Here is a 46,475-nt window from a genome sequence, read left to right as displayed (position 1 = left end):
GGCGCGGCGGCCACCTGGGCCGGCTGGGTGGCGCGCAGTTCGGCCGGGTCCAGCAGGAAGGTGTATTCGCGTACCAGGCGGCCGTTATTCCAGGACAGCTCGAGCAGCATGTCGACGAAGGGCTCGTTCAGCGGCTGGGTCGAGGTGACGCGGATGACCGGACGGCCGCCGCGCTGCTCCACATTGAAGCGCAGCGACAGCAGGGCCGGATTGAATTCGATGTTCGCGGCGCGGAAGGCGTCCGGCGAAGCCAGCTTGACTGCCATGCTGGCCGGGTCTTCGCCCGCGCTGGTCGTCAGTTCGATCTCGGCGCGCAGCGGCTGGCCGAGCGCCGACAGCACCGTCAGTTTTCCTAGCCCGGCCGCGGTGGCGGCGGAAGACAGGAACACTGCACTGGCCACGGCTGCGGTGAGCGATTTCAGCGCAAACGCCATGAGCGGAGGACGGTGGGTAGATTGCATAGTAGGCGACGAAAGAAAGTTGACCAGGGGAAAGGCGGTTTCCCGGGAGTCTCAACATAACATCATGCCCTGGAGCATGCAAGCATCCCGCGCACATCGATGACGCAGTGATAAAGGATGTGTGGCCAGAATGACCGATGCGAGGCGGGTTCGATAGCGTTTGATTACGGACGCTTGTCAATATTGCAGGGGGTGTGGCAAGGCCGGCAACGGAAGCCGCCGGTGCCGGTATTGTAGGGTCGGCGGGTCCTCCCGCCGACGCGTTCAACCAGCGTTTGCCGGTCGAACGGCATGCGTCCGCGAACGCGTCGGCGGCAGAGCCGCCAACCCTACGATCAGCGATCGAGAACGATACGCAGCATGCGGCGCAGCGGCTCCGCGGCGCCCCACAGCAGCTGGTCGCCGACGGTGAAAGCCGACAGGTAGTCGCCGCCCATCGACATCTTGCGCAGGCGGCCCACCGGGATGGTCAGGCTGCCGGTCACCGCGGCAGGCGACAGGTCGCGCACCGAGGCTTCGCGGGTGTTCGGCACCACCTTCACCCACTGGTTGTGCGAGGCGATGATGTCGTTGATCTCGTCCAGGGGCACGTCCTTGGTCAGCTTGATGGTCAGCGCCTGCGAGTGGCAGCGCATCGCGCCGATGCGCACGCACAGGCCGTCCACCGGGATCGACTTCGAACCGAAGGACTCGCCCAGGCCCAGGATCTTGTTGGTCTCGGCGCCGGCCTTCCACTCTTCCTTCGACTGGCCGTTGCCCAGGTCCTTGTCGATCCAGGGGATCAGGTTGCCGGCCAGCGGCACGCCGAACTGCCTGGTTTCTTCCGCGGAGAGACCATGCTGGGTCGCCAGCACGCCGCGGTCGATCTCGAGGATGGCCGAGGCCGGGTTGTCCAGCAGCGGCTTGACGGCCGCGTTGATGGTGCCGAACTGGGTCAGCAGCTCGCGCATGTGCTGGGCGCCGCCGCCCGATGCCGCCTGGTAGGTCATGGAGCTCATCCACTCGACCAGGCCCTTCTCGAACAGGCCACCCAGGCCCATCAGCATGCAGGACACGGTGCAGTTACCGCCGATGAAGTTCTTCACGCCGCGGGTGAGCGCGTTCTTGATGACGTCCTTGTTGACCGGGTCCAGCACGATGACCGCGTCGTCGTTCATGCGCAGCGTGGAGGCCGCGTCGATCCAGTAGCCGTTCCAGCCGCTGGCGCGCAGCTTCGGGAAGACTTCCGTGGTGTAGTCGCCGCCCTGGCAGGAGATGATGATCTCGCACTTCGCCAGTTCGGTGATATCGGTTGCGCTCTTGAGCGTGGTTTCGTTTTTCGCCATCGACGGCGCGGCGCCGCCCGGGTTCGACGTGGTGAAGAACACCGGCTCGATGTGGTCGAAATCGCCCTCTTCCTGCATGCGCTGCATGAGGACCGAGCCGACCATGCCGCGCCAACCTACCAGACCTACGAGTTTCATCATTTTCCCTTGGTTGAATAAATCTTTTATATCGTTAAGCGAGGGCCGCGACGACCGCGTTGCCCATCTCTTCGGTGCCCACCTTGGTGGACCCTGCTTCGTAAATATCCGGCGTGCGCAGGCCCTGGGCCAGCACGCGCTTGACCGCGTCCTCGATGCGCTCGGCCTGGTCCAGGCGGCCCAGCGAGTAGCGCAGCATCATCGCGGCGGACAGGATGGTCGCCAGCGGATTGGCCACGCCCTTGCCCGCGATGTCGGGCGCCGACCCGTGCGAGGGCTCGTACAGGCCCTTGTTGTCGGCGTCCAGCGAGGCCGAAGGCAGCATGCCGATCGAGCCGGTCAGCATGGCGGCGGCGTCGGACAGGATGTCGCCGAACATGTTGCCGGTGACGATGACGTCGAACTTCTTCGGCGCGCGCACCAGCTGCATCGCGGCGTTGTCGACATACATGTGTTCGAGCTCGACATCCTGGTAGTCCTTGTGCACCTCGGTGACCACGTCGCGCCAGAACTGGAAGGTTTCCAGCACGTTGGCCTTGTCGACGCTGGTCACGCGGCTGCCGCGCTTGCGGGCGGCCTGGAAGGCCACGTGGGCGATGCGGCGGATCTCGCCTTCGGCGTAGCGCATGGTGTCGAAGCCCTCGCGCTGGCCTTTGAAAGGACCGTCCGGGCATTCGCGCACGCCGCGCGGCTTGCCGAAGTAGATGTCGCCGGTAAGTTCGCGGATGATCAGGATGTCCAGGCCGGAGACCACCTCGGGCTTGAGCGTCGAGGCGCCCGCCAGTTCCGGATACAGGATCGCGGGACGCAGGTTGGCGAACAGGCCCAGTTCCTTGCGCAGGCCCAGGATCGCCTGCTCGGGGCGCAGCGCGCGTTCCAGCTTGTCGTACTGGTAGTCGCCAACGGCGCCGAACAGCACCGCGTCGGCTTCCTTGGCCAGCTTGAGGGTCGCTTCCGGCAGCGGGTGGCCGTGCGCGGCATAGCCCGCGCCGCCGACCGCCGCGGTTTCCATCTCGAAGGATTCGCCGAGCGCGTTCAGGACCTTGACCGCCTGCGCGGTGATCTCGGGGCCGATGCCGTCGCCCGGCAGGATCGCAATCTTCATCCGCTTTCTTTCTTCTTTTGTTATTAAATGGTGTTGGCCAGCCAGGGCTGGGCCGCCAGGTGGCGCTGCTCGAAGGCGCGGATCTCGTCCGCGTGGCGCAGGGTCAGGCCGATGTCGTCCAGGCCGTTGAGCAGGCAGTACTTGCGGAACTCGTCGATGGCGAAGCCGTACGACAGGCTGCCGTCGGCCGAATCGATGCGCTGGTTTTCCAGGTCCACGACCAGCTTGAAGCCTTCCTGGCTTTCCACGGCCTTGAACAGGGTGTCGACGTCCTCTTCGCCCAGCACCACCGGCAGCAGGCCGCTCTTGTAGCAGTTGTTGAAGAAGATGTCGGCGAAGCTGGGGGCGACGATGGCGCGGAAACCATACTGCTGCAGGGCCCAGGGCGCGTGCTCGCGCGAGGAGCCGCAGCCGAAATTCTTGCGGGCCAGGAGGATGGACGCGCCCTGGTAGCGCGGCTGGTTCAGCACGAACTCGGGGTTCACCGGACGGGTGCTGCAGTCCTGGCCCGGCTCGCCGTGGTCCAGGTAGCGCCACTCGTCGAACAGATTGGGACCGAAGCCGGTGCGCCGGATCGATTTCAGGAACTGCTTCGGAATGATCGCGTCGGTGTCGACGTTGGCGCGGTCGAGCGGCGCCACCAGTCCTTCGTGTACGGTGAATTTGTCCATCTTCCTGCCTTGTTGGTGTTTACTTGCCGCCGGCGCCGGTCACGATCTGGCCGGCGCGCTGCACGTCGCGGCCGATGCCGGAAATGGTGTTGCAGCCAGCCAGCAGGACGGCGATGAGGGAGAGTGCGAATACTTTTTTCATGTTTCAGTGATCAATTACAGAGTTAAAGACCATATAACGCATCAGAGGGCGCGCGCGTCGACAAAGTGGCCCGCGATTCCCGCCGCCGCGGCCATGGCCGGCGACACCAGGTGGGTGCGGCCGCCCTGCCCCTGGCGGCCCTCGAAGTTGCGGTTCGAGGTCGAGGCGCAGCGCTCGCCCGGTTCCAGGCGGTCGGCGTTCATCGCCAGGCACATCGAGCAGCCCGGCTCGCGCCACTCGAAGCCGGCGTCCTTGAAGACCCGGTCCAGGCCTTCGCGTTCGGCCTGTTCCTTGACCAGGCCCGAACCCGGCACCACCATCGCCAGCTTGACGTTGGGGGCGCGGCGGCGGCCCTTGACCACCTCGGCGGCGGCGCGCAGGTCCTCGATGCGCGAATTGGTGCAGGAGCCGATGAAGACCTTGTCGATGGCGATCTCGCCGATCGGGGTGTTGGGCTGCAGGTCCATGTAGGCCAGGGCCTTCTCGATGGCGCCGCGGCGCACCGGGTCGGCTTCCTCGCGCGGGTCCGGCACGCGGCCGTCGATCGAGGTGACCATCTCGGGCGAGGTGCCCCAGGTGACCTGCGGGCGCACGTCCGCCGCGTCGAGGGTGACCACGGTGTCGAACTGCGCGCCCTCGTCGGAATGCAGGGTGCGCCAGTAGGCCACGGCCTGCTCCCACTGCTCGCCCTTGGGCGAGAACGGGCGGCCTTTCACGTACTCGATGGTGGTGTCGTCGACGGCGATCATGCCGGCGCGGGCGCCCGCTTCGATCGCCATGTTACAGACGGTCATGCGGCCTTCCATCGACAGCGAGCGGATGGTCGAGCCGGCGAACTCGATGGCGTAGCCGGTGCCGCCCGCGGTGCCGATCTTGCCGATGATGGCCAGCACGATGTCCTTGGCGGTCACGCCGGGCGGCAGTTCGCCGTCGACCTGGACCAGCATGGACCTGGATTTCTTGGCCAGCAGGGTCTGGGTCGCCATCACGTGTTCGACTTCCGAGGTGCCGATGCCGTGCGCCAGGCAGCCGAAGGCGCCGTGGGTGGAGGTATGCGAGTCGCCGCACACGACCGTCATGCCGGGCAGGGTCGCGCCCTGCTCCGGCCCGATCACGTGCACGATGCCCTGGCGCTTGTCGCGCATGTCGAAATAGGTCAGGCCGAAGCTCTTCGCATTGGCGTCGAGGGTCTCGACCTGCAGGCGCGAGGTCGGATCTAGAATGCCCTGGGCGCGGTCGGTGGTCGGCACGTTGTGGTCGGCCACGGCCAGGTTGCTCGAGGTGCGCCATAGCCCGCGCCCGGCCTCGCGCAGGCCTTCGAAGGCTTGCGGGCTGGTGACTTCGTGCACCAGGTGGCGGTCGATGTAGAGGACGGTGGTGCCATCGGCGTCGGCACGCACGACATGGGAATCCCAGAGTTTGTCGTAGAGCGTTTTTTGCATGGTCGATCTTGAAGGTCGGCGGGCGCTTATCGGGAAACCTTATGCGAACCCGGTTTTTGATTATGCCATATTTGTGCACTGCCGCACCAAGAGGGGGCGTTGCACGATTATGCCAAAGACCTTACCTTCAAGAAAATAATATTTGCAACAATTTTGTAATATGCAAATAAAAAAAGCCTGCATGGAATATGCAGGCTTTTTGTGTGCGCTTTTTGCGTCGAAGCGAACGATCTGTTCGTTTTGCGCCGCACGATGACGTCAAGTTGGCGGCGAAGCCGCCAACTTGACGATTTATGCTGCCAGGCGCACGCTGCTGCGGCAGCCGTCCATCAGGAACGACAGGCCGACCACCAGCACCAGCTCGCCCTCGGCCGAACGCGCCGTGCCGGTGATGCCTTCGACGCTCAGCGCGGTCATCGGCTTGATCACCAGGTCGGCCGTGCCGTCGACGGCTTCCACCGCCAGGATATACGGCTGCGGCGCGTTGATGACGATGCCGACGCGCTCGGGCGCGGCTTCGTAGCCGAGCGACAGCGCCAGCGAGCGCACCGGCAGCGGACGGCCCTGGTCCTTCAGCACCGGGGCGCCGCCCACGCACATGAAGTCTTCCGGCAGCTCCACCACGCGCTCGACGACGGCCATCGGCAGCGCCAGCGAGGCGCTCGAGGTCGACACCAGCATGGTCGGCACGATCGACAGTTCGATCGGCAGGCGGATCGCGAAGCGCGTGCCCTTGCCCAGCTGGGACTCGATGCGGATCGCGCCGCGGTTCTTCTCGACGGCGGTCTTGACCACGTCCATGCCCACGCCGCGGCCCGAGACCGACGACGCCACTTCCTTGGTCGAGAAGCCCGGCAGGAAGACCAGCTGGTAGGCTTCGTCGTCGCTCTGCGCGCTGTGCTCGCCGATCAGGCCCTTGTCGATCGCCTTCTTGCGCAGCTTGGCCGGGTCCATGCCCTTGCCGTCGTCCTGCAGCACGATCATGACGCTGTTCGCTTCCTGCCAGGCTTTCAGCAGGATGAAGGCCTTGGCCGGCTTGCCGTTGGCGACACGCTCTTCCGGTCCTTCGACACCATGGTCGAGCGCGTTGCGCAGCATGTGCACCAGCGGGTCGTACAGGCTGTCCACGACGACGCGGTCGACTTCGGTCTCGGCGCCTTCGATGGTCAGCTCGACGTCCTTGCCGAGGTCCTTGGCCAGCTCGCGCACCAGGCGCGGGAACTTCTGGAACAGGCGGCCCACCGGCTGCATGCGGGTCGCCAGGGTGGCGCGCTGCAGTTCGGCGGAATAGCGCGAGGCGCGTTCCAGGGTCTCGGTGAGGGTCGCGATCAGCGAGGCGGCCTGGCCTTCGAACTTGAACTGCTGCAGGCGTTCCAGCAGTACGGCGGCCTGGTTGGCGGCCTGCACCGATTCGCCCGCCACTTCGAGCAGCGCGTCCAGCTTGACCGCGTCGATACGGATGCTTTCGTCCTTGGCCGGCGCGCTGGCGGCGGCCTTGTTCTCGTTGCCGCGGCGTTCGACGCCGTCCCAGCCGTTCTTGGCCGGCGCTGCAGCAGCAGGGGCTGCGGCAGCAGCGCTAGCCTCGGCCGGCGCGGCGACAGACGCGACAGACGCGGCAGGCGCAGGAGCGGCGGCGGCCGGCGCGGCGGCCACGGCGATGGCCTTGTCGGCCGGCACCACGGCGTTGTACATGGCGGTCCAGTCCAGGCCATCCTCGCCCACCGCGGGAGCGGCAGGAGCGGCGGCGGGAGCGGCTGCCACGACCGGCGCGGCAACCGGCGCGGCCGGCGCGGTGGCGGGCGCCGGGGCGCTCGCGCCCTTGCCCTCGATCGCATCGGTCAGGATGCGTTCCAGGTCGGCCGGCATCTGCGCCAGGCCTTCCGGCGGCGTACCGTTGTTCAGGTCGTTCAGCTGGTCGGCCACGAAGCCCGAAGCCTGCAGCGCCGCTTCGATTGCGAGCGGGGTCACCGGCGCTTCGCCGGTGCGCAGCGCGTCGAACAGGTTCTCGGTCAGGTGGCAGGCCGCGACCAGTGCGGGCAGGCCCATGAAGCCGGCGCCGCCCTTGATGGTGTGGAAGGACCGGAACACCGCATTCAGCGTTTCCTTGTTGTCCGGATCGCGTTCGAGGCGCAGCAAATGTTCTTCAACATTGACTGCCAGGTCCATCGCCTCGACGACGAAGTCCTTGAGCATATCGTCCATTAGAATCCCAGATCGGCGAGAAGATCGTCAACGTTGTCCTGGTCCAGGGCCGCTTCCGGCACCGACGGGCCCTGCATCAGCGCGGCGGGTGCGGCGGCTTCCTGTTCCTTCTTGGCCAGCTTTTCCTTGATGTCGGCCGGCGCGTTGTCGCGCAGCAGCTGGGCCAGTTCCGACTCGACCGTCTGGGTGATCTTGACCACCTTCTTGATCAGCTGGCCGGTGATGTCCTGGAAGTCCTGGGCCATCATGATTTCGAGCAGGCGCGCCTTTTCGGCTTCGGTCGCTTCGTTCACGCTGGCCGCGAACTGGCGCGAATCGCCGGCCAGGGCCTTGAACTCGTCCAGGCTCAGCTTGCCGGAGAACAGATCGGCCCAGCGGGTTTCCATGTCCTTGGCCTGCTTCGACAGCAGGTCCTGGGCCGGCATGCCCTCGTCCAGGGTGTTCAGCACCTTGTTGGCGGCCTGCTCGGTCAGGCTGGCGACGTACTCCAGGCGGTCCTGGGCGTCCACGATCTGGGACGAGGCTTCGGTCAGCGCCTTGTCGTAACCCAGCTCGCGCAGCGAGTCGTGCAGCAGGCGGACGATGCCGCCCAGGCGTTCGAACATCCCGTGCTCGGCGGCGTGCGACTCGGCCAAAGCGGCGGCCGGTGCGGCTGCCGGCGCGGCCACGGCCACGGCCGGTGCGCTGGTCGCGGACACCTGGTCGAACAGCGACTCCAGGTCCTCGTCGTCGCCTGCAGCAGCAGCGGCTGCGGCGGGCGCAGGCGCCGGCTCCGCGGCGGGCGCGGGTGCGCTGGCGCGCTGCGCCGCCACTTCCTCGAATAGTGCGTCGAAATCGTCAGCGGCGTCGGTCATAATCCCTGCTTCTCCATAATGTATAAGTGCGCAATGAGCTTTGCAATTCGGGTTACTGCGTCCATCCGGGCCATTCCTGAGGCCGCATTAACAGATGGTATTGAGTCTGCATGCGAGTGTAGCAGCGTGGTTGCCGTAGGTAAATCTCGGAAACTGGCACGCAACAAAATGGACAGGTAAACTTAATACTGCGACAATCAAATCGCGTGGTTCCTGAATGTTTACACAAGGACGGTGTTGTATTTTGTAATCGCAGGCCCTGCGCAGCACCCATGCCGCCCTTTTTGTTTTGCGCCGGAACAACGGCCGGGATGTTTGATCCAACTCAACAGTTTGCGTTAAAGCAATCGCCGCCACGCCATTGAACCTCCAGAATGGCCTGGCCTTTGGGAGGAGTCATCATGTACCGCAAAATCCTGATCACCACCGACGGCTCGGCCGTGTCGCAGCACACCGCCTGCGCCGGCGTCAAATTCGCGGCGCAGATGGGGGCCGAGGTGCTGGCCCTGTTCGTCGCTCCCGAGTACCAGTATCCAGTGTACGTGGAAATCATCCCGCCTTCCTACCCCAGCGAGGAGGATTACCTGGCCCAGATGCGGCGCATGGGAGAGGAATACATGGGCAAGATCATGCGCTCCTGCGCCGGCGCCAATCTGCAGCATAGCTGCATGACGGCGTTTTCCGACACCGCGGCGCTCAAGATCGTCGACGTGGCGGAGCAGGAAGGCTGCGACCTGATCTTCATGGGTTCGCACGGCCGCAGCGGCTGGGGCCAGCTGCTGCTGGGCAGCGTGACCAACAAGGTGCTGTCGCACACCACGAAACCGGTGCTGGTGCACCGCCTGATCAAGGAGCCGGGCACCTGACCAACCTGCTCCGCATAGTTTGAACACCGAGCATTTTTTGGCAGGACCGGTGTGCTAACCTGAAGCAGTTTGGGCCGCCCGCGGCCGGAAGGATGGATATGGTAAGAATCGTCATTGCCGATGACCACACGATCATGCGCGAGGGCCTCAAGCGCATTCTCGACGGCGCCGCCGACATCGAGATCGTCGGCGAGGCGACCAACGGCTTCGAGGTGCTGGCCCAGGTGCGCCAGGGCGGATTCGACCTGCTGCTGCTCGACCTGTCGATGCCGGGCCGCAGCGGCGTCGACCTGATCCGCCAGGTGCGCAGCGAGGCGCCCAAGCTGGCCATCCTGATTCTCACCATGCACGAGGAAGAGCAGTACGCGGTGCGCGCCATCCGCGCCGGCGCCCAGGGCTACCTGACCAAGGAAAGCGCGGGCACCCAGCTGGTGGGCGCGATCCGCAAGGTCGCGTCCGGCCGCCCCTACATCAGTACCGAAGTGGCCGAGCAGCTGGCCCTGAACATCATGGCGCCCAGCGAACAGCTGCTGCACAAGCAGCTCTCGGACCGCGAGTTCGAGGTGTTTTCCCTGCTGGTAGGCGGCAAGTCGATCACCGAGATCGCCAACGGCCTGCACCTGTCGGTCAAGACCGTCAGCACCCACAAGACCCGCATCATGCAAAAGATGGGCATGAACTCGCTGTCCGAAATGGTCCAGTACGCCGTCGCCCACCGGCTGCTGGCGCCGATGAAAGCGTAGCCGAACTTCTTTTGACCAGTTCCTGAGGTTTTCGTGCCACGCCGGCCCCTGCCGGACGCCCTTCCCGCTGCGCCGAATTTGCACGGCTGTGCTGCGATTTCTTCCCGGTTTCCCTCTGGCGCACGGTGCTGTCAGTCAGAAAATTCCTACACTGACGCCATCTCTCCTACCTACATATTCAGGCATCGCTGATATTCGTGCCGGACTCGTGTTGGCATACTGAATTCAGCGTTTCGACTTGCTTGCGATCCAAGTCACGGCATCAGCCTGGTGGGATCGCTGCCTGAAACCTTAGTCTTTCACCTGGAGAAGAGCATGCAGTCCCAGCCAATGTCAGAACAACGCAATGCCACCCAGCCGACCCTGCATTCGCCGATGGAAGCGGGCCGCCAGCGCCAGGGACGTCTCTGGTCCAACCTGAAAGAAGTCTGCGACCTGCTCCGCATTCCGGCCAGCGTGTCGGTCACGTCCGAAGAATTGCTGTTCCAGCACGTCCAGTTCAAGACCGGCCAGCGCGTGCACACCATCGGCCAGGCCTTCGACACCTTGTACATCGTGAATTCCGGTTTCCTCAAGACGGTGCTGATCGACGAGTTCGGCAACGAGCAGGTGCTGAGCTTCCCCATGAAAGGCGACATGCTGGGGGTCGACGGCATCCACACCCGCCACTACGCCTCCGAGGCGGTGGCTCTGTCCGACTGCGACCTGATCCTGCTGCCCTTCAAGAAGCTGACCGCCCTGGGCCGCGTGCACAACGAGCTCGAGAACATGATGTACGGCGTGATGAGCCGCGAGCTGGTGCGCGAGCAGACCATGATCGGCATGCTGGGCGCCCTCTCCGCCGAAGCCCGTGTGGCGCGCTTCCTGGTGTCCCTGGCCGACCGCTTCGCCGCCATGGGCTATTCGAGCAAGCTGTTCAACCTGCGCATGACCCGCCACGAGATCGGCAGCTACCTGGGGCTGACCCTGGAAACGGTGAGCCGCACCCTGTCGGCCTTCAACGAGATCGGCCTGATCACCGTAGACCAGCGCACGATCGGCATCAAGGATGCGGACGCACTCAAGACCCTGCGCCGCTTGCCGCCGTCGAGGTCACGGACCAAGGGCGCGGCGAAGCAGAAGGCGGAGCTGGAGCAGCCGGGGGATGATCAGGTGTTGGCGACGGTGTAGAGGCCAATAAGAGCGCATACAAAAGAAGAGCAGCGAAGTAAAAGCCGCAAAGCCGATTTCGTTGCCGAAGCCGCCGCCACCGCTCAATCCACCACCATACAACAACGTCATCCCGGCGAAGGCCGGGATGACGGTTTTGCGGCTAGGTGTTTAAAGCAAGTTTGCCTAAGTGCGCACGATTATTGATCCCGCGCCAACACCCCGCCATTCACTCTGACCCTATCCCCCACCCTGAACCCGGGATCATTCTCATACTGGATCGCCTGCGTCGCCCCGCTATTCGCATACCGCACCACCACCTCATAGCGCTGGCTCTTGCGCATGTTCCGCTCCAGCTGGCGCCCTGCCACCGCGCCGCCCACGGCGCCGGCCACCGAGGCCGCCTTGCGGCCGCTGCCGCTGCCCACCTGGTTGCCCAGCAGCCCGCCGACCACGGCCCCGCCGATGGTGCCCAGGTAGCTGCCGTCGCCGCTGACCTCGATCACGTTCACCGCCTCCACGGTCGCGCAGCTGGTGCAGTAGCGGGTTTCCTGCGGCGCGGCCGTGCGCCCGCCGGCCGCCAGCAGCGGCTGGCCCAGCACCGTGGTCGAGTAGCGGCCGTCGGCGCGGATGGTCGCGGTGACCCGGCTGTTGGTCAGGATGCGGTCGGTATTGCGCACCACGTACACGGCGCTGTACTCGCCCTGCTTCACCTCGGGCAGGAAGAACACGCCGCGCGCGCCGTCGATCGCCACTTCCACCCGCGCGCCCGGGGTGCCGAACACGGTGAAGCGCAGCTCGTTGCCGGCGCCCAGGTCGGGACTGCCCTGCACCTCGAAGCGGTCGATGCGGGGCAGGTTGGCCAGCTCGCCGCGGCGGTTCTCGCGGCGCGGCGCGTTGCTGCGCAGGAGCGACTCGGCCAGCACATTGGTCGCCACCTGGTTGCCCAGGCGCAGGTTGGCGGTGACGCCGCTCTCCGGCCGGATGCGGTCGTGGGTGCCGATGGTGTAGGTGCCGCTGTACTGGCCCGGCTCGACCTCGGTCATGTGCACGTTGCGGGTGGCGCCGTCGATGCGCAGGGTGGCGGTGCCGCCGGGGCTGCCATACAGGTCGAAATGCAGCTCCACACCCGGCGCCAGGCGCCCCACTTCCTCGACATTGAAGCCGTTGATCACCGGGCCATAGCTGCGGTTTTGCTCATACTGCTGGGCATGCGCGGGTGCGCTCGCCACCGTCATGAACGGCAGCAGCGCGGCCGCCAGGGTACAGAACAGGGTGCGGAATCGCATGGTTCACCTCCAGGATGGCTATGCCTGGAGACCTTACGCCCGAGCATGAAAGGGGTCGGTACGCTATCGAACGCTGTGGACGGCCTCGCCGGAAGTGACGTAGATGCTGTCGCCCGCCTCCGGCCGGATCGCATGCCCGCCGGTAAAGGAACCGAAGGACGGCAGGATCATCCGCTCGCGTCCGACCACGAAGCAAGGCAGGCGCAGCGCGTCGGAGCGGGTGGCCAGCACATAGACGGGGTGGATGTGCCCCGCCAAGGCGTAGCCCGGCACATCCATGTCCGGGTGATGGCAGAACGCAAACGGCCCGATGGTATACGGCTCGTCGACCAGCGCGATGTCGAGCGCCGCCGCCGGGTCGCCCGCGTGCAGGTCGTGGTTGCCGCGCACCAGGGTCAGGTCCAGGTGAGACTGGCGGTGGCGCCAGGCCAGCATCGCCTGCTGGGTGGAGCTGGCGTGGGAGGCGCGCGCGTGCAGGAAGTCGCCCAGGAACATGATGTGGCGGGTGCCATGGGCGGCGACCAGGAAGTCCAGCCCGGCCAGGTTTTCCGAAGTGGTCCCGCGCGGCACCGGCACCCCCTGGGCGCGGAAGGCGGCCGCCTTGCCGAAGTGGATGTCGGCGATGATCAGCATGCGCTCGGCCGGCCAGAACACCGCCTTCTCCGGCAATAGCAGCAGCTGTTCGCCCCCGACTTTCACCATCGCACCGCTCATGCCGCCGCCGCCTTCTCCAGTTCGCGCACCATGCGCGCCACCCGGTCGGACAGCTTCTCGCTGCTGACCTTCTCGCGGTAGCGCTCCACCATCAGGGTAAACCCGAACGGCGTGGCGCGCTTCACGCCGCACAGCACGATGCGGCGCGCGTGCAGGCCGTTGAGGGTGTCGCGCAGGCGGGTCAGCTCCAGTTCCTGCTCCATCACCTCGCGCTGGGCCTGGGTGAGCAGCAGGTTGCCGGCGTCGTGCTTGCGGAACACCTCGAAGAACAGCGAACTCGATGCCTGCAGCTGGCGCGCCGACTTCGGCTGGCCCGGATAGCCCGAGAACACCAGGCCCGCGATGCGCGCCACCTCGCGGAAGCGCTGCTGGCTCAGCTGGGTCGCGTTCAGGCTTTCCAGCACGTCCTCCAGCAGGGTCGCCGTGTCGAACAGGGCGACCTCGGCCCCGGTCTCGCCCGCGAACACCGCGTCCCAGTCCACGGGTTCGGGCGCCAGCAGCTCGAAGCCGTAGTCGTTGACGGCGATCGAGAAGGTGATCGGCCGCGTGCGCGCGATGCGCCAGGCGAACAGCGAGGCCAGGCCCATGTGCACGGCGCGCCCGCCGAAGGGATAGACGAACACGTGCCAGCCTTCGCGGCTCTTCATGTGTTCGATGACCAGGACTTCGGGCGTGGGTAGCGCCGACCAGCGCTCCTGGATTTCGATCAGCGGGCGCAGCGCCTTCATCTCCGGTCCCTCGTAGACGCCTTGCGAGGCCAGGCGCAGCTCGGCCAGCGCGGCGTTCGCCAGTTCGGCCGACATCGGCAGCTTGACGCCCTGCCAGCGCGTGATGGCCCCGCGCTTGCCGGTGGCGCGCTTCACGAAGGCCGTCATCTCGTGCACCCGCACGAATTCCAGGATGCGCCCGCCGAACAGGAAGTGGTCGCCCGGTTTCAGCCGGGCGGCGAAGGATTCCTCGACGCTGCCGATCCGCCCGCCGCTCATGTACTTCACCTGGATGCTGGAGTCGGACACGATGGTGCCGATCCCCATCCGGTGGCGCCGTCCGATCGTGGCGTCCGGCACGCGGTACACGCCCTCCTCGTCCGGCAGCACGCGCCGGTATTCCGGGTACACGGTCAGGCTCTGGCCGCCGCGCGCGACGAAGTCCAGCGCCCACTGCCATTCCTCTTCGGTCAGGTTGCGGTAGGACCAGGCCTGCTTCACCTCCTCGTGCAGCGCGCGCGACTCGAAGCCGCCGCCCAGCGCCACCGTCACCAGGTGCTGCACCAGCACGTCGAAAGGCTTGTTCGGCACGTAGCGGCCTTCGATACGGCGCGCCGCCACCGCCTTCTTGGCGCCGGCCGCTTCCAGCAGCTCGAGGCTGTTGGTCGGCACCAGGGTCACGCGCGAAACCCGTCCCGGCGCGTGGCCGCTGCGTCCCGCGCGCTGCAGCAGGCGCGCGATGCCCTTGGCGCTGCCCACCTGCAGCACGCGCTCGACCGGTAAAAAGTCCACGCCAAGATCCAGGCTGGCGGTGCAGATCACGGCCTTGAGCACGCCGTTCTTCAGGCCCAGCTCCACCCACTCGCGCACCTCGCGGTCGAGCGAGCCGTGGTGCAGCGCGATCACGCCGGCCCAGTCGGGACGCGCCTCCAGGATGTTCTGGTACCAGATCTCGGACTGGGCGCGGGTATTCGTGAACACCAGGGTCGCCTCGTGCCCCTCGATCTCCTTGATGACGGGCCCCAGCATCTGCATGCCCAGGTGGCCGCCCCAGGGAAAGCGCGACACCGGGTCGGGGATCAGGCAGTCGACCACGATCTTCTTGCGCTGGTCGCCCTCGACCAGCACGCCGTCGTCACCGCCCAGCAGCACCTGGCGCGCCAGGTCGAGGTCGCCCATGGTGGCGGACACGCCCCAGACCAGCAGCTGCGGGCGCCAGCGGCGCAGCCGGGCCAGGGCCAGCTGCACCTGCACGCCGCGCTTGCTACCCATCAGTTCGTGCCACTCGTCGATGATGATCATGTCGAGGTGGCGAAACTGCTCCTGGGCCGCCGCGTGGCTCAGCATCAGCGACAGGCTCTCGGGCGTGGTCACCAGCGCCGCCGGCATGCTGCGCGTCTGGCGCGCCCGCTCGGCGGAACCGGTGTCGCCGGTGCGCGCGCCGACCCGCCATTCGGGCAGCAGCACGGCGGTGGAATCCTCGAGTGCGCGCTGGGTGTCGGCGGCCAGCGCGCGCATCGGCGTGATCCACAGCACCCGCAGGCCGGCCGTGCGCTTGCCGGTCTCCAGCCCCGCGCGCTGCAGGGCCGCGAACCAGACCGCGAAGGTCTTGCCGGCGCCCGTGTTCGCGTGCAGCAGGCCGGAGTGGCCGGCCAGGGCCGCGTCCCAGACGGCGCGCTGGAAGGGAAAGGCCTTCCAGCCCTTCTCCGCGAACCACGCCTTCATGCGCTTGGTCACCTCGTTGGCGCTCATGGCCGGTTCATCCGCCAGCCGCGGCCAGCAGGCCTTTCAGGATGTCGAGGGTGTCGGCTTCCTCCACCGGCTTGTCCTCGCGCCGGCGCAGGATGCGCGGGAAGCGCACCGCGATGCCCGCCTTGTGCCGCGGTGACAGGGCGATGCCCTCGAAGCCGATCTCGAACACCATGGTCGGCTTGACCGAGCGCACCGGGCCGAACTTTTCAATGGTCGTACGCCGGATCACGTTGTCGACCTGGGCGATCTCGGCGTCCGTCAAGCCGGAATAGGCTTTCGCGAAAGGCACCAGGCGGCGCTCCTCGCCCTCCCCGTCCCACACGGCGAACGTGTAGTCGGTGTAGAGCGACGCGCGCCGGCCGCTGCCCGGCTGGGCATACAGCAGCACCGCGTCCACCGTATAGGGATCGATCTTCCACTTCCACCAGGTGCCCACGTCCTTGGTGCGGCCCACGCCGTAGCGCGCCCCGCGCGCCTTGAGCATCATGCCTTCCACGCAGCGCTCGCGCGAGGCAGAGCGCAGCGCCGCCAGCTGCTCCCAGCTGGCGGCGTGGACCAGCGGCGACAGACGCAGCTGCGGCTGCTCCGCCTTTGCCACCTCGGTCTCGAGCAGCGCGCGGCGTTCATGCTGCGGCAGGCCGCGCAGGTCGACGCCGTCCAGCTCGAGCAAGTCGTAGCAGCACAGCACCGCAGGCAGTTCGGCCAGCAGCTTGGCGGACAAGGTCTTGCGGCCGATGCGTTTCTGCAGGTCGGCGAAGGGCGCGGGCGCGTCGGAACCCGGCTGCCAGATCAGCACTTCGCCGTCCAGCACCGTCCCTTCCGGCAGGCGCACCGCCGCCAGCTCCGGAAAGCGTTCGGTGATCAGGTCCTCGCCGCGCGACCACAGGTAGCTCTGGCCGCCGCGCCGCACCAGCTGGGCGCGGATGCCGTCGTACTTCCACTCCACCAGCCAGTCGTCGACTTCGCCCAGCGTCGCGGGCTCGCCCTGCAACTGGTGGGCCAGGAAGAAGGGATAGGGCTGGCCGCCGCGCAGCTGGTGTTCGGCGTCGGTCTGTTCCGCGATCAGGCTGAGGAAGCCGGCGGCGGTAGGCTGCACGCGGCCGTCGGTCCAGCCCATCAGGCGCTGGGCGATCAGCTTGCTGTCCACCGCCGCGATGGCGGCCAGGGCGCGCGTCACCAGGAGGCGCGACACGCCCACGCGGAAGCCTCCGCCGATCAGCTTGATCAGCAGGAAGCGCTCGCGCCAGTCCAGTTCATCCCAGTAGCTGAACAGGGCTTCGCGGATGCGGCTGGGGTCGGCGCCGCGCAGGGGCGCGATGCGCTGCTCCATCCATTCGGCCAGGCCGATGTCGGACTGCCTGGTCGGCGCCGGCAAGATGTGGGCGATGGTTTCGGCGAAGTCGCCCACCGCGTGGTACGACTCGTCGAACAGCCAGTCGTCGAGCGCCGCGTACTCGATGGCGAACTGGCGCAGCAGCTTGGTCGGCACGGCCTGGCGCGGCTTGCCGCCGGCCAGGAAGTACACCGCCCAGGCGGCGTTTTCCGGCGTGGCGCGCGAAAAATACTGCTGCAGGGCGTCCAGCTTGCGGGTGGTGGAGGTGGTCTCGTCGAGGTCGGCGTACAGGCGGGCGAATTCACGCATCGGCTTCGCCTCCCCCGTCCTCCTTCGCTTCCTTCGCAGTTTCCTTATGGGCCGCCGCGCCGGGAGGCGGCGTCGCTTCGTCCTCTTCCTCGTCGCCGTACTCGGTATTAAAGCCCTTGGCGTCCAGCCCGTTCTGGCACAGCCAGCGCACCATGGTCGGAATCGAACCGTGGGTGACGATCACCTGCTCCGCCTCGGTCGCCTTGATGGCGCTCATCAGGCCGGGCCAGTCGGCATGGTCGGACAGCACGAAGCCGCGGTCCACGCCGCGCCGCCGGCGAGCGCCGCGCAGCAGCATCCAGCCGCTGGCGAAGGCATCGCTGTAGTCGCCGAAGCGCTTCATCCAGGGCGAGCCGCTGGCGGATGGCGGTGCCACCACCAGCGCGCGCCGCAGCGCGGCCTTGTCCACTTCGCTGACCATGAGCGTCGGCGGCAGGTCGACGCCTTCCGCGCGGTAGACCTTGTTGAGCGGTTCGACCGCGCCGTGGCAGACGATCGGACCGATCGACGGGTCGAGCCCGGCCAGGATGCGCTGGGCCTTGCCGAAGGCGTAGGCGAAGACCACGCTGCAGCGGCCTTCGTCGGCGTTCTTGCGCCACCAGCGGTTGATCTCGTCCATGATGGTTTCTTCGGTTTCCCAGCGGTAGATCGGCAGGCCGAAGGTCGATTCGGTGATGAAGGTGTCGCAGCGCACCGGCTCGAAGGGCGCGCAGGTCGGGTCCGGCCCCACCTTGTAGTCGCCCGAGGCGACCCAGACTTCGCCGCCGCATTCCATGCGCACCTGGGCCGAGCCCAGCACGTGGCCGGCGGGGTGCAGGGAGATGGTGACGCCGTTATGGGTGATGCGCTCGCCGTATTCCAGCCCGTCGACCGTGATGTCGCCCAGGCGCGACCTGAGCACGCCCACGCCGGAGGCCGCCGCCAGGTAGTGGCCGTGCCCATAGCGCGCATGGTCGCCGTGGGCGTGGGTGATCACGGCGCGGTCGACCGGCCGCCATGGGTCGATGTAGAACTGGCCCGGAACGCAATACAGTCCTTCCCTGCGAACGACGACCATGTCTCCCATGCGTTCCTTTCTCGGTCAGGCCGGTTCCAGAAAATCAGCCAGGAAGGTACGGCTTTCCTGGTCCGGGAATGCCAATGTCACCTGGTCGCCGGCCACGGCGACCACCACGCCTTCGCCATACTTCGGCGCTTTCGCGCGCCCGCCCACGTCGAACTGCGGCCCGCTGGGTTCCGGCTCGGGCTCGCGGTCGAACTCGTCGTCGCGGATGACGATGTCTTCCGTGAGCGCGAGCGCCGGCGGATTCAGGCAGTTGTCGCAGCGGCAGCACTGCTCGAAACCTTCGACTTCATCGCCGAAATAGTCGAGAAGCAACTTCCAGCGGCAAAAACCGCTTACCGCATAGCCTACCATCTGGTCGAGCGCTTCGCGATCGCGTTCCTGCTTCTGGACATAGACCTGGGCCAGGCCGTCGAAGCTGCCGCTGCGCGGCTCGGTCGCGGTGAGGGCGTACTCCAGCTTGCGGTTCTGGCGCAGCAGCTTGCCGTCCTTGAGCAGCTTGAGGCAGACCTTGATGTTCGCCTCGCTGATCTCGTCCAGCTGGGCCTCGATGCGGTCGGCCGTCACCGGCCCGTCCTCGGCCAGCATACGCACCGCTTCGTAGATCGCGCGCAGTTCCTCGGCGCTCGGATAATGCTTCACCAGGAAGAACTGCTGGATGCGCTTGTCGTCCTGCAGGAACAGCAGGGTGCATTCGGCATCCCGCCCGTCGCGCCCGGCGCGGCCCGACTCCTGGTAATAGGATTCGAGGTTGGCCGGGATCTGCAGGTGGATCACGAAGCGGGTGTCGCTCTTGTCGATCCCCATGCCGAAGGCATTGGTGGCGACCATCACGCGCCGCCCGCCGTTCATGAACAGGTCCTGGTTCAGCTTGCGCTCGGCGCTCGGCAGCTTGCCGTGGTAGATGGTGACCGATTCGCCCGCCTGTTCCAGCACCTCGAGCATCTCTTCGGCCGCCTTGACGGTGGCGGCGTAGACGATGCCCACGCCCGCCGTCTCGCGCACCAGCCGCAGGGCTTCCGAATATTTCTCCTGAGCATTCGTCACCTGGACCACGCGGTAGTGCAGGTTCGGGCGGTAGATGCCGGTGTTGATGACATTGATCCTGGGCCGGTTCAGCTGCTTGCCGATGTCCTCGATCACCTCGTCGGTGGCGGTGGCGGTCAGCGCCAGCACCGGCGGCCGGCCCAGCGCCTCGATGGCGGCCCCGAGGCCGATGTAGGCGGGGCGGAAGTCGTGCCCCCACTGCGAGATGCAATGGGCCTCGTCGATGACGACGATGTCGAGCGTGACCTTGCGCAGCACCGCGATGAACTCGGGCGAGACCAGGCGCTCGGGGGTGCAGAACACGATCTCGCAGGCTTCGGTGGCGATGGCTTCGATGGCGCCCTCCTCTTCCGCGGCGCTCAGGCTGCTGTTGACCTGGACCGAGCGAATGCCCAGCTCTTCCAGCTTCTCCAGCTGGTCCTTCATGAGCGAGATCAAGGGGGAGACGACAATCGTGATCCCCTTGAGCATCTTGGCCGGGATCTGGTAGCACAGCGACTTGCCGCCGCCGGTGGGCATGATGGCCAGGGTGTCCTTGCCGTCGAGGACGCTGTCGATGACGCGCTGCTGTCCCTCGCGCAGGTGTTCGATCCCGAACACGGAGCTCAACAGGCGGCGGATGGTATTGCGGCGCACGGCGAGCAGGCCGCGGTGCAGGAGTGTGGGGTCGTGTCGGGTCATGATGGGAGCGATTCTGGCCCTGGCTCCGCGACTCGACTATAGGACACGACCTACCGCAAACGTAGGAAGCCTACTTTTGGCGGTCCCGGCTTAGCACAAGGTGTATTCCTACAATATGACGGAGAATCCGCCGATGCCTGCTGTCGGGTCGGATCGATAGCATGGAACCATCATCCACAGCAAAACCGTACCCGGGAGAACATCATGGCGCGCCATCATCCAATTACGTGGACCGCAGTCCACCTGGCGCTGGCTACCGCAGCCACCTGGCTGCTGCTGGAAACCGAGGCCCTTCCGGGGGCCTTGCTGGTGTTCTTCCACTAACGAGGTATTGTAGCGTCGGGTGACAATGGGTGGTGTCACCCGTGGTCAATCGTGCGCGGGGTGGTTTTCACAAGCCGGCCAGCCTCCTGCCTTTGAATCTACCGTTAGCCTTAAAACCGTCATTCCCGCGAAGGCGGGAACCCAATTCCCATGCGCAGCGACTACGTAGAATCGTAGTGGTAGAGCACGCAAACTTGGGTTACCGCCTTCGCGGGAATGACGGTCTTGGGGTTGGAGGTCCAAACGAAAGCCGGCGCGGCGCAAACAAAAACGCCATCTCCAATGAGATGGCGTTTTTCAGTTCAACAGCCTTTTAACTTACGCAGCCTCGACCGCCACCGGCTTGCGAATGATGTAATCAAACGCCGACAACGCGCACTTCGCTCCATCCCCCGCCGCGATCACGATCTGCTTGTACGGCGTGGTGGTCGCATCGCCCCCCGCGAACACGCCAGGGATACTGGTCGCACCATGGTCATCCACCACGATCTCGCCGAAGCGCGACAGTTCCAAGGTGCCCTTCAGCCACTCGGTGTTCGGCACCAGGCCGATCTGCACGAACACGCCCTCCAGCGGCACCAGGTGTTCTTCGCCGCTGATACGGTCCTTGAAGCGGATGCCGTTGACCTTCTTGCCGTCGCCGACGATCTCGGTGGTCTGGGCATTGGTGTGGATCGTCACGTTCTTCAGGCTTTCCAGCTTGTTGACCAGCACCGCGTCCGCCTTCAGCTGGTGCGCGAACTCCAGCAGGGTCACGTGTTCCACCAGGCCGGCCAGGTCGATCGCCGCCTCGACGCCCGAGTTGCCGCCGCCGATCACCGCCACCCGCTTGCCCTTGTACAGCGGGCCGTCGCAGTGCGGACAGTAGTTGACGCCGGCGTTCTTGTATTCCTGCTCGCCCGGCACGTTCACATTGCGCCAGCGCGCGCCGGTCGACAGGATCACGGTGCTCGACTTCAGGCTGCCGCCGTTGGCGAAGCGCACCTCGACCAGGCCGTCCGGGGTCGCCGGCGGGACCAGCTGGGCCGCTTCCTGCTGCTGCATCACTTCCACGCCGTAGTGGCGCACCTGGGCTTCGAGCGCGGCCGCGAACTTCGGACCGTCGGTTTCCAGCACCGAGATATAGTTCTCGATCGACATGGTGTCGTTCACCTGGCCTCCCATGCGGCCGGTGGCGATGCCGGTGCGGATGCCCTTGCGGGCCGCATACACGGCCGCCGCCGCGCCGGCAGGGCCGCCGCCGATGATCAGCACGTCGTACGGATCCTTGGCGTCGAGCTTGGCGGCCTCGCGGGCGCCGGCGCCGGTGTCGAGCTTGGCGACGATTTCTTCCACGGTGGTGCGGCCGGAGTTGAACAACTCGCCGTTCAGGAACAGGGCCGGCACCGCCATCACCTGGCGCGCCTCGACTTCCTGCTTGAAGGCGCCGCCTTCGATCACGGTGGTCTTGACGCGCGGGTTCAGGATCGCCATCAGGCTTACCGCCTGCACCACGTCCGGGCAGCTATGGCAACTCAGCGACATGTAGACTTCGAAGTTATACTCGCCGTCCAGCGCCTTGATGGTGTCGATGACGTCCTGCTCGACCTTCGGCGGATGGCCGCCGGTCCACAGCAGGGCCAGCACCAGCGAGGTGAACTCATGGCCCAGCGGCAGGCCGGCGAAGCGCAGCTTGGTATCGCTGCCGGCACGCGCCAGCGAGAAGGACGGCTTGCGCGCGTCGTTGCCGTCGTAGCGCACGCTGATCTTGTCGCTGCGCAGGCTTTGGATGGTGTCCAGCAGGTCGCGCATCTGCTTCGACGTTTCGCTGTCGTCCAGGGAAGCGACCATCTCGAAAGGCTGCTGCACGCGCTGGAGGTAGGCGCCAAGCTGGGTTTTCAGTTCAGGTGTGAGCATCGTATTCTTCCTTCTTTGTCGTTCAGCGTTTGATTAAGCAAAGTAGTGAATCTGCCGGTGAGATCGACTAATTTGATTGCCTGGCCTTTCCAGGCGTAAAAAGCTGCGCCAGAAATGAACCGGGCCGCCGCGGCGGCCCGGACAAACTACGGGATGACGCGATTAGATCTTGCCGACCAGGTCCAGCGACGGGGTCAGGGTTTCGGCGCCTTCGGTCCACTTGGCCGGGCACACTTCACCCGGGTGCGATGCGACGTACTGGGCAGCCTTGACCTTGCGCATCAGTTCCGATGCGTCGCGGCCGATGCCGTTGTCGTGCACTTCCATGACCTTGATCTGGCCTTCCGGATTGATCACGAAGGTGCCGCGCAGGGCCATGCCTTCTTCTTCGATCATGACTTCGAAGTTACGCGACAGGACGCCGGTCGGGTCGCCGATCAGCGGGTAGTTCACTTTCTTGATGGCGTCCGAGGTGTCGGCCCATGCCTTGTGCGCGAAGTGGCTGTCGGTCGACACGCCGTACACTTTCACGCCCATTTTTTCGAATTCAGGCTGGAACGCCGCCAGATCTTCCAGTTCGGTCGGGCAGACGAAGGTGAAGTCAGCCGGATAGAACATCACGACCGACCAGGTGCCCTTGAAGTTTTCTTCGGTCAGGTCGATGAATTTGCCGGCGTGGTAAGCGGTTGCCTTGAACGGTTTGATCTGGGTGTTGATGAGGGACATGTAATCTCCTGTTTTGCGGTTGGTGAGTCAATGAAGAGCAGTGTACCGGGCTGCTCATCGTTTGTGAAATTGATTGAAACGATATTCTTGATTGATTTTACCTATCAGTCAAGTATTCCTCCGCCCGTCGATGAAAACGTCATGGGGGAAAGTGAGCCCGGACAGTGTGGACCAAATGCCAGGCGGGCGCAACCGCGGGCCCGATTGACGCCGTGCGGGGCCGGCAGCGTGGCCGCCGTCCCCGGGGAATCACACGCCGCTGGCGGCTTCGGCGAAGGCTTCCTGTTCGGTGCAGGGGAGGTGCAGGCTGAAGGTCGAGCCCTCGCCCGGCTTGCTGGCCACGCGCAGCTCGCCGCCGTGCGACACCGCCAGCTGGCGCGAGATGTACAGTCCCAGTCCCAGGCCCTTCGGCTCGCCGTTGCGCGCGCCGCGCTCGTAGGGTTCGAAGATGCGCTCGATGTCGGTCGCGGCGATGCCCTTGCCCTGGTCGCGCACGTCGACCTGGACCCGGTCGCCGTCCAGCTGCACGCTCACCTCGACCGGCTGGCCGCCGCCGTAGCGCAGCGCATTGGTCAGCAGGTTGACCACCACCTGCTCGATGCGGAATTCGTCCCAGCACCCTACCACCGGATCGTGCGGCACCAGGGTCAGGGTGGTGCCGGTGGACGCCGCCTGCAGGGCCATGTCGCTGACCACCCGCTCCAGCAGGCTGACCAGTTCGACATTGCAGGGACGAATCGACAACTTCCCGCTGCGCATGCGCGAGACGTCGAGCATGTCGTCGATCAGGCGGATCATGGCCTTGATCTGGCGCTCGTCGCGCCGCACCATCGCTTCCATCTGGTCCGGGCTGAAGGCGGCCGCGTTGCCGCGCCGGATCTGCAGGCTGCGCATCTGGGTTTCCAGGAACAGGGTGTTGAGCGGCGTACGCAGCTCGTGCGCCACCAGCGACATGAATTCGTCGCGCATGCGCAGCGAGCGCTGCAGCTCTTCCTGGGTGGCGTTCAGCTCGCGCAGCAGGGTTTCCTGCTCCTGGCGGCTGCGCTCCAGCGCCGCCATCTGGCGCCGCGTCTCGCGCCGCTGCTGGTCGAGCGCGACGAAGACCTTGACCTTGCCGCGCACCGCGTCCGGGTCGAGCGGCTTGTAGAGGAAGTCGACCGCCCCGCTCTCGTAGCCCTTGAAGGCGTAGTTCAGCTCGCGCCCGGCGGCGGACACGAACATGATCGGAATGTGGCGGGTGCGCTCGGTGCCCCGCATCAGGGTCGCCAGCTCGAAGCCGTCCATGCCGGGCATCTGGACGTCGAGGATGGCCAGCGCGAACTCGTGCTCCAGCAGCAGGGCCAGGGCCTGGTCGCCCGAGGCGGCCTGGTAGACTTCGCAGGGCTCGGTGCGCAGCAGCGCTTCCAGGGCCTGCAGGTTTTCCGGCAGGTCGTCGACGATGAGGATCTTGCTAGGGTCTTGGACGCTCATGGTTTCTCCAACAAGGACAGCAGCGTGCGGATGCCGCTGAGTGGCAGCACCAGGTCCGGGGTGCTGCGCCGGATCGCCTCTTCGGGCATGGTGCTGGCCTGGGCTTCGTTCGGTTCCTGCACGACGGTCAAGCCGCCGCAGGCCTTGATGCGGGCCATGCCGTCGGCGCCGTCGTGGTTGGCGCCGCTCAAGAGGATGCCGGCCATGGCCGGGCCGTAGGCGTCGGCGGCGGATTCCATCAACACGTCGATCGCCGGCCGCGCGAAGTGCACGGGCGGCTCGCAGCTGAGCGAGAAACTGCGGTCGGCTTCGATCGACAGATGATAGCCCGGTCCGGCGAAATACACCGTGCCCCCTTCGAGCGGCTCCTTGTCGCGCGCCTCGCGTACCGGCAGCGCCACGCGCGCGGCGAACAGCTCGGCCAGGCGGCTGTCGCGGTCGGCCGGGATGTGCAGGATGCACACCACGCCGGGGCCGAAGGTCTCGGGCAGCGCCGGCAGCAGGCCGATCAGGGCGTCGACGCCGCCGGCCGAGCCGCCGATGATCACCAATTCGAAGCGGCGCCCCTCCAGCACCCGGGCCATATGCGGATCGGCGCTCATGCCGCCACCTTGCGGAACAGGCGCTCGCGCTTGGCGAGCGGCTCGAAGCGTCCGGCGTAGCTGGAAAAGTCGATCGACTCCTTGCTGCCCAGTCCCATGAAGCCGCGGTGGCACAGCGACTCGTGGAACAGGCCCAGCACGCGGTCCTGGAGCTGGCGGTTAAAGTAGATCAGCACATTGCGGCAGCTGACGAAATGGGTCTCGGAGAACACGCTGTCGGTGGCCAGGCTGTGGTCGGCGAAGGTCACGTTCTCCACCAGCGAGCGGTCGAACTTGGCGCCGTCGTAGGCGGCGATATAGTAGTCCGAGAAGGCCTTCCGGCCGCCGGCCTTCTGGTAGTTCTCGGTATACAGGCGCATGCGCTCGAGCGGGAACACGCCGCGCCGCGCCGCTTCCAGCGACTGCGGATTGATGTCGGTGGCGTAGATGATGCTGCGTTCCAGCAGCCCCTCTTCCTTGAGCAGGATGGCGAGCGAATACACTTCTTCGCCGGTGCTGCAGCCGGCCACCCAGATCTTCAGCGAGGGGTAGGTGCTCAGGAAAGGCGCCACCTGCTCGCGCACCGCCAGGAAGTATTCCGGGTCGCGGAACATCTCGGTGACGGGGATGGTCAGGTATTGCAGCAGCTGGGCGAAGCCGTTCGGCGCGTGCAGGACCTTGGCCTGCAGCGCCGACACGGTGTCGCAGCCCATCTCGCGCATCGCCACCAGGACGCGCCGCTTCTGCGAGGCGCCGGTGTAGTCGCGGAAGTCGTAGTTGTACTTCAGGTAGACCGCCTCGACCAGCATGCGCAGTTCGATGTCGAAATCGCTCGGTGGCTTCGTCATGGCTTCGTCATCGCTTGTCAAATCCGCTCCAGGGCCGGCATCCACACGCGCAGCAGCGAGTACAGCCTGGTCAGGTCGATCGGCTTGGCCAGGTAGTCGTTGGCGCCGGCCGCGAGGCACTGCTCCTGGTCGTCCTTCATGGCCTTGGCCGTGATGGCGATGATCGGCAGGCGCTCGAAGCGCTCATCCTGGCGGATGCGGCGGGTTGCCTCCAGTCCGTCCATGCCCGGCATCATGACGTCCATCAACACCAGGTCGATGCCCGGCACCGCGTCGAGTTTCTCGAGCGCCTCGTAGCCGTTCCGGCCCACCTCGACCCTGGCGCCGCGCTGCTCCAATGCACTGGTCAGGGCGAACACATTGCGCACGTCGTCGTCCACCAGCAGGATGGTACGCCCTTCGAACACGCGGTCGCGTCCGCGCACGGCCTTGAGCATGGTCTGGCGCTCGGACGAGAGCTCGGACTCGACCTTGTGCAGGAACAGGGTCACCTCGTCCAGCAGGCGCTCGGGCGAACGCGCGCCCTTGATGATGATCGAGCGCGAGTAGCGCAGCAGTTCGGCTTCCTCGTCGCGCGTCAGGTTGCGGCCGGTGTATACGATCACCGGCGGGAAGGAGCACAGCTCCTCGCCCGACATCCGCTCCAGCAGTTCCCTGCCCTGCATGTCGGGCAGCTTGAGGTCGATGATCATGCAGTCGAAGATCTCCCTGCGCAGCAGGTCCAGGGCCTCGCCGGCGGTGCCCACCGGGGCGATCTCGACGTCGTCGTCGGCGATCAGCTGCACCACGCTCTCGCGCTGGCGCTCGTCATCCTCGACCAGCAGCACGCGCTTGATCTTCTGGCTCGATTTTTCCTGCAGCTTGCGGAACACCTCTTCCAGCTGCTCGCGCGAGGTGGGCTTCAGGGCGTAGCCGATGGCGCCCAGGTGCAGGGCCTCGCCGCCGTTCTCCATGCTCGACACCACGTGCACCGGGATGTGGCGGGTGGACGGGTTGTCCTTCAGTTGCTGCAGCACCGTCAGGCCGGAGCGGTCAGGCAGGCGGACGTCGAGCAGCACCGCATCGGGCTTCTGGCTGGCGGCCAGGGCCAGGCCCTCGTCGGCCGACTGCGCCACCAGGCAGCGGTATTCCATCTCGTGCGCCAGGTCGTAGAGAATGCGCGCGAACTCCGGCTCGTCCTCGACCACCAGCACGGTGCGGCGCCCGTCCGCCTGTTCGTCGCGGTCGTCCGGGAAGGATTCGGCCGGTTCGAACTGCTGGGCCGGCGCGGCCGCCGGCACAGGCATCGCCGCCACCGGCGCAGGCTGAGGGGCCGGCTCGAAGGCGGAGGCCGGGGCCGGGCTGGCCAGCGCCGGCACGCCGCCGCGCGGCAGCTCCAGGGTGAACACGCTGCCCTCGCCCGGGGTGCTGGACACGCTCACGGTGCCGCCCAGCAGACGGGTGAGGTCGCGCGAGATCGACAGGCCCAGGCCGGTGCCGCCGAAGCGGCGGCTGGTGGTGCCGTCGGCCTGGTGGAAGGCGTCGAAGATCTTTTCCTGCTGGTCCTGGGCGATGCCGATGCCGCTGTCCTGCACGCGGAAGGCCAGCATGCCTTCGCTGCCGAGGGCCACCGACAGGCTGACCGCGCCCTTGTCGGTGAACTTGACCGCGTTCGACAGCAGGTTCTTGAGGATCTGTTCGATGCGCTGGCGGTCGGTGTGCAGGGTGGCCGGCACGTCCGGCGCAATATTGACCTTGAAGTCGAGGTGCTTGTGGCGGGCCAGCGGCTCGAAGGTGCGCGCCAGGCCCTCGACCACGCGCCGCACCGGCACGTCTTCCGGCACCAGGTCGAGCTTGCCCGCTTCGACCTTGGAAATGTCCAGGATGTCGTTAATCAGCTGGAGCAGGTCGTTGCCGGCCGAGTAGATCGTGTGGGCGAAGCGCACCTGCTCGTCGGTGAGGTTGCCGCCGGCGTTATCGGCCAGCAGCTTGGCCAGGATCAGCGAGCTGTTGAGCGGCGTGCGCAGCTCGTGCGACATATTGGCCAGGAATTCCGACTTGTAGCGGCTGGCGCGTTCCAGCTCAAGGGCGCGCTGCTGCAGCTGCTCCTGGGCGCCGGTGAGCGCCGCGTTCTTCATGTCCAGCGCCAGGGCCTGCTCGGCCAGCTGGTCGTTGGTGGTGCGCAGCTCGGCCTGCTGGTTTTCCAGCGCGGTCTGCGATTCTTCCAGGGCGCGCGACTGCTCTTCCAGCTCCTCGTTGGCGGTGCGCAGTTCTTCCTGCTGCACCTGCAGTTCCTCGTTCAGGGTCTGGGCCTCTTCGAGCGCGTGCTGCAGGCGCTGGCGGTAGACCACCGCCGCGATCGAGGATCCGACCGCAGCCGCGATCTGCTCCATGAATTCGCGGTCGCGCTCCGTCACCTCGCGCAGGAAGCCGATTTCGATCACGCCCTTGACCTTGCCGTGGTTGTGCACCGGGGCGATGATCAGGGCGCGCGGCGGGGTATCGCCCAGGCTTGAGGCGACCTTGATATAGCCTTCCGGCAGGTCGCGCAGGACCATCAGGCGGTTGTCTGCGGCCGCCTTGCTGGCCAGCGATTCGGACGGCTGGATCACCTTGGCATGGTCGTTGCCGTCGTAGGCGAAGCCGAAGGCGCCGATGCGGCGCAGCACGCCCTCGTCGTTGCGCACATACATGGAGGCCACCGCGCCGTCGAGGTAGCGGGTGACATAGCCCAGCACCGCCTCGGCCAGCGGTTCGAGGTTGTGGATGCCGGCGCTCTGGGTGGCCAGCTCGGTCTGGCCGGTGCGCAGCCAGGTCTGGTGGCGCAGCTCGGCGTTGTGCTCGGCCTCGTGCTCGAGCACCTCGCGGTAGCTGGTCGACAGGCTCACCAGCTGGCGGCGTCCGAACAGGGCCAGGCCGATGCCGACCGCCACGCTGAACACCAGGAAGGTCGCCACCGACCAGAACACGACACGGCGCGCATTCGCATTGCGCTCCTGGAGCAGGCGCGATTCGACCGTGACGAATTCGCTGTAATTACTGCGCACCTCGTCGGTCAGGACCTTGCCGCGGCCGCTGCGCACCGACTCGAGCACGTCCGCGCCGACACGGCGGCGCGCGATCATTTCGGTGGCGTACTGGTTCCACTGCTTCTGGGCGGCCTGGATCCTGCGCAGGCGCTCGGACTGCAGAGGACTGTCCTTGACCAGCTCCGCCAGCGAGCTCAGGCCGTCCTCGACCCGCTGCGATGCCAGCAGGTAGGGCGACAGGAAGGCTTCGTCGCCGGACAGCAGGTAACCGCGCATGCCCGCCTCCATGTCGGAGGACAGCTTGCTGACTTCGTGGGCGTTGCCGATTACCCGTTCCGAGTGTTCGACCCAGTTGAGGACGTTGATCAGGTAGGCGATCAGGGCGACGAACACGACGGCGCTCAGGACGCTCATTCCCAGCGGCAAAGCTACGTTACGGGTGAGAATGCGGCGAAACTCGTTGTTATCGATGGAGGAGCCGGTCATGCGTTTGAGTGTTTGTTAGGAAAAAAATATCCAAAGTGTAACTCAAACAAGATTTTTGGCGCACACTGGAGAGAGGGGTTAGCACGAGCGTGCTGCTCAGCTGTTTGAAGGGGCGGAAATCTGAATTTTTTTAGTAAATACAAAGAACTACGATCCGTGACCGTAGGGTGGACGGGTCCCCCGTCCACGCGTTCAACCTCCGTATGCCGGCACCGACGCGATAACGAAGCCGATACCTGTCACCGCGTGGACGGCAGAGCCGTCCACCCTACGGGATATGCTTGCGCAGGTAGGGCGCCGTCCGGCTCGTCTTGTTCCTGGCCACCTCCCCCGGCGGACCGCAGGCCACCAGCTTGCCGCCGGCGTCGCCCGCCCCCGGCCCGATGTCGATCACCCAGTCGCTGCCCGCCACCACGCGCATGGTGTGCTCGACCACGATCACGGTATTGCCCGCATCGACCAGCCGGTTGAGCTGCACCATCAGCCGGTCGGCATCGAGCGGATGCAGGCCGGTGGTCGGCTCGTCCAGCACGTACAGGGCGTTGCCGCGCGTGGCGCGCTGCAGCTCGGCCGCCAGCTTGATGCGCTGGGCTTCGCCCCCGGACAGCTCGGTGGCCGGCTGGCCCAGGCGCAGGTAGTCCAGGCCCACCTCGGCCAGCACCTCGAGCGAGCGTTCGACCAGGGGCTCGTCCTTGAAGAAGGCGATCGCCTCCCCCACCGTCATGCCGAGCACCTCGGCGATGTTGCGGCCGCGGTAGGTCACTTCCAGGGTCTTGGCGTTGTAGCGCGCGCCTTCGCAGGTGGGGCAAGGGGCGTACACGCTGGGCAGGAACAGCAGCTCGACCATCACGAAACCTTCACCCGCGCAGTGCTCGCAGCGGCCCTTGGCGACGTTGAAGGAAAAGCGGCCGGCGTCGTAGCGGCGCTTGCGCGCGTCCGGCGTGGCGGCGAACAGCTTGCGCACCTGGTCGAACAGGCCGGTGTAAGTGGCCAGGTTGGAACGCGGAGTGCGGCCGATCGGCTTCTGGTCCACCCGCACCAGGCGCCGCACGCCCTCCATGCCGCTGGCGATGCGGCCTTCCAGCGGCAATTCCTCCTCCTGCTCCAGGCTCGGCTCGCCCGGCGTCTCCTCTTCTTCCACGGGCGCGTGGCCGAGCGCCGCGCTCACCAGTTCCACCAGCACCTGGCTGACCAGGCTGGATTTCCCCGAACCGGACACGCCGGTGACGCTGGTGAGCACGCCCAGCGGGAAGGCAACGTCGATGCCGTGCAGGTTGTTCCGGCGCACGCCTTCGAGCTTGAGCCAGCCGGTGGGCGTGCGCGGCGCGCGTTGGGGCAGCGGCGCCTCGTCGAACAGGTAGCGCCGGGTCTGCGACTTGTCGACCTTGCGCAGGCCGCCAGGCTCGCCGCTGTACAGGATCTGGCCGCCGCGCTCGCCCGCCATGGGGCCGACGTCGACCAGCCAGTCGGCCTGGCGGATCACGTCCAGCGCGTGCTCGACCACGAACAGCGAATTGCCGGCCGCCTTGAGCTGGGCCAGGGCGTCGAGCAGGGCCTCGGTGTCGGCCGGGTGCAGGCCGGCCGAGGGCTCGTCCAGCACGTAGACCACGCCGAACAGGCTGGAACGCACCTGGGTGGCCAGGCGCAGGCGCTGCAGCTCGCCCGGCGACAGGGTCGGCGTGCTGCGTTCCAGCGCCAGGTAGCCCAGGCCCAGGGCCAGCAGCACTTCCAGGCGCGCATACAGGTCGGCCGCGATGCGGCGCCGCACCACCACCTGCTCGGCGTACAGCCCGCCGGTGTCCTTGTCCTTGCCTTCCGCATAGGGACGCAGCAGCGCGGCCAGGCGTTCGAGCGGCATGCGCGAGATCTCGGCGATGTCGGCGCCGGCGAAGGTGACCGACAGCGATTCCTTGCGCAGGCGCTTGCCCTCGCACTCCGGGCAGGCGGTGCTGACCATGTAGCGGGCCACGCGCTTCTTCATCGACGCGCTCTCGGTATTGGCGAAGGTCTGCAGCACGTAGCGGCGCACGCCGGTGAAGGTGCCCTGGTAGCTGGGCGTCTCCTTGCGCCGCAGGGCGGCGCGCGTCTCCTTCGGCGTGAGGCCGGCGTACACCGGCACGGTCGGGCTCTCCTCGGTGTACAGGATCCAGTCGCGGTCCTTGCGCGGCAGGTCGCGCCAGGGCGTGTCGACGTCGTAGCCCAGGGTCACCAGGATGTCGCGCAGGTTCTGGCCGTGCCAGGCCGGCGGCCAGGCGGCGATGGCGCGCTCGCGGATGGTGAGGCTGTCGTCAGGCACCATCGACTGCTCGGTGACGTCGTAGATGCGGCCCAGGCCCGAGCAGCGCGGACAGGCGCCCTGCGCGGTGTTGGGCGAGAAGGATTCCGCGTACAGCAGCTCCTGCCCCGGGGGATAGTCGCCGGCGCGCGAGTACAGCATGCGCAGGGAATTCGACAGGGTGCTGACGCTGCCCACCGAGGAACGGGCGGTCGGCGTGCCGCGCTGCTGCTGCAGGGCGACGGCGGGTGGCAGGCCTTCGATCTCGTCCACTTCCGGCACCGGCATCTGGTGGAACAGGCGGCGCGCATAGGGCGAGACCGATTCCAGGTAGCGCCGCTGGGCTTCCGCGTACAGGGTGCCGAAGGCCAGCGAGGACTTGCCGGAACCGGACACGCCGGTGAACACCACCAGCGCGCCGCGCGGGATGTCGAGGCTGACGTTCTTCAGGTTGTGCTCGCGCGCGCCGCGCACGCGCACATAGCCCTCGGGGGTGGGGTCCTGTCCGGCCTGGTTGTGTTTCTTGTTGGGCATGTGCCCTCCAGCATCATCGACGATGTGGCATTAGAGCGCAGCCAGGTCCCGGCGTCGGTGCGATTCCCAACAGTGGCCCTAGGCCGCGGCCAGGGCTTCCAGGCGGGCGCACAGCGCGTCGATGCCGGTGGGCGCATTGAAGCGCATGCTGGCCTCGCGGCAACCCCGCGTCATCTCTTCCTTCCCGACGACCTGCCCTAAGGCCTGCGCCATGCGCGCAGGCGTCACACGCGCCGCATGCAGGCTGGCCCCGGCGCCGAGGGCCACCACCCGCGCTGCGTTGTCGAACTGATCGTGGGCCAGCGGCACGACCAGCTGGGGCGTGCCGGCGCGCAAGGCCTCGGCCGTGGTGCCGATGCCGCCATGGTGGGTCAGCGCGGCTACGTGGGGCAGCAGGGCCTTGAGCGGCACGTAGTCCTGCCACAGGATGTCGTCCGGTAAGGACGCGGGAAGCTGGTCGCGTTGCGGGGTCAGGAACAGGCCGCGCAGTCCGAGTGTGCGCAGCGCCTGCGCTGCGGCGGCGAAGTAGCGGCCGGCCTGGCGGTTGCCGGTGCCGGGCGTGAAGGCCACGGGCGGCGGCCCGGCTGCCAGGAAGGCTTGCAGCTCGGGGCGCAAGCCGGCATCCGGCGCCGGATCGTAGAGCGGGAAGCCGGTGCGGAACAGGGGCTTCGGCCAGTCCGGCTGGGTCGGCGCGAACCATTCCGGAAACAGGGTGATGGACAGGTCGGGGATGCCGGAGATGTACTCGATGAGCCCGTCCACGGGCGGCAAGCCGCGCTTGGTACGGGCCGCGTTCACGTCCGGCAGTGCGACCGGGTCGATCAGCCGTGCGCCCAGGCTGCGCCAGAGCCAGCGGCGGACGCCATGCGGCACCCAGCGCGGCACGCGCCAGGGGCCGAGCATCAGCGGATCGTGCACGGTGGGCAGGTTCGAAGGCGCCAGGTAGGCGGCCGCGATCTTCAGGCCGGGGTGGGTGGCGCGGCACAGGTCGGCCTCGGGCAAGGCCAGCGGGTGGGCCAGCAGCAGGCGCGCCTCGCCCGGCGGCAGCGCATCCATGAAGGCGGGCAGCTCGGCCATGGCGGGGCGTGTCGCGCGCCAGACGACGGCCAGGCCGCGGGTCGGGTGCCACAGGTCGGGGTGGTCGAGCACCGCCGGGTCGGCGGGCAGGCCGTGGAAAGGCAGGCCGGCCTGGCTGACGTAGGGTGCGTGCTGGGTGGGCCCCAGGAAATCGACGCGGTGGCCGCTCGCGTGCAGGGCTGTGCCTATCCAGAGGAAGGGGAAAAGGTCGCCGGCTGAGCCGATGGTGACGATGATTGCGTGCATGGGCGGCTAGAAGCTCACTGCGGTATTCGCAGCCACCAGCCATAAGACCGTCACCCCGGCGAAGGCCGGGGTCCAAGTTCGTTGCGCGCTGGTGAGCGTGCAAACTTGGGTTCCGGCCTGCGCCGGAACGACGTTCTAATGTCGCGGGACTGGCGTACGGATTTATCCACCTCTTCCGAATCTAGCTGAAGGTCAGCCGCCCCTCGATCGAATCGTCGAGCGTCTTGCCCACCACGGCCCCAACGGCCACCTTGGCCCCGGCCACCGCATCGCCGTGCTTGTTATCCCAGTAGTAGCCGCTGCGCGGCGTCACCTTGATGACCGTGATGCGCGGATCGTCCTCGCCCTCGGTGAACCAGGTGCGTAGCATGAAGTTCCACAGGCGCTTGATCTGGGCCTTGTCCTGCGAGATCTCGGCCTTGCCGTCGAGTTCGAGGAAGCCGGAATGCTTGCTGACCTGGAAGTAGAGCTTCACGTTCGGATCGATCACCAGTTCCTGGTTCTTGTGGCTGTCGATGCTGCTGAGGAACCACAGGGCGCCGTTGTCGTCCGCCTCGCGCACGCTCATCGGGCGCACGCCGCGGCTCGGTCCCAGGCTGGCATTGGTCGAGAAAAAGCAGGTGTCGGCGTCCTTGGTCATGTTCTTGACGCGTTCGATCGCCTCGACGCCGCTCAGGTCACGGCGGTTCTGCTCGGGCTGTTGTTGGTTGATGGAATCCATGAGTCCTCCGATGGCCTACGGCCGATGGGAAGACTCTACGCGGGATCGGTGGCGAGGTATGTGGGAGCACGTACAGACCGGCGCAACGCGCCCGTCAAAGACGGGTCGCCTGGTCGAGCCAGCGGGCCACGACGCTGAGCTCCTGCGGGGTGAAGCCGGCGCTGAGCTTGGCGTTCAGTTCCGCCAGCGCGCCGGTCGCCAGGCGGCTCGCTTCCCTGCCCTGTTCGCTCAGGCGCAGGCGCGTCAGGCGGGCGTCATGGGCGTCGCCCACACGCTCGACCATGCCGGCCGCCTGCATGCGCTTGGACAAATTGGTCACGGCGGCCGGCGCCACGTCGAGCGCCTGCGCGATCTCGCCGATCGCGGCGTCCTCGCGCGAGGCCAGCAGGAACAGCAGCCCGGCCTGTGCCGCGCTGGCGCCTTCCCAGGCTTCGGGACGGCCTTCGATCCAGCGCTGCATGGCGCGCTGGGCGCGGTTGACCAGGGCGACGAAACGCGGTTTCTGCTCAGGCATGCGCCCTCTCTTCCTGGCTGCAGTGCGCCAGCAGCCAGTCGGCGGCCTCCGCCCACAGGCCGGCCTCGCAGCGGCGGCGGAAGAAGCCCATGTGGCCGATGCCCGGCACGCCCGCCTCGCGCGGAGCGACCTCGCGCCGCTGGAGGCGGGCCTGCGGCAACGGCGAGACCAGCATGTCGACCGCCGCCGGGTTGGCCCAGGGGTCATCCGTAAAGCTCAGCACCTGGAGCGGGACGCGCACCTGCGCCATGCGGCGCGCGGCGTCGACCTTGGGGTCGTCGAAGAAATAGCGCCGGCTGGCGCACCAGCCCGACCACTGCAGCATCACGCCGCGCGGCAGGTCCTCGCCCAGGCCGATGCGCTTGCCCGGCATATAGCCCAGCACCCGGCACAGCACCGGCGCCAGCACGCTGAGCACGAAGCGCACCCGCTGGCGCTCGAACCAGCCGCGCACGGTATGGGTGGCGCCGGCATGGGCCGCGACCAGCATGGCGGCGCGCAGCCCGTTGGTGGAGGGCGACAGCGCCAGCGCGTGGCCGCCGACGCTGTGGCCGACGGCGACCAGCGGCAGCTCCGGGAACTGCGACTTCGCCCAGGCGGTAACGGCGGGAACGTCTTCGTCGATCCAGTCGGCCATGGTGACCTCCACGCCGCGCAGGCTGGCCGGGCGCGAGCGGCCGGTGCCGCGGTAGTCGTAGGTGATCACGTTCAGGCCGCGGCCGGCCAGGTAGTCGGCGAAGGCGGCGTAGAAGCCCTGGGTGACGGCGGTGGCGGGGTGGATCAGGACCACGCCTGCGGCGTTGGGCACGGTGCGGCAGGTGGCGGCCAGGGTGGTGCGGGCGACGGGGATGGCGGGTTCGGTGAGCTGCATGGGGCGCTCCGGGATCGTTAACGTGTTAACTAAGTTAGCACGCTGGTTCGTGGCGGGGCAAGGGAGGGATTAGAGGGAGTTGTCGAACGTGGGAGGTGTGCTGCAAACTTGGGTCCCCGCCTTCGCGGGGACCCAAGTTTGCCGGAACAGCCGATAGCGCTACCGATCAGAGAAACCGATCCAGAATCTTCCTGCTGTGCTTATCAATCTTGTACATATCCCGCACCAGGAAGTTGATCCCATGGCTATCCGCCACCAGCAGCGAGGCATCGCCCACCCGCCGGATATCCTCATCCACCTTGAGCACGAACTCGGTCTCCCCGCGGTCGGTCTTCACATACCAGGTGCAGGGCGTCGCGAAGCTCGACACTTCCCTGATGTGCAGGATCTCGGGAATGAATTCGCGTCCCTCGATCTCTTCCTGCACCAGGGTGCGGATCTGCTCCGGCACCTCCGCCAGGTCGTCGATCCAGGCCACTTCCTTGCCCCCGTCGCGCACCAGCGAGATACCCCTGGTCGGCGCCTGGATGGGGAAGGCGCGCACGGGGATCACGCCGACGTGTTCCTCGCCGCCGTCAAGGGTGATCACCAGCTTGCCGAAGGCGTCGCGCCGCAGTTGGAAATTGCTCATCAGTCGTCCTTGTCGTCCATGTCCTGGTCCACGTTGCGCGCCTGCGCTTCGTAGAGGCGGTGGTAGGCGCCTTCGCGCGCCATCAGCTCGTCGTGGTTGCCCTCTTCCACCACCACGCCGCGGTCGAGCACGACCAGGCGGTCGGCGCGATGCAGGGTCGACAGGCGGTGCGCGATGGCGATGGTGGTGCGGCCTTGCACCAGGTTGTCGAGCGCCTTCTGGATTTCCTTCTCGGTTTCCGAGTCCACCGACGAAGTCGCCTCGTCCAGGATCAGGATCGGCGGGTCGATCAGCAGCGCACGCGCGATCGAGATGCGCTGGCGTTCGCCGCCCGACAGGCCCTGGCCGCGCTCGCCCACCATCGAGTCGTAGCCTTGCGGCAGGCGCAGGATGAACTCATGGGCGTGGGCCGCGCGCGCCGCGGCGATGATCTCCTCGCGGCTGGCGCCCGGTTTGCCGTAGGCGATGTTCTCGGCAATCGTGCCGAAGAACAGGAAAGGCTCCTGCAGCACCAGGCCGATGTTGCGGCGGTAGTCGGCCACGGCGAAGGAGCGGATGTCCTTGCCGTCGAGCAGGATCGCGCCTTCGGCCACGTCGTAGAAGCGGCAGATCAGGTTGACCAGGGTCGATTTGCCCGAACCGCTGTGGCCGACCAGCCCGACCATCTCGCCGGCCTTGATCTTGAGCGAGATGCCGCGGTTGACGGCGCGGTTGCCGTAGCGGAAGCCGACTTCGCGCAGCTCGATCTCGCCGCGGACCTTGTCCACCTTGATCGGGTTGGCCGGGTCCGGCACGCTCGACACATGGTCGAGGATGTCGAAGATGCGCTTGGCGGCCGAGGCCGACTTCTGCGTCACCGAGACGATGCGGCTCATGGAATCGAGCTTCACGTAGAAGCGGCCGCTGTAGGCGATGAAGGCGGTCAGGGTGCCCACCGTGATGTCGCCGCGCGAGACCTGCCAGATGCCGAAGCACCAGATCACCAGCAGGCCGATCTCGGTCAGCAGCGAGACGGTCGGCGAGAACAGCGACCAGACCTTGTTCAGCTTGTCGTTGACGGCCAGGTTGTGCTTGTTGGCTTCGCGGAAGCGGGCGGCTTCGCGCTTTTCCTGGGCGAAGGCCTTGACCACCCGGATGCCGGGAATGGTATCGGCCAGCACGTTGGTGACCTCGCCCCAGACCCGGTCGATCTTCTCGAAACCGGTGCGCAGCTTGTCGCGCACCACATGAATCATCCAGGCGATGAAGGGCAGCGGAACCAGGGTGACCAGCGCCAGCCAGGGATTCATGCTGAACAGGATCACGCCCGTCATGATGATCAGGAGGACGTCCGACAGGAAGTCGAGCAGGTGCAGCGACAGGAAGACACTGATCCGGTCCGAGCCGCTGCCGATGCGCGACATCAGGTCGCCGGTGCGCTTGCCGCCGAAGTACTCGAGCGACAGACGCAGCAGGTGTTCGTAGGTGGTCGAGCGCAGGTCGGCGCTGATGCGCTCCGACGCCAGCGCCAGTACATAGGTCTTGCCCCAGCCAAGGGCCCAGGCCAGCATGGCGGCGCCGAACAGGCCGCCCATATATAGATAGACAAGCGAGGTGTCGATGGTCTGGCCGTTCTGGTACGGAATCAGGACGTTGTCCATCAGCGGCTTGGTCAGGTAGGGCGGGATCATGTGCGCCCCGGTGGAACCGAGCATCAGCAGGAAGCCAGCAAGCAGCTGGCCTTTGTACGGCCTGGCGAAACGCCACAGGCGGAACAGGGTCCAGGTCGACGGCGGGGTGTGCAGGACTTTTTCGCAGATCGGGCAGTCTTCCTGGTTCGGCTCCAGCGGCGCCTTGCAACTTGGACAAGTATGCTGCTCGGGCGGCTGCACCGGCACCCCGGTGGCCACGCTCTCGACCTGGTCGGTGAACTGGTCGACCACGCGGATCGCCTGCAGGTTCTGACCCAGGGTAAACCGCCAGGACGCCAGCAGGCTGTGTTCATCCACCAGGTCCAGGTGGCCGACGCCGGCGTGGTCGTGGTGGCGCAGCACCAGGCCGGCGCGCAGCGGCCAGTCGCGCCAGGCGCTCTCGCCCGGGGCGTGGGCCAGCAGGCGGCGGTTGGTCACCACCACCAGGCCCTTCACGAAACGTAATTTCGCGTCGAGGTCAACCTCCACGCTGCTTAAAACGTTTTCCCCTGGTGCAAGCTGTTTCGCGACGTCACTTTGCCAACGTTCAGGCAAAAAACTGGCGGCTACCGCCAGGGACGACGGACGAACAAGTTGTTGAGTTGTCATGTATTGCGCCCGGTAACAGGCAAAAGTTCTGGAGGGATGAGCAAGGCAGACGGCTCGGCAAGCACAAAAGGACTGTCAATGCGCCGCTGCGTGAAACGCTCCACAGAGCGGGTTAACGTTCTCGGCTAACCTTTGGATGACATAGGGCGATACTGGCAGAAAATGTTGCGGCACGGTAAGCTCCGGGCCGGCAAGTATACAGGATGAACGCCGCACAACGGATTTTGGCGGCGGGCATCGCGGATAAGGTAATCGTCCAGGTGAGCAAACGGACACGTGGACATAGATATTGTTAAATGAACAAGAAGAACGACATCAAGTTTCTCCGCGTTAGCTATCTTCGCGGTCCGAACATCTGGACGTATCGCCCGGTGCTCGAGGCCTGGCTCGACATCGGCGAGCTCGAAGAATGCCCCTCGAACACCCTGCCCGGCTTCACCGAACGCCTGACCGCCTGGCTGCCGGGCCTGGTCGAGCACCGCTGCGGCGTCGGCACGCACGGCGGTTTCATCGAGCGCCTGGTGGACGGCACCTGGGCCGGCCACATCCTCGAGCACATCGTGCTGGAGCTGCAAAACCTGGCCGGCATGAAGACCGGCTTCGGCAAGACCCGCTCCACCGGCGACCACGGCATCTACAAGATGGCCTTCCGCACCCGCGACGAAACGGTCGGCCGCGCCGCCCTCGACGCCGGCCACGCGCTGATCATGGCCGCGATCAACGACACGCCCTTCGACCTGCCCGCCACTGTGGCGCGCCTGACCGAGCTGGTCGACCGCTACTGCCTGGGCCCGTCGACCGCGCACATCGTCGACGCCGCCACCGACCGCAAGATCCCGTCGATCCGCCTGACCGAGGGCAACCTGGTGCAGCTGGGCCACGGCGCCGCCCAGCGCCGCATCTGGACCGCCGAGACCGACCGCACCAGCGCCATCGGCGAAGGCATCGCCAGCGACAAGGACCTGACCAAGACCCTGCTGGCCTCCTGCGGCGTGCCGGTGCCGGAAGGCTCGATCGCGCGCAGCCCCGAGGACGCCTGGGACGAAGCCCAGGACATCGGCCTGCCGGTGGCGGTGAAGCCGATCGACGGCAATCACGGCCGCGGCGTGTCGCTCAACCTGATGACCGAGGCGGACGTGAAGGCCGCCTACGAGATCGCCGCCATCGAAGGCGACAGCAAGTCGGTGCTGGTCGAACGCTTCATCCCGGGTAACGAGCACCGCCTGCTGGTGGTCGGCCGCAAGGTGGTCGCCGCCGCCAAAGGAGAGTCGCTGTGGGTCACGGGCGACGGCAAGCTGAACGTCACCGAACTGTGCAACACCCAGATCAACACCGACCCGCGCCGCGGCGAGAGCGAGGAACATCCGCTGGGCCGGGTCAATCCGGCCGACAGCGAAATCCTGCTCGAACTGAAGCGCCAGGGCTTCGTTCCCGACTCGGTGCCCCAGGCCGGCCAGAAAGTGCTGATCCAGCTGAACGGCAACGTCGCCGACGACGTCACCGACCTGGTCCACCCTGAAGTGGCGCATGCCGCCGCGCTGGCCGCGCGCATCGTGGGCCTGGACATCGCCGGCATCGACCTGGTCTGCGAAGACATCTCGCGTCCGCTCGGCGAGCAGCGCGGCGCCATCATCGAAGTCAATTCCAGCCCGGGCCTGCTGGCCCACATCAAGCCCGCCAGCGGCGAGCCGCGCAACGTGGGCGCGGCCATCGTCGACCACCTGTTCGGCCCGAACGAGAACGGCCGCATCCCGGTCGTGGGCGTGACCGGCACCCTGGGCACCAGCCTGATCGCGCGCCTGGTCGGCTGCCTGGTCCACATCACCGGCAAGCACGTGGGCGTGGCCAACGGCGAAGGCCTGTACCTGGATGCGCGCGAAGTCTCGAATCGCGATTCCACCGGTTTCGACGCCGGCCAGCGCCTGCTGATCAATCGCACCGTGCAGACCGCCGTGTTCGAATCGAACGCGCGCTCGATCCTGGCCGAGGGCCTGCCCTACGACCGCTGCACCGTGGGCGTGGTGACCGACATGGAAGGCCTGGCCGACGTGGCCGAGTTCCACATCCGCGACGACGAAGCCTTCCGCAACGTGATCCGCAGCCAGGTCGACGTGATCCTGCCAGAAGGCGCGGCCGTGCTGAACGCCGCCAACGAGGCGGTGGCGGCCCTGGCCGAACTGAGCGACGGCCGCGTGATCTTCTACGCGCTCGACGAGCACAACACGGTCATGGCCGAGCACCGCGCCAAGGGTGAACGCGTGGTGTTCGCGCGCGACGGCCGCATCGTGCTGGCCGACGGCGCGCAGGAAACGCCGCTGCTGGAACTGGCGAAGATGAAGCCGTCGACCGTCAAGCACCCGGAAAGCGTGCTGGCGGCGGTGGCTGCCGCCTGGGCCCTGGGCGTGCCCTCGGACCTGATCTGCGGCGGCCTGCGCGCCTTCGACGCGACCCCGAAGAAAGCAAACAACTAATCTATGCAAACGGCCCGGCAGGCGCCGGGCCCTGGTGTCCGCCTTGGCCCCGGCCGGGGCGGCCCGCGAAAGGACTGACGGTTTATGGAAGTATCACGCGTACGGGCCCTGCGTGGCCCCAATCTCTGGAGCCACCACACTTCGGTCGAGGCGATCGTCTCGTGCACCCCTAGTGAGGAATCGATCGGCGCCCTGTCCGGCTTCGAACAGCGCCTGCGCGCGCGCTTCCCCCGCATCGGCCAGCTGCAGCCGATGGGCCACGACGACACCGTCCCCATGGCGCAGGTGCTCGAACACGCGGCCCTGGCCCTGCAGGCCGAAGCCGGCTGCCCGGTGACCTTCAGCCGCACCACCGCCACCCTGGAACGCGGCATCTACCAGGTGGTGGTCGAGTACAGCGAGGAAGAGGTCGGCCGCCTGGCGCTGGAGCTGGCCCAGGAACTGATCAAGGCCACCGCCGCCGACCAGCCCTTCGACCTGGCCGGCGCCCTGGCGCGCCTGCGCGAACTGGACGAGGACGTGCGCCTTGGCCCGTCGACCGGCGCCATCGTGCAGGCCGCGGTCGCCCGCAACATCCCCTTCCGCCGCCTGACCGAAGGCAGCCTGGTCATGTTCGGCTGGGGCAGCCGCCAGCGCCGCATCCAGGCCGCCGAGATCGATGCCACCGGCGCCATCGCCGAATCGATCGCGCAGGACAAGGAACTGAGCAAGAAGCTGCTGGACGCCGCCGGCGTGCCGGTGCCGCACGGCCGCACCGTGCTCGATCCCGAAGACGCCTGGGCCGCCGCACAGGAAATCGGCCTGCCGGTCGTGATCAAGCCGAAGGACGGCAACCAGGGCAAGGGCGTGACCGTCAACGTCACCACCAAGGAACAGCTGACGGCCGGCTTCCACGCGGCTTCCGAATTCCGCGATGACATCATGGTCGAACGCTACCTGCCGGGCCACGACTACCGCCTGCTCGTCATCGGCGACAAGCTGGTGGCCGCCGCCCGCCGCGACCCGCCGCAGGTGGTGGGCGACGGCAAGCAGACCGTGCGCCAGCTGGTGGAGCAGGTCAACCGCGACCCGCGCCGCGGCGACGGCCATGCCACCTCGCTGACCAAGATCCGCTTCGACGACATCGCCCTGGCCACCCTGAGCAAACAGGGCCTGGACGCCGACTCGGTGCCGGCCGAAGGACAGCGCGTGGTCCTGCGCAACAACGCCAACCTGTCGACCGGCGGCTCGGCCACCGACGTCACCGACGACGTGCATCCGGAAGTCGCGGCGCGCGCCATCGCCGCCGCCCACATGGTGGGCCTGGACATCTGCGGCGTCGACCTGGTGTGCGACAGCGTGCTCAAACCCATCGAGGAACTGCACGGCGGCATCGTCGAAGTCAACGCCGCCCCCGGCCTGCGCATGCACTTGTCGCCTTCGTTCGGCAAGAGCCGCCCGATCGGCGAAGCCATCATGGACACCCTGTACGCCCCTGGCGACGACGGCCGCATCCCGGTAGTGGCCGTGACCGGCACCAACGGCAAGACCACCACCGTGCGCCTGATCGCCCACTTGCTGACCGCATCGGGCCTGCGCACTGGCATGACCAACACCGACGGCGTCTACATCGAAGGCCGCCGCATCGACAGCGGCGACTGCAGCGGCCCGCGCAGCGCGCGCAACGTGCTGCTGCACCCGGACGTGGACGCGGCCGTGTTCGAGACCGCGCGCGGCGGCCTGCTGCGCGAAGGCCTGGCTTTCGACCGCTGCCAGGTGGCGGTGGTGACCAACATCGGCGCAGGCGACCACCTGGGCCTGAACTACATCACCACGCTCGAGGACCTGGCGGTCCTCAAGCGCGTGATCGTGCAGAACGTGGCCGACAAGGGCATGGCGGTGCTGAACGCCGCCGACCCGGTGGTGGCGGCGATGGCCGAAGTCACCCGCGGCGACATCACCTTCTTCGCCCAGGACATCGGCAACCCGATCATGTCGATGCACCGCGCCCAGGGCCGCCGCGTCGTCTTCGTCGAGGACGGCCACCTGGTCTGCGCCCAGGGCAAGCAGCAGGAACGCATCGCGCTGAGCGAGGTGCCGATCACCCGCAACGGCGCGGTCGGCTTCCAGGTCGAGAACGTGATGGCCTCGGTGGCCGCCGCCTGGGCGGTGGGCACCTCGTGGGAATCGATCCGCGGCGGCCTCAAGACCTTCGTGGGCGAGAGCGACAACGCGCCCGGCCGCTTCAACGTGTTCGAGTACAAGGGCGCGACCGTGATCGCCGACTACGGCCACAACCCGGATGCGATCGCCGCGCTGAGCACCGCCGTGCAAGGCATGCCGGCCAAGCGCCGCTCGGTGGTGATCAGCGGCGCCGGCGACCGCCGCGACCAGGACATCTCGCAGCAGACCGAGATCCTGGGCAAGGTGTTCGACGACGTGCTGCTCTACCAGGACCAGTGCCAGCGCGGCCGCGCCGATGGCGAAGTGCTCGCGCTGCTGCGCAAGGGCCTGGATGGCGCCACCCGCACCACCCACGTCGAGGAAATCAACGGCGAGTTCGTCGCCATCGACCGCGCGCTGTCGCGCCTGGAGGCGGGCGATTTGTGCCTGATCCTGATCGACCAGGTTGACGAAGCCCTGGCCCACATCGCCAAGCGCATCGGCGAGGCCAAGCAGGCGGCGTGAATAGCCTGACGGGAGCGGGTCGGGTATCCTGGCCGGATGACTCATCCGCTCCTTCCTCCCTTTGGCCCGCGCATGCTCTTGCGCGCGCTGTTCAAGCGTCCCTCTCGCCACGCCGGCGCTGACATCGGCGCCATCTACATCCTTCCCCATATCGACCAGGCCCATGTGCGGCGCTACAACGCGGCCTTCGGGTTCGCGGGCGACGCCGTGCCCCTGCCCTTCCTCTACCTGCTGGCGCAGCGCGCCCAGCTGGCCACGATGCTGGACCGTCCGACGCTATTCAAGATTCCGGGGCTGATCCACGTCGAGAATACGCTTTCCATGCACGGACCCATCGATCCGGCGCGGCCGCTGGCGATCAGCACGGAGGTGCGCATGCAGCCGCCCGCGGCCAATGGCGCGATTCACTGCCTGCTCGAGACGCGCGCCTTCGATGGCGAACGGCTCGCGTTCGCGTGCAGCAGCAATTACCTGGTCAAGCGGGGCAGGAAAACCGAAGGCAAGTCACCGGCGGGCGAGGCACCGTCCGGGCAGCCCCTGGGCCGCTGGACGCTTGCCATGGACGCGGGCCGGCGCTATGCGGCGCTGTCGGGCGACTGGAATCCGATCCATTTGTGGCCGTGGTCGGCGCGCCTGATGGGCATGCGCGCGCCCATCATCCACGGCGCGCACAGCATGGCGAAAGCCTGCGCCTTGCTGCAGCAGGCATCGGGGCGGACCGTGGAAACGGTCTGGTGCCGCTTCCGCACCCCCGTAGCGCTTGGGGAAGAGCTGGTGCTGATTGCGGGTAGCGCCGAAGGAGAATTCGCGGCCCTGTGCAAGGACCACGTAGCGATGGAAGGCCGCGCCGGTTTCGCTTAAGGACGGCGGCGGCGCGCCGCGGCGAGTCCCGCCAGGCCAAGGGCCAGCAGGCCCAGCGAAGCCGGCTCAGGCACCGGGACCGGATCGTCCGCGCCATTGGTGGTGACGATCAGCTGCGAGGAATAGTATTCCAATGGATCCTGGCGGTTGGTGTCGCCGATGTACAGCGTCCACAGGCCGAACATGTCCAGGCCGTCGAAGTCGCTCAGCATGCCGACCGGACGGAAGCTGCCCGCCTGCACCTGCGCGCCGCGCGCCGCGCCTTCGTCGTCGAAGGTGACCGATACCTGTCCGGCGCCGACGCTGCCCTGGGTATAGGTGCCCTGCGATACCAGGTCGACCGTCACGCCGCCCGGGCTGGTCAGGCGCAGGACGATCTCGTTTTCGTAGGGGGTGCCGGTGCCGACGCAAGCGCCGCCCGCCGCGCCCAGCACCGGGTTGTCGCACTTGGCGAAGGACACTAGGATGTTCAGGTCGGCGATGCTGCCATGGCTGGTCACGTCCAGCGTCCGCAGGCCGTTGGTATTGTCGAACAGCCCATAGGTGTTGTCGGCCGCGACGACGCCGGCATGGGCGTTCACCAAGCAAGAGCTCAATGTGAGCCAGCCGAGCATTTTGATTACATGACGTTTCATTTGGTCCCCCGTTCGATCGTAACTTAAAGCAACAATCACGCCAAGCAACAAAAAGTACATGAAATCAATAACCTAGGTCAACACCCGTTCACCAATAGCAACTTTATGTAAAAAATTCCGACATTCATGCCTCAGGCACCTGGAGTGAACTCCATCATCGCAAAGTGTCGGCCGAGAGGCGTGCTAGGGCCGTATCGACAACCGGTCGACCACTTCCGACATTCCAAGGCGCGCCACGCCGACGCGGGGGTTCATCATCGGCCCGCTTGAGTACAGCACTGTGAGAAAGCATGTACTCGGGAAGCACTGATTTATTCATGGCGGCGGCCTCGGCCACGAGAAAATGCGCCCAGCGGCGTTGCAAATCCTCGCGATACCACCTGGTATCGCTCCGGTTTGTGCCCTGCCGGGCGCCTTTTTCGTGACCGATTCCTACGCGCCAGATAAATCAGTGCTTCCCTGGCGCGATGAGACAACATGTATAAAAAAGAAAGATTGACAGAAGAGCATAATAATATTCGGCATAAGTAATTTTCCAATAACTCTACACAAGCTTCCCGATGCGAACTATTATTCTCCTGCAGCAACCACTTATAACCTCTTATTGGAGACAGCATCGTGCAAGAACTGAACACTAACGAAATTGAAATGGCAAGCGGTGGTAAACTCAGCTGGGACGAGGGCGCAACCCTGATTCTGGCACTCGGAGCAATGGGTGGCCCCGCCACTTTCGCATTCGGCTTCCCGATCGCAGCCGCAATGTTTTACCTGAGCTAATAAGTCTCATACCGGCCTGACACTTGCTCAGGCCGAGTATTGCAACCACAAGTCTGACCTATGGATCGAATCAATCTTGAAGCATCGATGGAAGAAGACAGGCGGTGGTCTTATGTTCGCCCGCCTTCGAATAAAGTAAAATTCGGCGAGCGAGGACTTGCAAAGGAGTTGAGACACTGGCATTGCTTTGATCCGATTCTCGTTTCCGCCCCCGACGCTTCTGGATTTGTTCCGGCAATTTGCCTGCCTGAGTTGTCGCGAAAGCTACACCGCGGCATGCTTCTCCAGCATAAAGCCATTATGCTGATTCTAGCGGTCTCAATCGCATTCATCGGCATGCTGCTGCTGTTCGGCGCGGGCAATGTCGTGAAATTGCGGCAGTTATTGCTTGCTAGCGCTGTATGTTTCGCGTTTTTCTCTTCGGACTACTTCCTGACACTTCGCTCCTTGAAATCGACCCAAGAGCGGTCGATGTTCGTGACTTACATCTATCACCGTCCGAAGCACGTACTTTTTCCATTGATAGCGCTTATGCTGGCTTGCGGCGGCATCCAGATATTCTTGCAAGCAGACGCCAGCGGACT

At 66.4% G+C, this 46,475-nt stretch carries 36 protein-coding genes (1 of these 36 cut by a window edge); 8 read left to right on the top strand and 28 right to left on the bottom strand.

Annotated elements, in window-relative coordinates; all coding sequences use genetic code 11:
- The 8 genes from KBW98_RS04160 to KBW98_RS04125 all read right to left on the bottom strand — a co-directional run.
- On the bottom strand, positions 1-389 hold a 389-nt coding region (locus KBW98_RS04160; protein WP_373888899.1), incomplete at its 3' end, for a FimV family protein.
- Positions 390-796: 407 nt separating this feature from the next.
- On the bottom strand, positions 797-1,924 hold the full coding sequence (gene asd / locus KBW98_RS04155) for an aspartate-semialdehyde dehydrogenase (protein ID WP_211518872.1): 1,128 nt from the start codon (positions 1,922-1,924) through the stop codon (positions 797-799).
- 34 nt (positions 1,925-1,958) lie between these two features.
- The gene (gene leuB, locus KBW98_RS04150; RefSeq protein WP_211518869.1) at positions 1,959-3,029 is read right to left on the bottom strand and encodes a 3-isopropylmalate dehydrogenase; all 1,071 of its coding nucleotides are present in this window, start codon (positions 3,027-3,029) and stop codon (positions 1,959-1,961) included.
- Positions 3,030-3,052: 23 nt separating this feature from the next.
- The gene (leuD, locus tag KBW98_RS04145) at positions 3,053-3,700 is read right to left on the bottom strand and encodes a 3-isopropylmalate dehydratase small subunit (protein ID WP_211518868.1); all 648 of its coding nucleotides are present in this window, start codon (positions 3,698-3,700) and stop codon (positions 3,053-3,055) included.
- A 19-nt stretch (positions 3,701-3,719) separates the two neighbouring features.
- Positions 3,720-3,842, bottom strand: a complete 123-nt coding sequence (locus tag KBW98_RS04140; RefSeq protein WP_211518867.1) for an entericidin A/B family lipoprotein — start codon at positions 3,840-3,842, stop codon at positions 3,720-3,722.
- Positions 3,843-3,883: 41 nt separating this feature from the next.
- Entirely contained in the window at positions 3,884-5,284 is a 1,401-nt protein-coding gene (gene leuC / locus KBW98_RS04135; RefSeq protein WP_211518866.1) for a 3-isopropylmalate dehydratase large subunit, read from the bottom strand.
- A 291-nt stretch (positions 5,285-5,575) separates the two neighbouring features.
- Positions 5,576-7,486: a chemotaxis protein CheA gene (locus tag KBW98_RS04130; RefSeq protein WP_211518865.1), complete on the bottom strand. Its 1,911-nt coding sequence runs from the start codon at positions 7,484-7,486 to the stop codon at positions 5,576-5,578.
- Positions 7,486-8,340: a protein phosphatase CheZ gene (locus tag KBW98_RS04125; protein ID WP_211518864.1), complete on the bottom strand. Its 855-nt coding sequence runs from the start codon at positions 8,338-8,340 to the stop codon at positions 7,486-7,488. Before KBW98_RS04125 ends, KBW98_RS04130 begins: the two co-directional genes overlap by 1 nt.
- Before the next feature lie 401 nt (positions 8,341-8,741).
- Between KBW98_RS04125 and KBW98_RS04120 the strand changes: the two genes are divergently transcribed.
- From KBW98_RS04120 to KBW98_RS04110, 3 genes are all read left to right on the top strand, one after another.
- A complete protein-coding gene (locus KBW98_RS04120) occupies positions 8,742-9,206 on the top strand; it encodes a universal stress protein (RefSeq protein WP_211518863.1) in 465 nt (154 codons plus the stop codon).
- Positions 9,207-9,304: 98 nt separating this feature from the next.
- Entirely contained in the window at positions 9,305-9,949 is a 645-nt protein-coding gene (locus KBW98_RS04115; RefSeq protein WP_211518862.1) for a response regulator transcription factor, read from the top strand.
- A 375-nt stretch (positions 9,950-10,324) separates the two neighbouring features.
- Positions 10,325-11,119: a Crp/Fnr family transcriptional regulator gene (locus tag KBW98_RS04110; protein ID WP_211518871.1), complete on the top strand. Its 795-nt coding sequence runs from the start codon at positions 10,325-10,327 to the stop codon at positions 11,117-11,119.
- 179 nt (positions 11,120-11,298) lie between these two features.
- On the opposite strand, the gene KBW98_RS04105 is transcribed toward KBW98_RS04110, so the two are convergent.
- The 19 genes from KBW98_RS04105 to KBW98_RS04015 all read right to left on the bottom strand — a co-directional run bounded on the left by KBW98_RS04105 (position 11,299) and on the right by KBW98_RS04015 (position 38,480).
- On the bottom strand, positions 11,299-12,387 hold the full coding sequence (locus tag KBW98_RS04105) for a glycine zipper 2TM domain-containing protein (protein WP_211518861.1): 1,089 nt from the start codon (positions 12,385-12,387) through the stop codon (positions 11,299-11,301).
- Positions 12,388-12,450: 63 nt separating this feature from the next.
- Complete coding sequence (gene pdeM, locus KBW98_RS04100) at positions 12,451-13,101, bottom strand: ligase-associated DNA damage response endonuclease PdeM (protein WP_211518860.1); 651 nt, start codon at positions 13,099-13,101, stop codon at positions 12,451-12,453.
- Positions 13,098-15,560, bottom strand: coding sequence for a ligase-associated DNA damage response DEXH box helicase (locus KBW98_RS04095; RefSeq protein WP_211518859.1), 2,463 nt, complete (start codon positions 15,558-15,560; stop codon positions 13,098-13,100). Before KBW98_RS04095 ends, pdeM begins: the two co-directional genes overlap by 4 nt.
- A 7-nt stretch (positions 15,561-15,567) precedes the next feature.
- Positions 15,568-17,202: an ATP-dependent DNA ligase gene (locus KBW98_RS04090; protein WP_211518858.1), complete on the bottom strand. Its 1,635-nt coding sequence runs from the start codon at positions 17,200-17,202 to the stop codon at positions 15,568-15,570.
- Positions 17,195-18,268, bottom strand: coding sequence for a ligase-associated DNA damage response exonuclease (locus tag KBW98_RS04085; RefSeq protein WP_211518857.1), 1,074 nt, complete (start codon positions 18,266-18,268; stop codon positions 17,195-17,197). Before KBW98_RS04085 ends, KBW98_RS04090 begins: the two co-directional genes overlap by 8 nt.
- A gap of 15 nt (positions 18,269-18,283) precedes the next feature.
- Positions 18,284-19,993, bottom strand: a complete 1,710-nt coding sequence (locus tag KBW98_RS04080; protein ID WP_211518856.1) for an ATP-dependent DNA helicase RecQ — start codon at positions 19,991-19,993, stop codon at positions 18,284-18,286.
- Between the two features lie 642 nt (positions 19,994-20,635).
- Positions 20,636-22,213: an alkyl hydroperoxide reductase subunit F gene (gene ahpF, locus KBW98_RS04075; protein ID WP_211518855.1), complete on the bottom strand. Its 1,578-nt coding sequence runs from the start codon at positions 22,211-22,213 to the stop codon at positions 20,636-20,638.
- A gap of 162 nt (positions 22,214-22,375) precedes the next feature.
- Positions 22,376-22,939, bottom strand: coding sequence for an alkyl hydroperoxide reductase subunit C (gene ahpC, locus KBW98_RS04070; RefSeq protein ID WP_211518854.1), 564 nt, complete (start codon positions 22,937-22,939; stop codon positions 22,376-22,378).
- A gap of 249 nt (positions 22,940-23,188) precedes the next feature.
- Positions 23,189-24,409, bottom strand: coding sequence for a hybrid sensor histidine kinase/response regulator (locus KBW98_RS04065; protein ID WP_211518853.1), 1,221 nt, complete (start codon positions 24,407-24,409; stop codon positions 23,189-23,191).
- Positions 24,406-25,011, bottom strand: coding sequence for a chemotaxis protein CheB (locus KBW98_RS04060; protein ID WP_211518852.1), 606 nt, complete (start codon positions 25,009-25,011; stop codon positions 24,406-24,408). The genes KBW98_RS04065 and KBW98_RS04060 overlap by 4 nt, the downstream gene beginning before the upstream one ends.
- Complete coding sequence (locus KBW98_RS04055; RefSeq protein WP_211518851.1) at positions 25,008-25,838, bottom strand: protein-glutamate O-methyltransferase CheR; 831 nt, start codon at positions 25,836-25,838, stop codon at positions 25,008-25,010. Before KBW98_RS04055 ends, KBW98_RS04060 begins: the two co-directional genes overlap by 4 nt.
- A gap of 17 nt (positions 25,839-25,855) precedes the next feature.
- Positions 25,856-29,332 carry a response regulator gene (locus KBW98_RS04050; protein WP_211518850.1) on the bottom strand — a complete coding sequence of 1,159 codons (3,477 nt, stop codon included), beginning with the start codon at positions 29,330-29,332 and terminating at the stop codon, positions 25,856-25,858.
- Between the two features lie 268 nt (positions 29,333-29,600).
- Positions 29,601-32,141: an excinuclease ABC subunit UvrA gene (locus tag KBW98_RS04045; RefSeq protein WP_211518849.1), complete on the bottom strand. Its 2,541-nt coding sequence runs from the start codon at positions 32,139-32,141 to the stop codon at positions 29,601-29,603.
- Positions 32,142-32,219: 78 nt separating this feature from the next.
- Positions 32,220-33,464: a glycosyltransferase gene (locus KBW98_RS04040; RefSeq protein ID WP_211518848.1), complete on the bottom strand. Its 1,245-nt coding sequence runs from the start codon at positions 33,462-33,464 to the stop codon at positions 32,220-32,222.
- Between the two features lie 181 nt (positions 33,465-33,645).
- Positions 33,646-34,185 carry a pyridoxamine 5'-phosphate oxidase family protein gene (locus KBW98_RS04035; RefSeq protein ID WP_211518847.1) on the bottom strand — a complete coding sequence of 180 codons (540 nt, stop codon included), beginning with the start codon at positions 34,183-34,185 and terminating at the stop codon, positions 33,646-33,648.
- A 94-nt stretch (positions 34,186-34,279) separates the two neighbouring features.
- On the bottom strand, positions 34,280-34,699 hold the full coding sequence (locus tag KBW98_RS04030) for a MarR family winged helix-turn-helix transcriptional regulator (RefSeq protein WP_211518846.1): 420 nt from the start codon (positions 34,697-34,699) through the stop codon (positions 34,280-34,282).
- The gene (locus KBW98_RS04025) at positions 34,692-35,570 is read right to left on the bottom strand and encodes an alpha/beta fold hydrolase (RefSeq protein WP_211518845.1); all 879 of its coding nucleotides are present in this window, start codon (positions 35,568-35,570) and stop codon (positions 34,692-34,694) included. Before KBW98_RS04025 ends, KBW98_RS04030 begins: the two co-directional genes overlap by 8 nt.
- Positions 35,571-35,736: 166 nt before the next feature.
- Entirely contained in the window at positions 35,737-36,201 is a 465-nt protein-coding gene (locus KBW98_RS04020) for a DUF1854 domain-containing protein (protein ID WP_211518844.1), read from the bottom strand.
- Positions 36,201-38,480 (bottom strand): ABC transporter ATP-binding protein, encoded by a 2,280-nt coding sequence (locus KBW98_RS04015; protein WP_229428965.1) that lies wholly within the window; start codon positions 38,478-38,480, stop codon positions 36,201-36,203. Before KBW98_RS04015 ends, KBW98_RS04020 begins: the two co-directional genes overlap by 1 nt.
- Before the next feature lie 296 nt (positions 38,481-38,776).
- On the opposite strand from KBW98_RS04015, the gene cphA (KBW98_RS04010) reads away from it, so the two are divergent.
- The 3 genes from cphA (KBW98_RS04010) to KBW98_RS04000 all read left to right on the top strand — a co-directional run bounded on the left by cphA (KBW98_RS04010) (position 38,777) and on the right by KBW98_RS04000 (position 44,479).
- Complete coding sequence (gene cphA, locus KBW98_RS04010; protein ID WP_211518843.1) at positions 38,777-40,951, top strand: cyanophycin synthetase; 2,175 nt, start codon at positions 38,777-38,779, stop codon at positions 40,949-40,951.
- Positions 40,952-41,035: 84 nt separating this feature from the next.
- Positions 41,036-43,618: a cyanophycin synthetase gene (gene cphA, locus KBW98_RS04005; protein ID WP_211518842.1), complete on the top strand. Its 2,583-nt coding sequence runs from the start codon at positions 41,036-41,038 to the stop codon at positions 43,616-43,618.
- 72 nt (positions 43,619-43,690) lie between these two features.
- On the top strand, positions 43,691-44,479 hold the full coding sequence (locus tag KBW98_RS04000; RefSeq protein WP_211518841.1) for a MaoC/PaaZ C-terminal domain-containing protein: 789 nt from the start codon (positions 43,691-43,693) through the stop codon (positions 44,477-44,479).
- On the opposite strand, the gene KBW98_RS03995 is transcribed toward KBW98_RS04000, so the two are convergent.
- The gene (locus KBW98_RS03995) at positions 44,476-45,060 is read right to left on the bottom strand and encodes a PEP-CTERM sorting domain-containing protein (protein ID WP_373888900.1); all 585 of its coding nucleotides are present in this window, start codon (positions 45,058-45,060) and stop codon (positions 44,476-44,478) included. The genes KBW98_RS04000 and KBW98_RS03995 overlap by 4 nt on opposite strands.
- A gap of 672 nt (positions 45,061-45,732) precedes the next feature.
- Here KBW98_RS03995 and KBW98_RS03990 point away from each other — a divergent pair.
- Together KBW98_RS03990 and KBW98_RS03985 are read left to right on the top strand one after the other, a co-directional pair.
- On the top strand, positions 45,733-45,891 hold the full coding sequence (locus KBW98_RS03990) for a hypothetical protein (protein ID WP_211518839.1): 159 nt from the start codon (positions 45,733-45,735) through the stop codon (positions 45,889-45,891).
- A 60-nt stretch (positions 45,892-45,951) separates the two neighbouring features.
- On the top strand, positions 45,952-46,475 hold the 5' end (the start) of the coding sequence (locus tag KBW98_RS03985) for a rhomboid family intramembrane serine protease (protein WP_211518838.1). 532 nt of this gene lie beyond the right edge of the window; the window shows 524 of its 1,056 coding nt (coding positions 1-524); the start codon lies at positions 45,952-45,954; the stop codon falls past the right edge of the window.

This window comes from Massilia sp. ST3, assembly GCF_018119405.1.
Taxonomy (GTDB): Bacteria; Pseudomonadota; Gammaproteobacteria; order Burkholderiales; family Burkholderiaceae_D; genus Telluria.
Note: the sequence above shows the minus strand (reverse complement) of the source record. Positions and strands in the feature narration are given on the sequence as shown.

Bases quoted from the DNA above. Each gene is read 5' to 3' on its own strand.
- asd (WP_211518872.1), bottom strand. From the start codon at position 1,924: ATGAAACTCGTAGGTCTGGTAGGTTGGCGCGGCATGGTCGGCTCGGTC.
- leuB (WP_211518869.1), bottom strand. From the start codon at position 3,029: ATGAAGATTGCGATCCTGCCGGGCGACGGCATCGGCCCCGAGATCACC.
- leuD (WP_211518868.1), bottom strand. From the start codon at position 3,700: ATGGACAAATTCACCGTACACGAAGGACTGGTGGCGCCGCTCGACCGC.
- KBW98_RS04140 (WP_211518867.1), bottom strand. From the start codon at position 3,842: ATGAAAAAAGTATTCGCACTCTCCCTCATCGCCGTCCTGCTGGCTGGC.
- leuC (WP_211518866.1), bottom strand. From the start codon at position 5,284: ATGCAAAAAACGCTCTACGACAAACTCTGGGATTCCCATGTCGTGCGT.
- KBW98_RS04130 (WP_211518865.1), bottom strand. From the start codon at position 7,486: ATGGACGATATGCTCAAGGACTTCGTCGTCGAGGCGATGGACCTGGCA.
- KBW98_RS04125 (WP_211518864.1), bottom strand. From the start codon at position 8,340: ATGACCGACGCCGCTGACGATTTCGACGCACTATTCGAGGAAGTGGCG.
- KBW98_RS04120 (WP_211518863.1), top strand. From the start codon at position 8,742: ATGTACCGCAAAATCCTGATCACCACCGACGGCTCGGCCGTGTCGCAG.
- KBW98_RS04115 (WP_211518862.1), top strand. From the start codon at position 9,305: ATGGTAAGAATCGTCATTGCCGATGACCACACGATCATGCGCGAGGGC.
- KBW98_RS04110 (WP_211518871.1), top strand. From the start codon at position 10,325: ATGGAAGCGGGCCGCCAGCGCCAGGGACGTCTCTGGTCCAACCTGAAA.
- KBW98_RS04105 (WP_211518861.1), bottom strand. From the start codon at position 12,387: ATGCGATTCCGCACCCTGTTCTGTACCCTGGCGGCCGCGCTGCTGCCG.
- pdeM (WP_211518860.1), bottom strand. From the start codon at position 13,101: ATGAGCGGTGCGATGGTGAAAGTCGGGGGCGAACAGCTGCTGCTATTG.
- KBW98_RS04095 (WP_211518859.1), bottom strand. From the start codon at position 15,560: ATGAGCGCCAACGAGGTGACCAAGCGCATGAAGGCGTGGTTCGCGGAG.
- KBW98_RS04090 (WP_211518858.1), bottom strand. From the start codon at position 17,202: ATGCGTGAATTCGCCCGCCTGTACGCCGACCTCGACGAGACCACCTCC.
- KBW98_RS04085 (WP_211518857.1), bottom strand. From the start codon at position 18,268: ATGGGAGACATGGTCGTCGTTCGCAGGGAAGGACTGTATTGCGTTCCG.
- KBW98_RS04080 (WP_211518856.1), bottom strand. From the start codon at position 19,993: ATGACCCGACACGACCCCACACTCCTGCACCGCGGCCTGCTCGCCGTG.
- ahpF (WP_211518855.1), bottom strand. From the start codon at position 22,213: ATGCTCACACCTGAACTGAAAACCCAGCTTGGCGCCTACCTCCAGCGC.
- ahpC (WP_211518854.1), bottom strand. From the start codon at position 22,939: ATGTCCCTCATCAACACCCAGATCAAACCGTTCAAGGCAACCGCTTAC.
- KBW98_RS04065 (WP_211518853.1), bottom strand. From the start codon at position 24,409: ATGAGCGTCCAAGACCCTAGCAAGATCCTCATCGTCGACGACCTGCCG.
- KBW98_RS04060 (WP_211518852.1), bottom strand. From the start codon at position 25,011: ATGAGCGCCGATCCGCATATGGCCCGGGTGCTGGAGGGGCGCCGCTTC.
- KBW98_RS04055 (WP_211518851.1), bottom strand. From the start codon at position 25,838: ATGACGAAGCCACCGAGCGATTTCGACATCGAACTGCGCATGCTGGTC.
- KBW98_RS04050 (WP_211518850.1), bottom strand. From the start codon at position 29,332: ATGACCGGCTCCTCCATCGATAACAACGAGTTTCGCCGCATTCTCACC.
- KBW98_RS04045 (WP_211518849.1), bottom strand. From the start codon at position 32,141: ATGCCCAACAAGAAACACAACCAGGCCGGACAGGACCCCACCCCCGAG.
- KBW98_RS04040 (WP_211518848.1), bottom strand. From the start codon at position 33,464: ATGCACGCAATCATCGTCACCATCGGCTCAGCCGGCGACCTTTTCCCC.
- KBW98_RS04035 (WP_211518847.1), bottom strand. From the start codon at position 34,185: ATGGATTCCATCAACCAACAACAGCCCGAGCAGAACCGCCGTGACCTG.
- KBW98_RS04030 (WP_211518846.1), bottom strand. From the start codon at position 34,699: ATGCCTGAGCAGAAACCGCGTTTCGTCGCCCTGGTCAACCGCGCCCAG.
- KBW98_RS04025 (WP_211518845.1), bottom strand. From the start codon at position 35,570: ATGCAGCTCACCGAACCCGCCATCCCCGTCGCCCGCACCACCCTGGCC.
- KBW98_RS04020 (WP_211518844.1), bottom strand. From the start codon at position 36,201: ATGAGCAATTTCCAACTGCGGCGCGACGCCTTCGGCAAGCTGGTGATC.
- KBW98_RS04015 (WP_229428965.1), bottom strand. From the start codon at position 38,480: ATGACAACTCAACAACTTGTTCGTCCGTCGTCCCTGGCGGTAGCCGCC.
- cphA (WP_211518843.1), top strand. From the start codon at position 38,777: ATGAACAAGAAGAACGACATCAAGTTTCTCCGCGTTAGCTATCTTCGC.
- cphA (WP_211518842.1), top strand. From the start codon at position 41,036: ATGGAAGTATCACGCGTACGGGCCCTGCGTGGCCCCAATCTCTGGAGC.
- KBW98_RS04000 (WP_211518841.1), top strand. From the start codon at position 43,691: ATGCTCTTGCGCGCGCTGTTCAAGCGTCCCTCTCGCCACGCCGGCGCT.